The organism is Leptolyngbya sp. AS-A5 (assembly GCF_039962495.1).
Taxonomy (GTDB): Bacteria; Cyanobacteriota; Cyanobacteriia; order Leptolyngbyales; family Leptolyngbyaceae; genus Leptolyngbya.
In genome coordinates this window covers 1-56,088 of the sequence record NZ_JAMPLL010000004.1, presented here as the reverse complement: position 1 = coordinate 56,088, position 56,088 = coordinate 1, and the positions used below count along the sequence as shown (strand labels likewise).

Below are 56,088 nucleotides of genomic sequence, written 5' to 3'. Positions count from 1 at the left end.
CTTTACGACGGAGAACGAAATTGATTTGCTAATGAGTACGATTCAAAAGTTTATTGGTTGATAAGTAGACAAGCCTAATTAAAAAGAAGACCGTCAATCTGCCTTCACCCCAACCCTCTCCCACAGGAGAGGGAACTAGAAGTCTGGTTCTCTTTCTCTCCAAGGGAGAAGGAGAGGGCTAACGCCATGCTCCGCAAGAGGGGATGAGGGTCTTTCTTAACAGACGAGAGACTAATTAAAGCTCACAACTTCCTCATACTTTTTGCATATTCTAACGATGGGAGTTTTTCAGGGAATATCGAGCTTCTACGCCCTGAGCAAATCATTTCGTAACTGATGTAGAGATTAGCTTTCTTGTACATCATCAGAATAATTGCCCCTGAAATGCGATCGCTGCTATCACTTTGAACCAGTTGATTTTGAATCAGGGTGTAGCTATGACAAACTTTCATCCAAATAATTCTCGTAAAATACTTGATCCGAACCGCCATACTATTCCTCAAGTTTCAGATCCCCAAGTTTCAGAACCGCAAGACTCGTCTGAGCCATTCACATCGGTTGAACCAGCACAGACAGTTGCTTCAGACCAAGAATTAGAGACACTCGCCATTGCCAATCAGACCCAACTTCAAAAAGCCGACCCGTCGATCGAACCCGCTACAGCGATCGTAATTTCGCCATCTGCTCCAGCAGTTCAAAAACGGCGCTTCACTCCAAAGCAGGTGATCATTGCGCTTGGAATCACAACTGCGCTTTTGGGAAGTGCGATCGCATTAAATATCCTCTAATGAACAACACACTAGCTTAGAAGAGCGGAGGTGATTTGGTAGTGACGTTTGAGATTGTTCTGGGTCGCTTTATTCTGGGCTATTCTTGGGAGCGAATTGCTGCGGATTACAACTTGTTTCAAGGGGGTTTGATGTTGATGGGTCTAATCCTGCTGCTTCTGGCTCCATGGATTGCTGCAAAGCTCCGACCTATTCAGGATCAGTCGATCGCACTCGAATAAAGCAATCGCAGATTATTCCATCAGCAAAGGCTGGACTCTACCCACTTTCCAAGCAAGTAACGCTCCCAATCCAAATAGACTCACAATAAAGGTCACAATTCCGCCTAAAACTGGAACCAAAGACAGGAGCGTGATGATGAGCAACCCGATCAAGAACTGTTGCAATCGAGTGCGCTGGTCGCTTTTTGTAATTTGCTGACCCACCCACAATGAGATGCCCAATGTTCCAACAAAGGTGGCGAGACTCGCAACCAGAATCAAGAGTGGGATCAACGGAATACCAATTAGAGTAATTGCAAGAAAGAGGATGAGAGCAACCAAAGTGATAGACGCTCCAATCCCCCATAACGCACTTTGGCTGGGATAGCGGTGAACGGTTGCTGCCAAATTAGGCAGAAATGAGGGGGCAGCGCGGAGGAGAATCATGCCAGCAATGGCAGAAACGATCGCGCTCATGATCCGAAAAATACTGTGAGCGGCGTAACCTGCCCAAAAGGAATGACGATCGCGCTGCATTCCCCGCATTGCATCCTCATTAAACGTTTGTTTCGCGCCACCAATTGTGGCTCCTTCTTCCTGCACCACGTTACCGCCAACGGCATAAGCATCACCATCTACACGTGCGCCTCTCTTAAGGGTGACATTTCCGCCAATTGCGATCGCGGTTTGCGTCACTCGTGCATTCGGTTGTACTGTCACCGATCCTCCGATTGCATGAGCATTTTCTACGACTTGTTTCTCCAGAACAGTAACATCTCCACCCAAACGAATTAAATTCTTATTGTTGATGTTGATATCGGTCTGCGCGATCGCGCTGCTGGTTAATAGCAGCACGATAGTTAAAACAAATGCTGAAAGCCATTTCATAGGAAAAACCTAATGCTGTTACAACCTCTATTTCTCAGCGCGGAGCAAAGAATGCACAATTAGCCGAACCAGTGAGAAGGCGCTAACCCAGCATCTTCCTCTTCAGGTAAGCAATGTTCGATTTCTTGCTGATTCTGCACCAAAATTTCTTCGATGCCCTGACGAATGACGAACTCGGTACAAGACTGCGGATCGCTACAGTAGGGAGCATAAGTTGGATGAACACTGACTTCTTGAGTGTCCTCAACCAGGGTAAACACACTCGGAACTCGGTTTAAAACCCACACTAACAATTGCTGACGGAAGTCAGGATGAGAAAATGCTTGTTGGTATGGATGTTGCGGATAGTCTTCTACGACTCGTTCGATTTCTTGAAGAATATGATGTTCTGTTAAGTTAACGATCGTTTTTGACATAAAACAGACCTCGCTTTAAGCAAAGATGGAATACAGAAGCACTTAAGCATTCCAGTAGCCTCTTGCTTCTCTTATGTGCCAAGGATAGATCGCGATCGTGAGAAACTTGTGAAGATTAAGCTGGTTGCGAAATGTACTCATTCGCCTATTCATCGACTCAGTATCTTCATCGCTAACCGACGATTTGATCGGCACCATAAAGTGCTTGAATGAAAGGGATGAGCTTGATTAACCCTGTGTGACAAATTATTTAGACGAAACGAGTGTTTCTCCACTCGAAGAGCTTCCCGCACAATTTCTGACAATATCCACTTCAGTTCCCTCCACTCTCGCTACAAAACCTTCCAAAGATGAAATTCGATCGAGCCTCCGTGCTTCAACGTTGGATGGTGTTTTCGCAACAATTTTCTCTAATATCACGGGTGGAGTGTTACTGAGCAATTTTCTTGTCGAGCTAAAAGCAACACCAATCCAGATCGGAATGTTTGCTTCCATTCCGATGCTGGCAAACTTACTGCAACCTTTAGGAGCTTATTGGGCAGATTCAACAACTAGCCGACGGCGCTACAGCCTATGGATTTATAGTATTTCTCGCTTACTTTGGTTGCCGTTAGCGATCGCAATCATTGTCTTTAGTGTTCACCCCACACACCCTCAGCAAATGATTGTGGCAACGTTAGCAGTAATGTTGGCAACCCATACTCTGGGTGCACTGGGTGGGGCATCCTGGCTGTCTTGGTTAGCAACATTAGTGCCTCGACAACTGCGCGGACGATATTTCGGCTTTCGCAATAGTACCTTCAGCCTCACCAGTTTAGTGGCTTTGCCCTGTTTGGGGGTGACGGTGTCGCGCTGGAGCGGTGGCGGCATTGAAGGATATGGCGCGATGGTGATTGTGGGAGTTTTGGCTGGGTTGATTAGTTTAGGCTTTCAGTCTCGAATGAGCGATGTAAATCCGCAGGCTCGTTGTTCGCAGACATTAGAAGTTGATCAGAATTGTGCAATTGCTGAGGAAGTTTTTACGATCGATCCACCAGAAACCGCATCCCGCAGCATTCTAAACAACTTCCATTTTCTACTGTTCCTGCTTTATTTTAGCATTTGGGCGTTTGGCATTAATCTGAGCAATCCGTTTTTTAATTTGTACTTACTGGATAACTTGGCTCTCGATCTGAGTTGGGTCACACTCTATAACGGTTTGGGGGCTGGAGCCAATTTATTGATGCTGTTCTTTTGGGGCAAATTAGCGGATCAAATCGGCAATCGAGCAATTCTCTTGCTAGATGGAATACTGGTTGCTGTTACTCCGGTGCTGTGGCTAGGAACTGATGCAAGTTCGTTGTCAATCTGGCTTTGGTTTCCGATGTTGCATCTATTAGGCGGTGGAACGATCGCAGCCGTGGATTTGTGCATCAACAATTTGCAGCTTGAAATCGCACCCACTCAACATCATACGAAGTATTTTGCAATTACTGGCGCGATCAGTGGTGTTGCTGGAGCAATGGGCGCTTTAGTCGGTGGGTGGTTCGCGCAGTTTGCGGATGTTGGCGGAATGACGGGATTGTTTGTGTTCTCTAGTGTGTTGCGACTTTTGGCACTGTTGCCTTTGATTTGGCTACGGGAACCACAGCGACGATCGCTCAAACAGCTTCTGCAACAGTTGATTCATCCTTCTCAAGATACCGCTATTCTGCCGTGAAGATCTTTAGTTGAGATGGGCAGGCAGTAGGGACAGTGCCACGATCGCCAAAAATAACAATGCAGAACTGGTTTCAAGCATGGCAACATTTTGAATTGCTGTTGTTTGATACCAATTGCGTCGTGCCAAAATCAAAGTAAACTTCAGCAGAACCACACCAAACCCGATCGCTGAATACAAGCTCAACCAGCCGTAGTACCAAAGTCCACAAACCATCAAAGTTGCGATCGCGTGATAAATCAGTGCTGGCGTTAATGATGCTGTTTTCGGTTTACGCAGCTTTACCGTAAAAATGGCACTGCTAAAGAATAGAGTGTTCAACAGCCACAGTCCTACAATTGAAGCTGTCAAAGCTCCACCGGTTGCAATATGAGCAAATGGTGCGGCAAGACAAACGGCTGCAAAGGTTAATAGTTCGTTACCAAATGATTTTTGCTGTCGGTAAAAGACTGAAATTGCATCGACCGCAAAAGCGACGATCGCGCCCAGATACAACCACAACAATTCAGAAGCTTGCAGAGATAAATAAGCTGCAATACTAAGTGAGACAACCGCATACAGTCCGCCCCAAGCTAAAAATCGAGGTTTCCAACTTCGTCGCTGCTTGATTTGCAGCACTAATGGATGTTCTGCCTGAAATCCTGCAAATGCAGAAATTAGTGCGAGTGTAGTTGCCCCTGTCCAATGTTGTGCGGCTGCCGCTCCAGTGAGAAATGACACCAGCAACATCACATAGACTCCATGTTCGGGTGACACGATCGGACGATACCAAGCCTGACCAGAAGAGTGAGAAGCTTTTTCTGGAAGCGAACTAGAGTCTGGAAGCGTCATTGCACTATCCTTTGTGATTACAGCACCTTGATCTTCAACCTAGCCCACCCAACCTGTCCAGACGGTCGCTCCTAGAGTATGCAGAATGACTAGAATTTTGAACAGCATTAATCAGGAGTGGATAAACTTTTGCTCTAATGCGATCGCACCCGGAAACAGCACATTGTTTTCTTTGTGGACGTGCTGGTGCATATCTTGTTCAAAAGCCTCTAGCGCGTTCAGCATCGATCGATAGGTATTACATGCCCATTCTGGCGGAGTGTAATTGTTGGTGAGTTGGCGCAGTTTTTCTAATGCACGTCCAGCAGCATCATGCTCAAGTTCCATCCGAGAAACAGGATTGCACAAACTACCACAATGAAAGATAGGGAGACCATTACTCGCTTCTAACTGTCGAACTATCGGAAACAAAACTTGCTCTTCTTTAAGCAAATGGGTTGTCAGGTCTGCCGATAGCTCTAGAAAGACGTTTCTGATTTCAAGTAAACGAGGTTCTTTGTCTCCATGCACCGCAGCAACTTTTGTCACCATCTTTTCGAGGCGTGGAAGTTCTGTATGCAGATAGGCGTGATGAGTCTGCTCGATATGATTTGCTAGGGCGGTCAACGATAAACCACTCAAATTCATCTCCGAGGCAGGTTCTTTAGCTGCATTGTTCTCTAACTGCGTTAGGAATGCTTCAGGATCGATACCGCGTTGACGACAGGCTTCTTCTAAAGTTCTTTTGCCACCGCAACAATAGTCAATATTTACTTGTTCAAACTGACGCGAAAGAGCAGGATAATCACGCACGATCGCGCCGACAGTGTTATTAATCTCAAAAGTTGTCATTGCTTTGTCCTTGAACCATTCACAATTCAAGCGTAGGGGAATCATTGTGTGAATGCCTTGACTTAGATCAAAAATAGGCTTTGTTATTGAATGATCTTCGTAACTTTTAATCGTCGATCGCACGGAAACCCGTGATTGCAAAAGCAGAATTGCTAAAATAGGGATATAACCAGTTTCAATTGGGATTTCGTAGGAGCGATCGCATGACTCAAACTACTCCAGCTACTCAGCCCCAGCGCGGCATTCAAATGAGCGAATCCGCCCTAAAGCACGTAATGATGCTTCGAGAACAGCAAGGTAAAGATCTGTGTCTGCGCGTCGGTGTGCGCGGCGGCGGTTGCTCTGGAATGTCCTACACCATGGATTTTGAAGATCCAAACAACATTCGCCCTGATGATCATGTTTCTGATTATGACGGCTTTAAAGTTGTGTGCGACCCGAAAAGCTTACTTTATCTCTATGGCTTGATGCTAGATTACAGCACTGCTTTAATCGGTGGCGGATTCCAGTTCACCAACCCTAACGCCAATCAAACCTGCGGCTGCGGTAAGTCATTCTCGGCATAATTCTTCAAGCGGGATCAGACATCTAAATCTAATCCCGCTTCATTTTATTTAGTTCGCGATCGCTACCACTTCACTGTTACTTTTTGCAGGCAAACTTGCACCCTGCTTTAAACGCACTTCAATACCCGATCAAGGTCGCTTGAACCGCTCTTTTGCTAACTGAAACGATTCTTTCATCGCAGCTTGAATCCGCTGCGGGTCGGGATTTTTCCCGCCGAGCAAATCCCCAAAATACACGCAAGCTGCTTCTCCCAGTGCCCAAGTGTACGCACTCGCCCAAGATGCCGCAATCACACTGCCAAATCCCGGCACAAACTTAATCAATTCTCGCCCGATCGCTTGCGCCACAAATCCCCCCGCGATCGCGCTCACAACTCCTCCTGCCTGCGATGGCGTTAAGGTCTGACCGTACAACTGCCCCAATGCACCGACCATCGAAACTTGCAGCGCCGTTAATACAGGCATCGTCGCCAGAGGTATCGGAATCGCAGCCACAGCCCCCGCCATCACGGAAAACGGCAAAATGTAGCGCCGTCCGGCATCGCGATAGAGTTCCCCAATTTGTTTGCCTTCATCTCGATCATTCAACAGTTGCGCGATCGTTCTTGCTTCTGCTTCGGGTAATAGTTCCGACAACGCTTCGATGAACGCTTCCAATCCATAAAACGGCGGGTGAAATTCGTCTTCTTCTAGGCTGAAATCAATTAAGACAGCACGATCGAACAATCCTGCAAAGTTCTGCTGAATCGTGGAAAAGGCGCGATCGACATTCGCAAAACTGGGTGGATAGTCAGGATGATCACTCACCTCGGCTGGATACAATTCGTGCAAACAGGTGACAGCAAGTAAGCAAGGGACTTCAGAGTGTTTGGCGCGAATTTGGCTCGCGATTTGTTTGAGAGTATCGGTGGCAAAGTCACTGATCTTTACGGTGAGAATCAAAACCTTAGCACGAGTTTGATCAGGCTGGAGTTCGCCGATTAATTCGCGGATCACCTCTGAAGTTTCTTGCATTCCGTCGCCTAAACCGACCGTATCCGTAAACACAAGCAAAGGTAACTCTTGAGTGGGATAGCTGTACTGCTGCGTGTACTGCGTATGCGGGCGGAATCCTTGACCGACAATTTCGGCTGACACTCCGGTTAAACTCCGCACGATCGAGCTTTTCCCCGATTGCGGTTTTCCGACTAATAGCGCTTCAGTCGTCGGCAGTTCCGCTCTCACTTGTCGCAAAATTTCCTGCACTTCGGCTTCGTCCACTCGAAACCAACCGGAAACAGATCGGGCAAGCGACTCGATCGAAACTCGTTTGCCCACTTCCGAAACGCCTTGTCCCACTGTTTCTCGAATCTGGTTCCACCAAGAAGGATCGCCTGTCATGATTCACCCCCACAGAATAGAAAAGGCGCGATCGTCATCAATGCGCCTTACTCTAAATTATGGCTTTTGTGCCTGGGGCTAGTCGTCTCCCGATGGGGCGGATTCCCCACCTGGCGAAGATTTATAAATTGCGTCCAATTGCTCACGCGCATCTTCCACGCTCATTGATCGCATCACCAACAGCGGTTCATTGATCATTCTGCCGTTTTCGTCGAGCAGTTCAGGATGGGGAACCGGGCGATTTTGCGATCGTGCAGTCGGCGCATACTGACGCTGCGACTCAATTCCCAGCGCCATCATATTCCGAATCAAATTACCAACGGCTAAGAATGCCAGTGTTGTGAACGCCAGAATGTAAAGCAGGTGCAGTATCATATGCCTCTTTCCCAAGCCAAGTGGACGACGAAACAGAGATGTACCCAAACAGAAATTAAGTCAGTCCCGTCTGGAAGTATGAAAATTGGTTTTCTAATTATCTAATAGTCTCTCAGATTTTGTTAAATCCTGGCATCCCATTTAAGAGAGAGTTTGAAGCCGCTAGGAGGATCTCTGGGAGCGCAGCTTCATACTCACTTGCCAACATTCGCTCACGAGTTGATGCCAAGCGACCAAAACAGAAGTATCAACACCTGCTTGTCCGTCGGTCGCTTTGAGCAAGGCTTGAACGGCGTTAACTTCCTGCTGCGTCTGGATCACACGATCGAGCAGATTGGCTTGCTCTTTGGGTGAGAGAAAGAAAAGGGTTTCGGTTTCAAGCAGAGTGCGCGATCGCGAAAACCAATACTGAAAATCATCCAGCAGCGGTTCTAAGACAGTTTTGAGTAAGTCTCGGTCGGGTAGATTTGAGTTAAACATCGTTAAAAACAGAAGCCTGCGTCAGAGTTTCCTTATTTTCTTTACATTTCGTAACCTTTCCTCATCTTACCCCGAAACCCTACAGATTGAGCACGCGATGATTGAACACATAATGATTGAACACACAATGGCAGGGGATCGGTAAGATAGATGAGGCATTCATCCATTTACTCGTTCTATGTCAGACGCTTCTTCTCAGTCGGAAAAAATTTACTTGCCTAAAACTAGCGAATCCGAAGCCTTACAGAAGATTCGTCATACGACTTCGCACGTAATGGCGATGGCGGTGCAAAAACTTTTTCCGAAGGCGCAGGTGACGATCGGGCCTTGGATCGAAAACGGGTTTTACTACGATTTTGATAGCCCTGAACCGTTTACCGAAAAGGATCTCAAGGCGATCAAAAAAGAGATGGCGAAAATTATTCGTCGCAATTTGCCTGTGACCCGCGAGGAAGTGAGCCGCGAAGAAGCAAAAGCCAGAATTCAAACGATCAATGAGCCGTACAAACTAGAAATTCTCGACGACATCAAACAAGAGCCGATCACGATCTATCATCTGGGCGACCACTGGTGGGATCTCTGTGCAGGTCCACACGTTGACAGTACCGCAGAATTGAACCCCGATGCGATCGATCTCGAATCGGTTGCGGGGGCATACTGGCGCGGCGATGAAACCAAAGCCCAATTGCAGCGCATTTACGGTACGGCTTGGGAAACCCCAGAGCAGTTAGCCGAATACAAGCGCCGCAAAGAAGAAGCGATGAAGCGCGATCATCGCAAGTTAGGAAAAGAATTAGGGCTGTTTATCTTTTCGGATTTGGTTGGGCCTGGTTTACCGATGTGGACACCGAAAGGAACCGTGCTGCGATCGACCCTGGAAGACTTTCTCAAACAGGAGCAAACTAAGCGCGGTTATCTACCTGTCGTCACGCCTCACATTGCTAGAGTTGACCTGTTCAAAACTTCGGGACACTGGCAGAAATACAGCGAGGATATGTTCCCGATGATGGCAGAGGATGACAAAGCCCGGACTGAGGAGCAAGGCTTTGTGATGAAGCCAATGAACTGTCCATTTCACATCCAGATTTATAAAAGTGAACTGCGATCGTACCGCGATTTGCCGATGCGCTTGGCTGAGTTTGGAACCGTCTACCGCTACGAGCAATCTGGTGAACTCGGTGGATTAACCAGAGTGCGCGGCTTTACGGTGGATGATTCTCACTTGTTCGTCACTCCTGAACAACTCGATGCAGAGTTCCTCAGTGTTGTCGATCTGATTCTCTCGGTGTTCAAGAGTCTGCAACTGAAGAACTTCAAAGCGCGTCTCAGCTTCCGCGATCCAAACTCTGATAAATACATCGGTTCAGATGAAGCGTGGGAGAAAGCTGAGGGTGCAATTCGTCGTGCGGTTGAAACGCTTGGCATGAACTACTTCGAGGGTATTGGGGAAGCGGCGTTTTATGGCCCGAAACTCGACTTTATCTTTAGTGATGCGCTCGATCGCGAATGGCAACTCGGAACCGTTCAAGTCGATTACAACTTGCCAGAGCGCTTTGACCTCGAATATGTCGCAGAAGACGGAAGCCGTAAGCGTCCCGTGATGATTCACCGTGCGCCGTTTGGATCATTGGAGCGACTGATTGGAATTCTGATCGAAGAGTATGCGGGAGATTTCCCAGTGTGGCTGGCTCCAGAGCAGATTCGATTGTTGCCGGTGAGCGATGAGTTTCGATCGTTTGCAACTGAAGTCGCCCAACAAATGAAACAAGCGGGTATTCGGGCAGAAGTGGCTCCGGCGGGCGATCGACTCGGTAAGCTGATCCGCAATGCTGAAAAAGACAAAATTCCGGTAATGGCGGTGATTGGAGCCAAAGAGGTCGAAGCGAATGCCTTGAGTATTCGGACTCGTGCTTCGGGTGAGTTAGGTGCGCTTCCTGTCGTGGAAGTGGTCGATCGACTTAAAACCGCGAATACGGAGCATGGCAACTTTTAGCGGCACTTGATTGCGAAAAGGTGTTGAGTGGACAAGAGCGATCGCTGTAATCGATCGCTCTTGTTAATCAATCCAGACAACTCACAAGCTTCGTCGAGGCTCTAGCAGAACTAAGCCTCGATTTTAGTGAACTTGTTGTGAAACAGGATGAAGTGACGAACCCATTGTCCATTTTGCCACTGGGCTGGATAGCGACTAGACCAGAAGCAAGTGCTATATGGCAAAGGCTTAAGTGCAGCAAACACTTATGAAGTCACTTATGAAATAGTGCTGCTTTAAGATGCTCATTCCAAACTCAGAGAATGCAATTGTTGATATTCGTAAGCTACGCGACTATTGCCTCAATTTAGAGCATGACGATGGCAAGCACAAAGCGCGACTTTTTTCGTCAATTCTTGAAATGACGGCTGATGATGCTGAAGAGTTGCGTCAAATTCTGCTTGAGGTCGTCAAAGTTCAGGAAGCCCAGTTAGGAAGACAAGATGAGTTTGGGCAACGTTACACTCTAGACTTCACAATTGAATGGCAAAATAGAAGTGCAACTCTCCGCAGTGGTTGGATCATTGAGCAGGGTTCAGAGAATCCCAAATTAACGACCTGCTATCCTCTGTAATTGGTGGAGGTAACAAGCATGATAAATAATACAGTTAAGTTGCTAGATGTTGTCGCTCTGGTCGTTGACCTTCCCCAATACAATTTGTGGCGTGGGCAGGTTGGTACAGTTGTTGAGACACTAGTGGAGGGTGCTGCATTTGAAGTTGAATTCAGCGATCGCAATGGGCGTACATACGAATCTTTAGGGTTGCGTCTAGAGCAAATCATGGTTTTGCACTTCGAGCCAGTACCACCCAGTGCAAAAGCTGAAATGATAACAGCGTGAGCGGTACAACAATTTAAATGCAGCGGACAGTTAAAAGTTACTGGTGCTGAATTCAAGGCTATCTGCCGCCGCTGATTTGAACCGTTAGCTTGCTGCTCAGTAGGTGATGGGCATCGTTATGCCTCTCAAAAACCTCGAATTCTTAAGCATCGTCAGGAAAATGCTCAAAATCTCAAAATGCAGAAAAACTCCTGGAAGCTGTCAACTGACAACAGAAAGCAGGATGAGTCATGCCCATCCCGCTGTAATCCGTAATATACGGCGAACCTCTCCTCTATTTAAGATTTAAGGGGATCAGTTTATTGCTGTTCTATCAGGACATCAACCTCAAACGAAGCAAGGTCTTCTCTACCAGAAGGTAATTAACCCTTCCCGTTTTCATCCACCATCGACAACATTCCTTGCAACGTCGCCGGAATGCTGCGCGGGTCCATAAACATCACCTTGCTGCTATCGCTCTTACCGACCGTCGTACCCATATCCAGATAACTCATCGCGAGCAGCACTTTACCTGCTTCCGCCGCACGCGGATCACCATTCAGCGCTTGCGTCACAATTTGAATCGCTTCTGCGGTCGCTTGAGCCTTCAGGACGGCTTGCTGACGTTCCGCTTGGGCTTTGAGGACGATCGCTTTTTGCTCCGCCTCAGCCGCCAAAATCGCCGCTTTCTGACGTGCTTCAGCGTCTAGCACCTGAGCCTCTGCTTTACCGCGTGCCGAGTTCACCGCCGATTCTCGTTCCCCTTCAGATGTGAGAATTGCAGCCCGTTTGCGGCGTTCTGCGGACATTTGCAGTTCCATCGATTCTTGAACCGCTTTCGACGGAACGATGTCACGCAGTTCGACACGAGTCACTTTTACACCCCAAGGATCAGTTGCCGTATCGAGTTCACGCAGCAGAATCTCGTTAATCTGCGATCGAGCCGTAAACGTTTCATCGAGTTCTAACTGTCCCATTTCAGCGCGAATTTGCGTTAGAACCAGATTCACCATTGCCGATTGTAGATTTTGCACCTTGTAATAGGCTTTCTCCATATCGACAATGCGCCAGTACACGACAGCATCCACCGTGATCGAAACGTTATCGCGAGTGATACAGCCTTGTGGCGGAATATCGAGCACTTTTTCCCGAATCGTTTCTTGAAAGGCAACGCGATCGAGTCCCGGAATCACAAAACTCAGACCCGGAGAAAGTTTGCGATCGTAGCTCCCCAATCGCTCAATCAGCACCTCGTTTCCCTGCTGAATAATTTTGACGCTTGAAATCGCTCCACCGCCAACCACAAGTGCAATAAACCAACCCCACATAAAACCTCTCCTTAAAATTCTTCTGGCATCACTATCAAAGTTGTTCCCTTGCGTCCCACGACGTAAACGCGCCGACCTGCGGGAATCTCAATCAGCGAGCCTTCACACTTTGCCGCCCAAGAATTCCCTTCATACCGAACGCGCCCGACTTCTCCGGGGGGAATTGCCGTGAGGGTTTCGGCTTCGGTAGCATCGAGCTTAAACGAGGCGCGACGATTGACAAACCGACGAGACACCCACATCAATACGATCGACAAAATCACCCATAGCACCACTTGTGCCCCAAGCGGCAAGAGGTGAGCGACGATCCCAACTAGTAAAGCACTCAAACCCAACACAAAGGCAATAAACGCAGTCGGCAGAACGAATTCAACCAAACAGAGTCCCGCACCGACAATCAGCCAAACCATCGTAGGAGTCATAATTTCAGACCGTTTTTCATCCCAATCCAACGTGCAGCGATCGCGTACTGGAAAGTCATGCTTTAATACAAACTTCAAACCGTGAATGCAACATTCCGGCAATCTGTTGATCATTTCGGCACAGTTGGCGGTAAGATGCGTTGCGATTCGCCCCTTCATCCTAGCCTGGCACTATGAACCTAACTGGCAAACTCTTTGATCGTCCTTCCACCCTTGCCGTGAGTCGCGCTCAGCCTCAAGGGTTTCATTACGTCTGGGCAGTGGGAACGGCTGCACAGCGCAAAAAAAATGGAACGACGATCGGCGATCGCTACGAGGTCAAGACTTCCCAAATTTGGCTAGATACGCAACCGGAAAGCGATCCGCAAGTGCCGCTCCTCGCGTCAGAATTGGCACAAAACTATCTGCTGCTGTATCCGTATCGCCTGCACATTCCGGAGGTGTATGGAGTCTGCCGCGACGGGGGCGACGAGATTTTACTGCTGGAAAATGTTCCGATTGCCGAAACTGGGGAATTGCAGCCTTCGATCGCCGAAGCGTGGTATCAAGGCAGCCCTACACGACAAATTTACTGGCTGTGGCAAATTTTGGAACTGTGGACACCGCTCCAAGAGTTGGGAGTCGCTTCTAGTTTGCTTTCTCCAGATCACATTCGGGTTGAAGGCTGGCGAATTCGGTTGAGAGAATTAGTTCTAGATGAAGCCAACACCGAGGAATCGTTCCATCAGCCGACGCTGGCAAATCTGGCAGAAAGTTGGCTGATGTTGCTCTTGGATGCCAAACCTGCGATCGCAGACTCTCTACAAGCGATTTGCGCCTTGATGCAAGCTGTAGATGCTAATTATCGCGACATTTCCAGACGGTTGAATCAGCTTCTACTCGAAGAGGCTGCCCAACTGCCACTTAGAACTCAGGTGTACGGTGCAACGGATATCGGTCGTCAACCGTATAACGAAGACACCTGTTACCCGATGACTTCTAAAACTCAGACGTTTGATGACTTGTCAGCACGGTTAACGATCGTTTGTGATGGCATTGGCGGACATGAGGGCGGAGAAGTTGCCAGTCAGTTAGCCGTACAGTCGATTCAATTGCAGGTAAAAGCGCTGCTTTCGGAAATTGCGGGACAGCCAGAACCCTTGCCACCGGATTTGATTGGTGATCAGTTGGCAGCGATCGTCCGAGTCGTAAACAATCTGATCGCCGCGCAAAATGATGCCCAGAATCGCGCAGCGCGTCGGCGCATGGGCACAACGCTCGTAATGGCGCTGCAAATCCCGCAGCGGGTCACGCTACCGGGAGGAACGATCGCGAATAACGCTCACGAACTTTATATCGTCAGTGTCGGAGATAGCCGCGCTTACTGGATTACGCCGGAATACTGTCATCAGCTCACTGTTGATGATGATGTCGCGGTGCGGGAAGTTCGGATGGGTCGATCGCTGTATCGAGAAGCGCTAAAACGTCCGGATTCCGGCGCACTGACTCAGGCAATGGGAACCCGTGCCGGACATCACCTGCATCCAAGTGTGCGGCGCTTTATTCTCGAAGAAGACGGAATGCTGCTGCTGTGTTCGGATGGCATGAGCGATAACGGCTTTGTCGAGCAATCCTGGTCAGACTATGCAGAACTGATTTTAGTGGATAAGTTCTCGATCGAAGCTGCCGTCAAGTCCTGGCTCGATTTTGCTAATCAGCGCAACGGACACGATAACGCTTCGATCGCTCTCACTCATTGCCAAGTTTCCGCCGCTTTGCCAGAAGTCCGAGTGCCCGTTTCGATGCCGTTACCGAGCGCAGAAGCTCCGGACATTCCACCCCCGATCGTGATTCCACCGACTGAAATCGTGAAGCCGAAGCGCAAGAATCGATTTGTGCTGAAAACCTTACTGGTTTTGATGTTGGGTGGGGGTGCAGCGTTAGGAACTTGGTACTACCGCGATCCGATCGGAATGCAGCAGCGCGTTAAGAGCGAAGCCAGTCGAATTCAGCCGATGCTTGAATCATTGCGTCAGCGCGTCAATAACGATTTGCTCAAACGATAGAGCGATCGACACGCATTATGCAAAGATTAAAAAGTTGTCTATCCTGCGGTTAGGTCGAGTAATTGTGGTGAATCTTGCGGAGAGAGGAACACTCAAGGTGATGAAAATTGGCGATCGTGTTCGGGTGAAAGAATCAGTCGTGGTGTATCACCATCCAGAACACCGCAATCAGCCGTTTGACATTCAGGGTCAAGAAGGCGAAATTATGGCGATCGTAAAAGAATGGCAAGGTCGTCCGGTGAGTGCAAATTTTCCGTATTTAGTGAAATTTGAAGGAAAATTCCGCGCTCATCTGCAAGAGTTTGAACTTGAAGCGATCTAACTTCTGCGCCGAAACCAACCGAATACATTGACATCGCCGCGCATTTTTTCAAGTTCGCGGCGATGTTGTTCTGATGCCGCAGCATACCATTCACAGTAGCGATCGTGCGCTTCACGCGACTGCACCTCTTGATAAAACTGATGCGTTGAGCGGTAAATCTCGAATAATTCTGGCTCGATGTGGACAGAGGGAAAAAACCATCGATGATTGTGAGTCGGCATGAGTCAAATCGGCGGACAGATTCTGACAATCTAGCGCATTTTACTAAACATTCCGTGATCAGTCCTCACGATAGAGTCAAGAATCTATAGGATTTGTAATGATGCAATCTAGGAGTGGCAGCCAAATTCGCCTAACGCAAACTTAAAATTTCGTAAGCTTGAGTGGCTATTACACCCCACCTATGATCAATTCAGACGGATTGCTTCTGATTTTTAAACAGCGAATTTAGATAAATCTTTTTTAGAAGACTTCGATCGTAGAGTTATGAATGAATCAAAAAATATCCGCGATCGACAAAAACTAATACAACAATTAGAAACCGTCGATCAGCAATTTAACCAACTTTACCAAGCAGCTGATAAAACACCTTCGGCTACATCAGATGCCTCATTTCCAGAGTATCTTTCTGCGCTGTCAGAAGCTTTAGAAGAGCTAAAAGTCATCGAAGAAGAGATTTGTGAACAAAATCAACAACTTTCTGAGACAAGACAAGCCTTAGAAACTGAGCAGCGGCGTTATGAAGAGCTATTTGATTTTGCTCCAGACGGATATTTGATTACCGACAAGCACGGCAAAATTCAGGAAGCAAATCGCGTTGCATGTGAACTATTACAGATCGAGAAAAAGTATATTGTCGGGAAAGTTTTAATTAATTTTATTGCAGAAGAACATCGCAATGTTTTTCAATCACTTTTGCTGCAACTGCAATCGATCGATCGAGTACGCGAGTGGGAAATTCCGTTTGTCGCCCGCAATGGCACACGATTTGAAGCCGCATTAACGATCGTAGCCGTCAAGACAGAACGCGGAGAAACAATCGCGCTCCGCTGGTTATTGCGTGATATCACAAATCGTAAGCAAATTGAAGAGCAATTAAGAAAAATCCAGTTACAAAATCTAGAACTGATCGAATCCGATCGATTGAAAGAGCAATTCATCGCAACCATGTCTCATGAATTGCGGACCCCTTTAACTGCGATTCTTGGATTTTCTGACCTGCTACTACGGCAATTTCATCGCCAAATTCCGCCGCATCAAATGAAATTAATCGAGCGGATTTTTGAAAATGGACGACATTTACTCAGTTTAATTGAAGATATTTTAGATTTTTCTAATCTGCGTACAAAGCGAATTGAACTTCAGCTAGTAGCCTTTGACTTGAATGAGTTAGTGACACAAACCGTTCAAGAAATGCACTCGCTAGCGGCACAAAAAAACTTATCCATTCATACCCATCTTGCTCCAAGCAATCCCGTTTTGATTAACGATCGTGCCCGCGTCAAACAAATTCTCGTGAACCTAATCTCAAATGCAATTAAATTCACGGATTCTGGATCGGTTTGCGTTCAAGTTCAGTCTGGAAAATACGACAGGATTCAGATTGTGGTTCAAGATACTGGCATGGGTATTGAAGACTCTGAGTTTGCAACCATTTTTCAGGAATTTCGGCAAATCAATCAAACTTCAACGCGGCAGCATGGCGGCACAGGGTTAGGACTTGCCATTACCAAAGCGCTGACCGAGTTAATGGGGGGCGAAGTCTCAGTCCAGAGCAAACTTGGACTCGGTTCTACATTTACGATCGAACTGCCATCCCGCGTCTCCCGCCCCTAGAGAGAGCGAGATTACGGCTTTACTCTGTCAGTGTGTAGATTTAGAAGCTTTTTGAATTGTCTAAAGTGATGCTGATTAGACTGGCTTAGGAGCAAATCATGCCCGATTTAGATGATCAAGCGATTAGTAAAGTTGCAGAAGTAGGAATAAAAAGTCAGCTTGATGAAGTTAAAAACTTAAACGTTGAAATTGATATTGATCCCCTTAAAGTCATCGCTGGCACACTCAATTCCGTCGCGATCGCAGGCGAAGGAATGGTGATGAAGCAAGACCTCCGCATCGAGAGCATGGAGTTTAATACTGGGTCAGTTGCGGTTAATCCACTCAGCCTTGCCTTTGGAAAAATTGAGCTAACGCATCCTACCGAAGCAGAAGCGATCGTCACCTTAACAGAAGCCGATATTAACCGGGCATTTCGATCTGATTTTGTTCGTAGCAAGATGCAGGACTTGAATTTAGAAGTGCAAGTTGACGATGAAACGGCAATTGTTGATACGGAAAAGATCAACTTTGGGCTACCCGGAGACGGCAAAGTTCGCCTGAGTACAGAAGTAGTTTTACAAAACTCACAAGAACGAAAAACAGTTGCATTTACTGCTGTTCCAAAAATTAGCTCGGACGGGCAGCGAGTGGTACTCGAAAATGTCGAGTATCTAGACCATCAAGAATTACCCCCTGCCTTTACCGAAGCGATGCTGGATGAAGCGAAAGAACTGCTTGACCTAAAAAACTTCGAGGTCGGAGACATGTCGCTCCAGATTAAACGATTGGCTGCATTGAAAGGAAAATTAATCCTTCAGTCAGAAGCCATCGTCCATCAGTTTCCGTCATCTTAGAAGCTAGATTACTCTAACAGGAGAACACCATGTCTAGAACCACTCCAAATATTCCGTTGTTGATTGAATCGGATGAGGCAGAATTGCGCGATAGTGGCGTTCCCAGTACCGTTCATGTCGCCAAGCACCCGCTGCACCCGCTGATTGTCACCTTTCCGATCGCGCTGTTAACCAGTACGCTGCTCACCGATGGCGCTTACTGGCTGACCAGTGATGCTTTCTGGGCGCGTGCTTCTTTCTGGCTCCTGATTGGTGGCTTAATCTCAGGTTTGGTTGCTGCGGCAACAGGCATGAGTGATTTTCTGCGAATTCAACGAGTGCGCGAACACAGTGCAGGCTGGGCGCACATGGTTGGCAATATTGCAGCACTGGCATTATCGGCAGCAAACTTGTGGCTTCGTTGGGGCAATCAAACGGGCGCAATTTTGCCGACTGGCATCATTATTTCAGTGCTTGTTGCAGCCACTTTAGGCATTACCGGATGGTATGGCGCTGAGTTAATTTATCGGCACAAAGTTGCAGTCATTGGAGTTGGACCAAAAGGAAGACCCTAATCAATTCAGCCGATTTATGCGAATGAACTTCACGCTTTTGGACGATTAGTTAACTCATACATTTGAAGGAGGTAGTTACTGCCTCTTTTTTTTATTTTTATATCAGATAGAGTTCAATTTTTTACTTTATGAATAACGATTCAAAACCTGCTGACAATAGTGGTGAAATTAATCAACCGATGACTCCTCAAGAAGTCGATCCTAAACAGAAATTAGCGCAGTTAAAAGAGCTTGAAAAAGGTGGTTTGACGGCAAATCCTGGCGATCGCATCGATGAATCGATGTCGATCGAAGAAAAAGCACAACAAGTTGCAGTCGATGCCCCTGACATTACAGGCGACCATATTACCGTTCCGACCTACTTCGTGGTTGACACGCCCGAAGGTGAAAAGAAAGCGCTGCACCACGTCAAAGATGCTGAGGAAATCTCTGACATGATTCGTATGGCTCGTCTGGACGAGAACGGCAATCAGGTTTGGCGGTAGTTCTTCACATTGGGTGATCCTCTCAGGATTGCCCAAGCCGCCAATGTGCAACATCACAGGAGGATCCAATGGTACAAGCCTCAGAGAAGCAACCAACACAGCCCGCTCAACAGCAAGACCAGCAACCGGGGCGCGAGTCCCAAATGAATCCACTGCCTCGGAGCCAGGACTCTAAATACAAAGGCAGCGACAAGTTACTTGATAAAGTCGCATTGATTACAGGTGGGGATAGTGGAATTGGTCGCGCTGTTGCGATCTTCTTTGCTAAAGAAGGCGCGGATGTCGCAATTTCCTATCTGAACGAACATGAAGATGCCAAGGAAACTGTTCGCCTAGTTGAACAAGAGGGTCGTCGCTGTATTGCGCTTCCGGGCGACATTGGTGAAGAAGCGGTTTGTCAACAAGCGGTACAAAAGACGATCGAGGAATTCGGTCATCTTGATATTTTGGTGAATAATGCGGCGGAGCAACATCCGCAAGAGACGATCGAAAATATTACCGCAGAGCAGTTAGAGCGCACCTTCCGCACCAATATTTTCAGCATGTTTTTCATGACAAAGGCAGCCCTGCCGCACCTGAAAGCGGGAAGCGCAATCATCAACACAACTTCTATAACGGCATATCAGGGGAGTCCCTCGCTGCTTGATTACTCTTCGACTAAGGGCGCGATCGTGGCGTTTACGCGATCGTTGTCTCAATCGCTAGTTGAGAAAGAAATTCGAGTGAACGGGGTTGCGCCAGGCCCGATTTGGACACCCTTGATTCCGTCTACCTTCCCACCGGAAAAGGTCGAATCGTTTGGTCAGCAAGTCCCGATGCAGCGGGCAGGACAACCGGAAGAAGTGGCACCGAGCTATGTCTTTTTAGCATCAGATGATTCGAGCTACATGTCGGGTCAAATCCTGCACCCGAACGGCGGTAAAGTCGTCAACGGATGACACACCTCCAAATAGACGATCGTAAAAAGTAATTGGTAATAAGTCATCTACTTGTTGCTGATTACTTTTTTATAGCTATATCTCTAAAGGTCTAACTAGTGTTGCAAAAAATGTCTCCCAAGTATTGATTGCGCCGAATTGAAACTATTGCTACAGCTTTAATAAAAAGCATTTTATAAATTAACTATTAACTGATCCTTTTGTTTGAACTTTTTAATTAACATCAATTTTTTACTGTTCGCATCGAGGAGTAGCTTCTATGGTGCGATCGCAGTATCCTTAGAAAAATAATAACTTTTGTTAAGAAATGAACTGGAGAATTCTACTTGAGCCGGAATGGTTCAGCTTCACCTCACCCTTGCTGAGAAGAAAACGATCGGCGTTTGAAATCGAAGATCTACCAGGACTGTGGCGGGTTCACTGGCAATTAGGCGACAAAACCGTTTTATCCACGTTTTACACCCGCATCGACCAAGCCTGTCTCTTATGGGGAATAATCTCGACTTTGATTTTCTCGATCGCTCAGTTTTGGATGGTGGATTGGCAACTGCAAGCAGTGCTGTGGACAGGGTTGACGATCTTAGGCACGATCGCAATGCTCAGGCTTTCCCGGCACTGGCGCACGATTAAACCGCTCAACGATGTCATCAACGCTTGGGTGTTTCTGATGGTGCTTGGAGTGGTGCTGACAGATTTAGGAGTTTTTTTGGGCTGGGGCTATATTCTGCTGAATCTATGCCCACTCTGGCTTGTGATCGATGGCGTGGGCTATCTTTACACCGGCGCAAAAATGCAGTCGCGTGCTTTCGCTTTTATTGGCTTATTAAATCTGGCAGGGCTGACTGTCTTGCCGATCGTGAGCGAGTGGCAGTTTCTCGCGACGGGATTAATTACGGGCATCAGTACGCTGCTGCTGGCAGAACTTCAGTGGGATTCTGGCGATGTCTGCGCCCACTTAAAGAGCCTCCAATCGCAGGAGTCAGATTTTTGAATGTTTCTTAAGGAGTATTTTCTATTTCCAGACTGTCGCATAAGATACAGAATATATTTAAGTTGCTCATCCGGTTTAGAGCAAGTCAGTTAGATAAAATCCTGAGTTTTCTTATGCGCCACTCCCGTTTTGCTCAATCTTATCAATATTCTGCTCCGAGCATCGAAGTCACCGAAGCAGAAATGCAAGATCGCCGCACTCCCAAAGGCTGGACTTGTCAGACGATCGCTGAGATGAATATTCCTCATGCAGACTGGTCGGAAGCACCGCGAACCCGCAGTACAGTACAACCCCTGCAAGCTCCGACGAAATCCCGGCGGTTGAGTCTTGTGCGGCGATCGCCCTCGGTAAGCGATGCTCACCGCATCACGATTCAGCGCAACGTAACCCGTCGAATGCAGGCGGCAAAAGAGCGCGGCGATCAGAAGCTATTATGCGCTCTAGAGGCAGAATTGCGAGAGATGGTCTCTGCATAAGCGCGATTTAAGGTTTGTAGGTGAAGGTTAGCAGGTGGCGTGACTCAAAGTTTGCGCCACCTTTCTTGTATGTTCCTTTTCTTGTATGTTTCTTTGAGTCAGCGAAACTACGATCAGTATCAAAATGTTTTCCGTAACACAGACACTACAAATAACTAAGCTATGCTGAAGTACAAGGCAGACTTTGTTAGACTATTGCTTCTGCTCTCAGCCTGAACGGTCTGCTTGCTCTCTCACACTAAGGTATCTCATGACAAATTCTCCCTTTTCGGCAAATCCGACCGACCCAGCTCGCCTCAGCGATTCTCAAATGTGGGAAAGTCTCAAGCTTGCGATCGCGGAAAGTTCGGGGTTCCAGCGGTGGCAGCTCGATCGCAGCTTCCAGGAGATCGATTTAGATGCGCTGGTACATCAATATTTGCGCGAAACGCTTGAGACCTTAGCGTATTAACAGGCTTTTATCTCGGTTAAAGCAGTCGATCCAGTTGTAGATCGACTGCTTTGTTTTTAGCGCAGAATCCGTTCTAGCGGACGTAAGCGATCGGCGAACTCGTTCAACTGTCGATATGTTCCTTCAATCCGATCACCATCGAGAACCACGTCTTCTGTTGGATAGTTTTGCAGAATTTCAATAATTGAAATCGCTCCGTCTCCGCTAGCAGACAGCACTAAAGCAGCCCGTAGCGCTTGGCGTTCAGCTCCACCTTTTGAGGTCTGAATTCCCTGCCCCAATTGATCGAGAACCCCATTTCCAATTGGGCTATTGAGAACGCGATCGAGCAAAACTAGGTTGACCTTGATCGGTCGAGTCAAGGTTTGTTGAACCGCTTGAGGATTCTGACGCGAGAGCCGAAGATAAGTTTTCAAATCCCTAGAAGCCTCGCCGGTTCTAGCAAACTGAGCCAGTTCTTCAACCGAAACTGACTCGCGCAGAATTTTGTATTTGAGCACAACTCGCTTTGCCGCGATCGCTGGAGAACTCGCGACCAAAAGCGCAATTCCGATTCCTAGACATGATGCAATTGATTTTTTTAAGTAAGACATCACAAATAACGCATTAGACTCTTTCTATTACAGACGACGCTAAAGCCTCAAAGATGCACAACCCCAAAGAATCTATCTTGCGATAGGCTGTTTTCCGGTACGATCGAAACCTTAAGCAATTAATGGATCAACCAATAGATCAACATGGGCAGTACGTTTGGACATTTATTTCGCATTAGCACCTTTGGGGAATCACACGGCGGCGGTGTCGGTGTCGTAATCGATGGATGCCCACCGTTGATCGAGCTATCTGCAGAAGAAATTCAAGTCGAACTCGATCGCCGTCGTCCCGGTCAAAGCAAAATTACTACGCCGCGAAATGAAGCCGATCAGTGTGAAATTCTCTCAGGCATCGTAGATGGCAAAACGCTGGGCACGCCGATCGCGATTCTGGTACGCAACAAAGACCAGCGATCGCAAGACTATAGCGATATGGCAGTGAAGTATCGTCCCTCTCATGCCGACGCAACTTACGATGCGAAGTATGGCATTCGAGCGGTGGCAGGCGGTGGGCGATCGTCGGCGCGAGAAACGATCGGACGAGTTGCAGCAGGCGCGATCGCTAAGAAAGTGCTTCAGCAATCCGGCATTGAAATTGTCGGGTACGTTAAGCGGATTAAAGATCTCGAAGCTGCGATCGATCCCAACTTGGTCACACTAGAGCAAGTTGAAAGCAACATTGTGCGCTGTCCAGATCAAGACTGTGCAGAACGAATGATTGATCTGATTCAGCAAGTCGGGGGGCAGGGAGATTCGATCGGCGGCGTGGTTGAATGCGTAGCGCGTAGCGTTCCGATGGGATTGGGTGAGCCTGTGTTTGACAAGCTAGAGGCAGACTTAGCAAAAGCAGTGATGTCTCTGCCCGCGACGAAGGGATTTGAGATTGGTTCGGGATTTGCCGGAACGCTGATGACCGGAAGCGAACACAATGACGAGTTCTACACCGATGAAGCAGGCAAAATTCGCACCGTGACGAATCGATCGGGCGGAGTACAAGGCGGAATCTCAAACGGAGAAAATATCGTCATTCGTGTAGCATTCAAACCGACCGCAACTATCCGCAAGGAACAGAAGACCGTGACCAATACCGGGGAAGCCGTAACGTTAGCAGCGAAAGGTAGACACGACCCCTGTGTGTTGCCGCGTGCGGTTCCGATGGTTGAAGCGATGGTTGCCCTCGTGCTATGCGATCACTTTTTAAGACAGCGCGGGCAGTGTGGTTAGCGGAAAGCCTGCTTTCTACCGCAACGTTTTGCGGTAACGTCTAATACCCTAAGATTTGCCTAAGTATTGCAGAATATCGGGAATCTTTACTAGGCGAATTCTCGTATGAGTCTTATTGGTGAATCACAAATTCCTGATCGCTCACAGGCGAATCAGGACTATCCATTGTCTGCCGTGCCCCTGTCCGATCGTAAACCGATCTGGTCGTTGGCTCCCTTATTAATGGGGTTTGCGCTGACTTCGACGACGCTGCTTGCAGGGGGCAAACTCGGATCATCGCTACGCTTTGCGGATATGCTCTGGGTGATGGTCATCGGGAACGTGGCATTAGGGTCATACTGTGCTGCACTCGCCTATATCGCGGCAAAAAGCGGGTTGAGTACCGTGCTGATGGCGCGATTTAGCTTCGGGGCGATCGGGTCGCGCTGGGTCGATTTTATTTTGGGCTTTACCCAAATCGGTTGGTATGCGGTGACGAATGCGTTTATTGCAGATGCGTTGTTAAAGTTGCTGAATCTGCCAGAATCGCTAGAGTGGTTTGCGATCGCGTTTTTCACCTATGCGTTCTGTGTGACAGCTTATTTGGGGTATACGGCAATGGACTGGTTAAGCCGATTAGCCGTCCCCGCCATGCTCGTTCTGATTGCCTTAAGTCTGTCGATCGGGTTTCGAGACGCGGGCAATCTGTTTGCTTTAGTTCCAACTCAGTCGATTGGCTTTACAGAAGCGATCGCCGTTGTGATTGCAACCTTTATCTCTGGTGGAACTCAGGCAACAAACTGGAGCCGCTACGCAGATTCAACCAAGAATGCCGTTTGGAGTACCTTGTCTGCGTTTATGTTGATCAATGGCTTGCTCATCTTCGCGGGTGCATTCTGTACCTTGGTGTACGGTACCAATGATTTGATCGAAGCGATGGCAAAACAAGGATTGCTGCTGGGTGGATTAATTCTACTGATCCTGAACGTCTGGACAACTCAGGACAACACAATCTATGCGTTTTCGATCGCCGGCAGTAACTTTTTCCGTACTTCAAAGCGAACTGCTTTTGTGTTGGGGGGGGCAACCTTCGCATTGATTCTTGCGCTAGGTGGAATCTACGGACAGATGATTCCGTTTCTGCTCTTTCTAGGAACGGTGATTCCTCCAGTGGGAGGCATTATCATGGCGGATTACTGGTTTTACCGTAAGGGAAGCTTCCCATCGCTCGAATCACCGCTCCCTGCGTTTAATTGGGCAGGTGTGATTGCGTATGGGGTCGCGGCTGCGATTGCCCATTTCTCCAGTGCAACAGGGTTTGGGATTGCGCCAATTAACGGAGTGGTTTCGGCAGCAGTGCTGTATGTGATTCTGAGCCGGGTTTTGCCGAGTTCACTTCGAGCTTAGATTGAGGCGGACGATCGTTAAGAGCGATCGTCCTTGCAGCAGGTTCGCTGAAACTCGCCATAATAAAAGCAGCCAGCGAAGCACGATCAGGCTAAATTCGCTGTATTCTCAAGAAGCGTTTTAGGGATGAACCATTGTGGCTGCGAAAGGAGAACCAGTTTCTAAAGGCTTTGCCGTTGGGCTTCAGATTTGGCTATTGTTCCTGATTAGCTTTTACGGGCTTGGCTACCCTGCATTATTTAGCATCTTATTAGGCGCGTTTGGGGGGCTGGCAAGCGGGTTTATTGTCGATTGGTGGTTGACAAAAGACGAGAACATTGAACCCCGCAAGCGCCGATCAGATGAAGGTGTCGAGCAACAGACGCGATCGCGCAAACGCCAGCGTCCCAATTCTGCTTTAAATCATCGCAAACGCCGTCGAGAGCGCGAACCTGTGACACTGAAAACGGTGGCGAATTTTTTCCAACGTCCGCAACCCGCAAATCGTGATGAGGACAGTTAGAACAGCCGAGAACCGAGAACCGACTAATCTATCCTTCTAGGTTAGGTAGTATTCTCAGGTTCGTGGGCTGTGATTTGCTGAAAACGGTATCGCCTCGCGCACGATCGAGTATCTAGGTCGTTTGTAGGGCTTGAGCGTCAGCCTCACCTCGCTGAGAATGCATGGCAGCCGTGTTAAAACTGGAGAATTTCTCGATCGTACTGGGCTGCGATTGGTTCGGTTTCCCAGACAATACCTTCTCCGGGTTCTAAGGCAACGTTGATCGACAAGGATTCTACTGCTGTTGGTGCGATCGCCTCATTGCCTTCAAAGGGCTGTAAATCCTCGGTTAACAAGCGCAGCTTAAATCCGCCCGGAATCATTCCGCCCGGTAGCGTATTGCTCAGCTCAAACCGCCACGACTCGTCAGGCTGTGGCATCATGCGCAATTCATAGAATTGTCCGGCAATTTCTAGCAAGCGAGATAGAGCCAGTCTGGGAGTCTCAAGCTCTGTGCTGCGGGCGGCAGCGTAGCTTGGCTGAAGTTCAACCCGCTCCCATCCGAAAAGGTTCGTTATTCCGGTTTGCAGCCATTCTAGAATCGAGGGCTGAATTGCTAGACCCTGACGAGATTGATGCAACCGTTGTCGCCAGCCGCCATGCTCCATTAATGCACCCCACAATGGGAACGGAATCGCTAGGCGCGGCATGAGAATATCGGGATTGCTCACGCGATCGATCAAATTATTCGCATGCTCGATCGACATCGCAGGTAATGGCGCGACTTCGGCTCGAAGAACCGGGGCGCATAGCTCGGAAGTGAGCCAGAGAATTTCGGGATTGCTGAGTTGATCGGCGGTGAGGCTGTAGGTGCGATCGCTCCCCTCGAATCTGCCCTGAGTTTTGATCGTGTGATGGGTGGCGTAGCCCCAAATGCTGACTCGTCCTTCGTCGGGTTCAACCTGTGCCGCGAGGTAATAGTCGCCTGCCCAAGCGGGTAAATCGATCCACTCTTGGGGAATGCGGAGTTCGTCGTGGTCGATCGCTTCAGTTGGAATCACGACGAATCGAAAGCCGTTAACGGTGAAAGCCGTTCCGGTGACGAATGCCCAGATGCTTTGGCGGGCGCTGGTGTTGAGTGAGAGCCGCACATTTGATGATTCTGCCTCAAACCAAGGAAGCAGCGCTGTGAGAGAAAGCTGATTGAGATAAGCAGTCCAGTTGGGCTGCTGGAGTTGGACGGGATCGGTGTCGAGAAAAAGATCGAAGGACATACATTTTAGGGATTGTTAGGGATTGCGCTTAGGGAGTGTAGTGGGATTGCAGCCAGTCTTCGAGAACTGCGCTCATGGTTTGAAGTAGGGCAGGGGTGAGGGAAATATGCAGCGTGGTTTGGCTCCAAGCGGCAAGGGATTTTAGTAGGAGTTCTTTGGCTTTGGTAAGCCGACGAGAAATCGTGTATTGCTTGATATTGAGGCGGGTTGCCATTTGCTGCTGGGTGCAGCGTTCTGCGTAGTAGAGGTGCAAGATCGATCGCAGCTCTGCATCAAGTTCGGCGATCGCAGTTTCGAGGACTTGGTTAATTTGCGATCGTTGGTCTTGCCGTTCTTCTAGTTCTTCTTCAGCGATTAGATCAGAAATCAAAGATTCTCGCGGACTTTCGGGCACATCGTCTAGCAATTCACCGGAATCGTATCCAGGTTTGGGCGTGTTGATGGAAACGACCGAGGGGTTGAGATAGTTTCGGGCTGAGTTTGCACAAGCGACAAGCCATTTCTCGATCGCTGGAGATGAGGCTTCCGGGAGAGATTCGCGCTCTTTGTTGTACAGATGAGCGATCGCGCTCCAGGTTCGCTCATCTGGGCGCGGGAGTTTGCGTGTAGAAGCGTTTTGGGGTGGAGTATAGAGTGTTTTGAAACAGTTCCACGCGAGGATGTAGGATGCGATCACTCCTGATGATAATCCTGCATTCTCAAGTGACTCGATTAAGCGTTTTTGACTGACTTTTCTCAGTAATGCCCAGTTTGTGCAAATATCAATTTCTTGACGTTGGCGCAGCGTGTCTCGGATTGTGCTTGAGAAAATCGCGCTGGCATAGTTTTGCAGATTAAATCCGTGTTGTGGATTAAAGTTCTGTAAGATTTTCTCAACTTTGACGATCGCAACTTGAAAGCAGTCCGGTAGCGTGTATTGCACCGCTGCAAAGCTCAGCAACATTTTGTGCGCTGACCAGTAGCAGGTTTCTTGTAGATATGCGGTGAGATGGTCGATCGACACGCGATCACAGGATTCCCGCCAGAATTTGTACCAATACAATGCCCAAAACTCTGACGATCCGGAGGCTGTCTCCATCCGTTTTTGCATACTGCGTCGCAACCGAGCATCGATCGCCCAAGTGGTAGCTCGATCGCCTTCAAACTGCAAAAAAGTGGAAAACGTTTCTAAAGTTTCGTGACGCGATCGCATAAGCCTGCATAACTCGCTGAAGTAATTCCTACTGAACCGATGTGAGAGCGATCGCTGCGTTTGTGGATTCGGGTTAGCCCCCTAAATCCCCCATTCTGGGGAACTTTGAAGATTAGAAGGTCTCTTCAAGTCGGGGGAATTCCTCTTCTCTTAGTCCCTCACTCGTGGGGGATTTAGGGGACAAAAAGCCGACCCAATCGCAGCGAAAATCCACGATTACTAGATCTTTTAACTCAGATCGATCGCCTTAATCCGCTTCATTCAATTTCTAAAAGGATTTCGTTATGAAACGTAAACTAATGGTTCTACTGATCACGACTGCGGCGCTGATTCCCGCTGCTGTTAAAGCACAGGAATATGGCATTCCTCAGAATTTGTTAATTGAACAATTCAGCCAATCCTCAACCGACAGCCAAATTGTGATTCGGGTGAGAAAAGCGGGAGACCATTCCAACCTTTGTGGCTCGGAGATTCGCCGCGCTGGAGCCTTACCCGGAGATGGCTTTGATTTTCCGCGTCCGGGAGGAACGAGCAACCGCTATGATTTTCCGCAGCCGGGTCGCTCAAATTATTTTCAGTTGCCGACAGGCACAAGAAATCCTGACATTATTGGCTGTGTCGATCGCGCTCGCAATATTCTATTTGTCAACATTTTTAAGACAGCAGAGCAACCGTCTGCTAAATCGGAACCCGCGCCCTATAATCCGTATAATAAACCCCCTTACTTCAACCGAGCGCAATGATTCAATTGACGCAATTTCTACACGCTGCGATCGTTGTTTCTGACTTAGAGAAATCCGAGCATTTCTATGGCACGGTGTTGGGGTTGCAAAAGGTTGAGCGCGTCTTGAAGTTTCCGGGGGCTTGGTACGAAATTGGATCGTTTCAGATCCATCTGATTGCAGATTCGAGTCGGGCGACGGAAGTTTTGAATGCTGAAAAGTGGGGAAGAAATCGGCACTTAGCATTCTCGGTGGCAAATTTGGAAGCCGCGAAACAGCAGTTAATTGCCCATCATTGCGAATTTCAAATGAGCGCATCGGGTCGGGCTGCATTGTTTGTCAAAGATCCTGATCACAATATTGTTGAACTGGGAGAAGCATAATCTCTAACATGAAAGTGATTGCCTATCTCTACAGTGATCCTCTACTGGAAGAAACGCCAAATACAACGCTGTGGGAACAGAAGATTGATCAGATCTATCAAGATTTTGCGGGTGAGACGGTCGATCGCGCTCAATTCAATCAACTGCTTCGCGATTGTGAAACTGAAACAGCGCAATTACTCATTCGACGACTTGAAGATTTGGGAAGTTCGATTGCAGAGATTCGCGATCGGTTAACTCAACTCGAATCTCTTAACGTTGAAGTGATTTCTGTTGAATCAGACGAGTTATCAGCGGCGACATTACAACAATTACAGGAGCTACAGCACAATCAGAAAAGCCGAAGAATCCGCCAAGGTCATGCCCGTAACCGCATCAAAACCCTTGCGCCACCCGGAAAAGCCCCCTACGGATATCGGCGCAGTCGCAACCGATATATTCTCGATCGCGCTACTGCTCCTGTGGTTAAAGAATTCTTTGATCATTTCTTGCTGTATGGCTCCTTACGGGGTGCAGTTCGATTTTTAGAAAAGAAATACGCTAAGAAAATTTCCGTCTCTACTGGACAGCGTTGGCTCACCAATTCAGTTTATCGAGGCGATTTAGAATACCAAACGGGTGAAACGATTCCTGATACGCATCCTGCGATTTTGTCACGCGACGAAGCTGCCCAAATCGATCGCTTACTCCGCCGCAACCGCCGATTGCCTGCTCGAACTGCCAGCGCTCCTCGATCGCTGGCGGGGCTTGTCACCTGTGGCGATTGTCAATCTGGCATGACCGTAACGCGAGTGACATCGCGCAAAAAAGGCAAAAAAGAATACTTATATCTACGTCCGATGCAATGCCCTAAACAATGTAAAGGAATTGCTTACGAAGAAATTTTGCAATGCACGATCGATCAGATTTGTGAAGACTTACCCCGCGCAGTTTCAGAAATGGGGACTCTAGATATTGATGCAATCAAATCGAACATTCAAGGCGCGATCGGGCAAAAGCAAGCCATCTTAAATCAGATCCCATCATTGACTGAAACCGGAATTCTAGATGCGGAAACCGCAGAACTGCGATCGTACAAACTTCGGAGCGAGATTGCGGAACTACAAAATAAAGTGTCTCAGCTACCGCCTGTGAATTTGAAGGCGATCGCGCAAACGGTTTCGATTCCGCAATTTTGGCTGGATCTATCCGAAGCAGAACGCCGCTTTTACTTCCGCGAATTCATTCGTCAAATCGAATTGATCCGCACTGAAACCGGATGGAAATTGAAGTTGAATTTCATTTTTTGAGCCGCTTTTCAATCTGTAACGCGAGTGTGATCAACTGAAAAAACCGCCTCTAAGATACAAGCATCGCTTGTGTTTATATCTTGTTTTTGTAGGAGCTTCCGATCGTGCCGCACCCGCGTCAGTTCGTCCAACCACCTTTAGAATTCATTCCACCTGACCTCGATCTCAACATTCTGCGCGTGGCACGATCAATCCTGCCAATGTGGATGCGTCGCAAAACCTCGATCGCCAAAATCGATGCGGTGAACGTCGAACAGCTTGCAGAACTGTATCAGCAATTCCAAGCTGGAAAGATCCGGCTATTGCTGGCGTTTCGGCATCCCAGTGCAGACGATCCGTTTTGCTTGATGTATCTGGTTCACTATCTTTTACCGCGAACGGCACGCCAAACAGGAATTCGGCTCCAATCTCCCACTCACGCCCACTTTATGTACGATCGCGGCATTCCTTTGTGGGCGGGTGCTCACATCGGCTGGATGTACTCTAAACTCGGCGGCACTCCTATTCATCGGGGCAAGCTCGATCGTGTCGGATTAAAGTCCGCGCGCGATCTTTTAACGAATGGACAATTCCCGCTAATGGCAGCCCCAGAAGGCGCAACCAACGGACATAACGAGATTGTTAGCCCGCTCGAACCCGGTATCGCGCAAATGGCTTTTTGGTGCGTCGAGGACTTGCAGAAAGCCGATCGCTCAGAACAAGTTGTGATTGTTCCAATTGGAATTCAATACCACTATGTGAAACAAGATTGGAAACCTGTAGATCAGCTTTTGAAATCGCTAGAAGCAGATACAGGAATTAAGCCGAGTACCTCAGATCGTTATGCGAGATTGTACGCGATTTCAGAACATATGCTAACGGTCATGGAATCATTCTACAGAAGGTTTTATCACCAGGATTTACCCTCTGTTGAAAACGCTGAACCGAATGCAAGACTGGCACTCCGGCTTGAGATTCTACTCGATGCCGCTTTGACGGTGGCAGAACAGTATTTTAACTTGCAAACAAAAGGCAATGTGATCGATCGCTGTCGTCGGCTAGAGCAGGCAGCTTGGGATCTCATCTTCCGCGAAGATCTCAAACTGGGCGAAATTCCTCCGGTCGATCGCGGACTTGCTGATCGCGTTGCTGAAGAAGCGAGCTTAAGAATTTGGCATATGCGACTGGTTGAAAGTTTTGTTGCTGTGACCGGAAAGTATGTGCTGGAAAAACCGTCGCTCGATCGCTTTGCCGAAACCACGCTGCTGTTGTGGGATATGATTACGCGGATTAAAGGCGGCAATGCGTTTAAGCGACCCAGGTTAGGGAAACAATCGGTTTTAATGACTATTGGCGATCCGATTTCAGTTAGCGATCGGGCTGCTGTTTATCAAAGCAGTCGTCGTGCAGCTAAACAAACGGTTGCTGATTTAACTCAAGATTTGCAAATTGCAATGGAAAAAATGATCCTGTGATCAACCAGAGCAAAGAAACTTACTCGGTGTTTTTTTGCTCTGCGATCGTAGGAGCGACACGATCGCAGTTCATACCAAATTGATTTTTGAGTGCGACAGATCTTGGAAGCCCCCTAAATCCCCCACTCGTGGGGGACTTCAAGCCAAATCTGTTTCGGATTCTCAAAGTCCCCCAATATGGGGGATTTAGGGGGCGAAGGATCTGTCGCATCAACAAATTGATTCGGTATCAACCCTAATTTGTTCAGCCCTAATTCGTTCTCTGTTCTTCTTCAGCGGTACGTTTTGGTTTGCCACCCGAATTGCGAACATTCACCAACTTACCGAGTAAATCAAACCAAAACGGCGCACCCATCGCGATCGCAAGTCCACTCACTGCCCAGCCTGCAATCATTTGCAGCAGACCCAGCAGGAGGCTTAGCGGATTTGGAGCAGCAACAGATTGCTGGGATGCGAAACAACGGTTATAAGCATCATTCCATGTGGCAGTTCCAGAAACGGTCTGACAGCCCAACTGCCGCGTTAGATTAGCTGGACTCCAGCCGATCGGAAACGGAATGTCTTGCAGCGCTTGATCGGTTGCGGCTTTTAGCTCATTAAGCTGTGCTTGAGTAATCACCGGATTTTGAGCATTCTGAGTTGTCACTTCAGCGGCACGATTAGTAATGACTCGTCGTAGACTGTCATCACCCGCTAAGCGACTGGACATATGAAATGTATCAGCATTTGTCGCCGTCGCTAAGACAAGACCGAGCATGAGCGCTATCCCTTTTACGTTGCGTTTATACACCCCAGAAGCGCGAGACATCGATCGATCGAACCAAGTCGCAACCTCATCGCGAAACTGATTAATCTCGTTTTCTGTTCTCTGCACCCGCGTTTGTGCCCGTCGCGCCAAAATTGACATACTTTCCTTCACCGTATCCGGTAGACGGCTCAGCCCATCGCGAATCTTTTTATAAGACTGATACTCCGTATACATCTTCTGCTCTTCCGGGGTGAGATCCTTCACTGCATTTGAGAGAAAGATCTGCTGGAGGTCATAGTCTAAGTCTTCAAATTTCGTCGGTTGATCCAAGGCGTTTGGAGCAAGCCCCATGCGGTAATCTTCGATCTGAGACCGGATTGAAGCATTCACCTGTGCCTCGATCGGGCGAGCTTGATTGGCAATGCGATCGTAAGCAGCCGCGACTTCTTGATGGGTCGTGGTGCCTTGATTGACGAGTTCTGCAATTTCGGCAATGCTCGGTCTCAATCCGCCAGAGAAGACGGCGCGATCATTGTTTTGACCAAATATGCTGGATTTATAAGACTTCAATCGCCGCACATACAGCGTGGTATCCGAAGAACTTTGATCTAAGTTGGCACAAGCAGCGATGTAAGCATCTAATCCTTCTCCGAGTCGCGGAATGCTCGTTTCGAGATTGGCTTGCCCAGATTGATAGGCTTTGAGAATGTGATCGTAATCTTCAACCAGCAAGCGGAAGTTTTGATCGGCGCTTAGGCTCGGTTGATTTGACTTTGCAGCAATCTCCCGGATTGCGCCGCGCTCCCAACCATCCTTAAAGGTGTCATCCGAGGGCAATTCCACTTCTCCATACTGATTCACCCAGTAATGACCCACAATGCGATCGACAAACTTCTCAAACCGCACCGCTGAGAGCTTATCGACCATTGAATTAACACCCAAACGCTCGAGCAGCGAAGTTGCGAAAGTCTCCGGGGCAATGTATGACGGACCTGTTGCTTGATTGCCAAACGCTCCGGGTCGATTTCCGGGAAGCAAGACGCGAGTAATTTTCCGAAACCCTTGCGCCATTACGCCTTTTGCTTCTTGATTGACATTCTTGAGCAGAGGATCATCATACAATTGCGCCACTAAATCTCGAACGCGCTGTTCTTCTGGAGAATGAATGCCGCCGCCAAGCAGCACCTCGATCGAGTCTTTTAAGTGTTTGGCTCGCCATTGCAGCACTGTTGCAATTAGCTCTTGTATCTCTGATGCCAACAAACTCAAAACCAGATAGGTAAACACCAATCCGATCGCAATCTCTAAAACAAAAGGTAGACCCATTGATAATTCTCCCTAACACCCATTGAGCGACTAACATACCGCAGTGTATCGGTTGATGCAGAGTGCAGTAAAAAAATGAAGCAAAACGTAAGCGATGAATTGCGATCGATTCGGGTTCCGAGAAGAATCTCAACCTGCTACTCTGAAAAAGAGAGGCGCGGGATCAGAGCATGAAACGTCGATCACTATTGCAAGCAGCCGGAATCTTTTGCGGAGCCTGGGGGGTCGATCAACTCTTACTCGGTCGTGCGGCTAGAGTTTTGGCGCAGCCCACGCCGCGCAAACTCGCGCTCCTGGTTGGGATTAACCAATATCGCAATTCATCGTTAAATGGTTGCTTAACCGATTTGGAATTGCAAAGGGAACTGTTAATTCATCGCTTCGGATTTCATCCCAGTGATATTGTAGTTCTCACAAATCAGAAAGCCACGCGGTCACAAATCGAAACGCATTTTATAGAACATTTGATTCGGCAAGCGCAACCCGATGATGTGGTTGTGTTTCACTTCAGTGGATTTGGCAGCTTACAAAAACTGGGTACGACCGCAGATGATATTCAGCCTGTTTTGCTAACGGCAGATGATCCAAAAGAAGACACGATCGCCAACGCGCTTTCTCAAGACACCTTATTGTTATTGCTGCGATCGCTCGCAACTTCACAAGTCACAACGATTCTGGATGCAGGATACTTTTATCCTGGCTATTCACAGCGCGGTAACTTAAAGCTGCGATCGCGCCCCAGTGACCCAGCTTCTCAACTGATCGCCGCAGAACTGGAATTCCAAGAAATGCTGCTTGCCAGTACCGGACTCGATCACACTCAAGCGCGGGTGAGATGGCGATCGGGACAACTGCCCGGAGTCGTTCTCTCGGCTGCAACAGCTCAGCAGTTGACAGCAGAATCGCTGTGGAATGGGTTTACTGCAGGATTGTTTACTTATGCGCTGACGCAACAATTGTGGCAAGCAACACCCGAAACCACTTTGCGGATTAGCCTGCAACAAGCTTCGGAACTGATTGCGAAGCGGGTGGATAGCAGGCAACAGCCAATATTAATAGGGCAAAAAAACCGCGATCGTCCCCTTAAACCTTTCCACATTGCCGCGATTCAACCACCCGCAGATGGGGTGATCAAGGAGATCGACGATAAGCTAGTGCAACTCTGGCTGGGAGGACTACCGCCACAAGTGTTAGAAGCGTATAGTCCGGGTGCGGTGCTGCGGGTCGAAACGGACGATCGTCCCCTGTTACAAATTACTGAACGCAATGGATTGGTTGCAAAAGCGCGATTGCTAACCGAATCAGCGAATTTACAGATTGGGCAACAAGTCCGAGAAAGAATTCGCACCTTTGCAAAGGATGTCAGATTAGCGATCGCGATCGATGCCGCTTTGAATCGGGTTGAGCGGGTAGATGCGGTGAGTGCGCTGTCTGGATTGCCAAGAGTATCAGCCGCGATCGCGGGAGAACAAGCGGCAGACTATCTATTCAGCAAAGTTGAGGAAACGACTCAAGTGGCAGCGCTGACTTCTGATGCGATGAAAGGCACGATTCCACCTGCGGGGTATGGCTTATTTTCGCAAGGACGGGACGCGATCATAGGCACATCGGGTGAATCGGGTGAAGCCATAAAGTTAGCGGTTCGCCGCCTTGCACCACGACTGCAAACGCTTTTAGGGGCGAAGCTGCTGAGCTTAACCACAAATTCTACAGTTTCTGAGTTGGCAGTGCGGGCATCGCTTGAGGTCAACGATGTTAAGGTAGCAGCGCAACACACCGAGCGATCGTCTGCGGCAACGGTTGTGCCTTCAGATGGAAAAGTTCTTGCGCTTCCTGTCGGAACTCCGATTCGGCTACGGATTGAAAATGGAGAGTTGAGTCCGATTCATTTTTTGGTGTTGGGGCTTGATCACCAAGGAGCAGGTATTCTGTTAAATCCGATGCAGAATGGACAGGCGCAAACGTCGATCGCACCGAGCGAAACCGCGATCGTTCCGCAGTCTCTTACAGATTGGATTATTCAAGCTCCCTCTGGACTCGCTGAAATTTATCTAGTTTGCAGTCGCGTTCCGTTTCAGCAAGCGCAGGCAGTACTCGGTTCAGGAACAGGATTTGTGCGCTCTTTGCCTAACTTTCTTGAGGTTGCACAAGCAGTTTTACAAGATCTTCATTGTGCAAGCGGCACATCCTCCTGGATTAACGCTTCTGAGCTTTTTGCGCTCGATGTCAGTGTTTGGGCAACGTTTTGCTTCTCTTACCAAGTAGTTTGAGAGCAATAATCAAACGGCTTGAAATCTAGACTGTTGCGTCGATCGGCAATTCGATCCGCATGATCGTTCCTTGCCTTAATTCGCTCTGCGCTGCGATCGTGCCGCCATGAAGCTCGACGCATTGCTTGACGATCGCGAGACCCAAGCCGCCCCCCGCGATCGTACTCACGTTCTTTGCTCGATAGAATGGCTCAAACACCAGAGTCATCTCTTCGGGTGGAATGCCTAGACCGCGATCGCTCACGATCAGCGTCACTCGATCTTCGCAGTATCGAACTTCTAAATCGATGTCTTCTTCTGAGAATTTGAGCGCATTACTGAGCAGATGAGTCAAAATCAGACGGAACAACTCAGCATCAAGATTAACTTGTGGTTCACCAAAAAATCGAGACTGGATGCGGTACTGAGGCTCGACAGTAGAAAGAATTTCCAGACACAGCTGATGCAGATTGAAGGGAGCGGACTGCGCTTTGAGTGTAGCTGCGTTCGTTTTTTCAAGTGTTAGCGTGTTAGTCAAGATGGTTGTCATGGCTTGAATCGCATCGCGGATTTTTTGGAAATAGCGCGATCGTCGTTCTGATGAGCAGTCTGCACCGAGTCGCTCGATCAATTCAGCCGAAGTGAGAACGATCGCCAAAGGTGTACGAAGTTCATGAGAAATGGTGGTGACAAGTCGTGATTTGAGGGCGTGCAGTTCGTCGAGGGCTTGGGGAATTTCGCTCTCTAGACGTTGAGATTTTGCAGTTTCTTGCTGCAAGCACAGACTCATGATTTCTAATTCAGTCGTGCGTTCCTGAATGACTTTCTCAAGGTGCTGTTGATACTGATACTTTTGCAGTGCAATTTTGATTGCGCCATAGAGAGTAATGGAATCAATTGGCTTTACTAAATAGCCGAATAAATCTGCTGTTTCGGCAGAATGAAGTATGGCTAGATCGGGATAACCTGTGAGAAAAATCACTGGAATTCGCCAGCGATCGTAAATTACTTGAGCGATGTCAATTCCGGTTTGATCGCCTTTTAATTTGATGTCTAAAAGAACAAGATCGGGTGTCGTATTTGTAACAAGTGATAGCGCGGAAGATGCACAGTCAGCAATTCCAGTGACCGCATAATTCGCGGCTTCTAATCGCGATCTCAAACTAAGTGCAACAATCGCTTCATCTTCGACAATAGCAATTTTTTCGCCCGCCATTTTAGATTGACCTGTCGGCAGAGGTGTGCGGAATAGCGAGATTTCCAGAACCGAAGACTACGCGATCGCAGAACGGTTTGATAAAACTAAGGGCGAAATTCATGGTGCTGAATCAATGCTTAAATACGAAAAAATATGAGTAAAAAATGCTGATGAGGGTGCCAAGTATCACTAGGATAGACTCTGCCTGAAACATTAGCAAAAACTTTACTATAAGGCTAACTCAACTCAATAAAATTTATTCTAGTGACAAAAACTATTTTATTGAGTGTAGTTTATCAGGCAAGTAGCGAATTCTGACACAAGCTTGTCACAAAACTTCTACGAAAGATTAGCATCAGGCAATTTTTTCTATCACCTTAAGGGCATGTATACTACATACTTCTGGAATAGAAATATCAGCTTTCAATGCTATTTATTTCTAAGGTAGTGTCCTAGCGTTTTGCAAATCCAATACAACGCTGAATGGTTGGATCATTGTGTTCTGCGTTCGCTGGATTCGGGTTCAGTAGGACAAAACCAACGCGAGGCGCAGAATCCCAAGACCGCTAAAGTGCATAGCGGTACGTTTGAGTGGGATCAAAAATTGCGCCATCATCCGATCGGCACTCGTCCGGGTCGCACTGCATGAATAGATTCGCTGCCTGACTCTGGAAATCCTCGACGGTAAACAGCTTCTTCGGGCTTACCCCAACCGAGTTGCAAGATCAGTTCTAGAGTTTCCGCTTTTCCCTGCTGGCTCAAGACTGCCCACTCCGATCGCGCATCAATTCGCTCAATGTCTTCCTGAGTCACCCGTTGATGCAGTTTGCCGCTATTCAGACTCAGATAAGAATCAAATCCGACCGTGACGGAGCGCCAAAATTCGATCACCTTTGCTTTCTCAGCTTTGAGAATTGCCAAATCAGACGGCAAGCTAATTAACTGCTCGTGGATTCTGAGGCAGCGGCACGTTTTACCTTCGATCGTTAGAGCCGTCCAGACGATGCCCGAAACTTGATGCTCGATCTGGTACTGGTGAATGGCACTCCGGAAGTCGCGGTAAGCCGTAAAGCGCTGGATGCCGTCTGAGTTAACAAAGCGATCGAGCAGTGGATTAATTCCAGACGGCATTGCGGCAAGATTTAAGCGTTGCCCGTTGATGCAGGCTTGCCGCTCTCGTGACAGAATTTGGAGTAGTTCCTCAGTGCTGTAGGTGTCGGGCATCTCAGGAAGAGGGGCTAGGTGTCCTATCTCGAAATCTTATCGAGGAAATCCGCTCGTGTGGGCTTTCTTGACGTGATTCTTAAGGATCAAGGTTATTTCGTCTGCGGAACCAGTTCCGTGTTGATTTCGTTCACCGGACGGCGTTTGAGAATCACGGACTCCGATCGTGGCAGAAGATCAAAAATGCTTCGGAATTCATCATCGATCTTTTCGTAAGGGATGGTTCCGACTTCGTTGAGCCGCACTTTGCCGTTTTGGTCAAAGACCAGAGTTTGCGGCACAAAGCCTTTGTAGTAGTAGCCAGGTTCTTTCGGGTCAAACTTGTCTTTCACAGGAAGCGAATCGACCCGGATTGGCATAATGTCAATCACGCGACCGTAAAAGGCTTGCGCCTGCGAAACGACGCTGGAGTAGCGTTTACAATCGCTGCTGTCGTCGGTGTAGAACACCATCAGGACAGGTTTTTTCTGGTTGAACGCATCCGCTAACGTGACTTTTGGCGGCACCAGTGAGCCGTTTCCGGCATAAAGCGCAAAGATTTCGCCATCAAAGCGATCGTCGTCGAGACTTGCCCAAGCGGGTTGTGCGATCGTGAAACAAAAGAGCGCGATCGCGACAAACGCCAATACGAAGCGGTTAAACATAAAGGTCAGAGAAATGAACGTCACTATGAATCCATTGTGACGGAAGAGGGGAGCAGTTTACTGATCCTGTTTTTCAGGCTTGCGGATGGTGAAGGAGACTTCGCGGGGGAATTTTGGGGTCGAGGATTGGGTGAGGGTTGGGGATTCGACTGGAGGCGCTTCAGGTGTTGGAAAATTGATTAAGTTGAAGGGAAATCCTGCCCGTCGATCGAAGTTTGAGGCGATCGATAAAGCTGCTCCCGCCAAGATAAAAAATGGCAGAGGCAGCGTCAGTTCTTGCGCCCATTGAAAGACTTGAGATAGAGCAAAGAATACCAAAAAGCAAATCAATCCAAACTGTACGGCTGAACTCATGCGTCTTTGTTTCGCGCTACAAGCTCTTATAGTACACCTGATTCTGAAATCAGGGCTTCTTTCTGAGTGATTTCAGATAAGTCGATCGCATATTTCACTTCAGCAAAGTTTGTAATTAAAAGTTCTTCATCTAGATGATTTCCGGTGCGTTTATCGATGCGCGATCGCCAAATCTCATTGAAACGATAAGCGCGATCGTTCTTTTGAATAAAGCGATGATTCCGCTCAAAGACATGATAGGTATAGGGCCAATTTGGATCAGTGTAAACTGCACCTTTTAGATGATTTCCTGTGAGCCACACTCGGATTTGAAACGGCTGGTCAGTGGGATTATAAAATCGAAGATCAATGTAGTTGTAAAAAATCCCGGCTCCACTACCAAAGGGTAAGGTACGATTTTCATCGGGAAAGGGATCAAAACTGTGATGATGACGCTCAATCACGGTTAATGGCGTATGAAGCGCCATCCAATATAAAAGGTTGGCTAATTGACACAAACCGCCACCGATCCCGGTTTTGACTTCTCCACGCGAAAGCTGCATTCCCTCAACATAACCCTTTTGTGCGGTCGCCTCTCCGACACAGTTCCAGAGCGAGAAGGTTTCACCAGGTTGGATCACAATTCCATCGATCGTTCGGTGTGCAAGCTGTAGATTAGTAATTTTATTTTCCTGCAATCTTGGATCAGAGTCGCCTAATTTTCGCCGCAATAACGATTGATGTTTAACACAACTAAAGGGTAAAGATTCAGAGCGGTTTTCTTGGGCGAATTGATGACCTTGGAGGCGATCGCTCACTCTGCGAAACAAGCGTTTTTGATGAATGCGAGTGTGGTAAAACAGGGGGTGCAATTCAGAAAGACGGGGCATAGTTTGATTGTTATTTTGTAGGATGCAAAAAATCCTACAGTAGTAGATCATTAAATTCGGAACACAAGTTAAAAACTACAAACTTTGTAACTTACGCTCCAAAAATCTCCTTCCGAAACCGGGAATAAATGACAGACTATAAATATCCTCTGATTTTAGTGAGGATATGTGAATCTTCTTTGTCATTTCCTGCTGTGAGGAACATGACAGATTTGAGAATGGAACTGTAAGAGATTAAACACTTGCCCCGAATCCCAGATTATCTATTGGAGACGTTGAAGTTATGGTGAGTCAGGCTTTTCATGACCGTTACGAATCTCAGACGCAAGCGATCGCTCGTCAGTTACTCAGCGCTACTCGTGAGTCGCGATCGTGGTTGGCTCAGATGCGGGATCAGATGCAGTGGGATGATAAGCTGCTGGCCTGGGCAATGGGCAATCCGGGATTGCGGGTGCAGTTGTTTCGGTTGATTGATTGTTTGCCGTCGCTGCGAAGTAAGCCCGAAATTGCTAGACATTTACAAGAATACATGAGCGATCGTACCGTCGAACTTCCGGCGGCTCTGAAAAGTTTGCTTAACTTCGCTAATGCTGAGTCAATGCCCGGACAACTGGCTGCAACCACGCTGTCTACTGCGGTGGAAACGTTGGCGCATAAGTACATTGCGGGTGAAAATCTTAAGCAGGTGTTGAAAACGATTGAGCGGCTGCGAAAAGAAAAGATGGCGTTTACGGTCGATCTGCTAGGTGAAGCGGTGATCACTGAAGCGGAGGCGCAATCGTATCTCGATCGTTATCTCGATTTGATGGAGCAACTAACCGAAGCCTCGAAATCCTGGTCAAAAGTTGAGCAAATCGATTTTGCCGGGGGTCAACCGCTGCCGAAAGTTCAGGTTTCGGTCAAGCTCACAGCATTCTATTCACAATTCGATCCGTTGGATGAAGAAGGCAGTAAAGCGCGGGTTGCCGATCGTGCTCGAACCTTGCTGCGACGCGCTCAAGAGCTAGGAGCAGCCGTTCACTTCGATATGGAGCAATATGCTTACAAAGATTTGACGCTCTCCACGCTGAAAGATTTGCTGCTAGAAGACGAGTTTCGATCGCGCTCTGATGTGGGCATGACAATTCAAGGCTATTTGCGCGATAGTGAGCAGGACTTACAAGGCTTAGTTAATTGGGCAAAAGAGCGCGGAACCCCGGTAACAGTTCGGTTAGTTAAAGGAGCGTACTGGGATCAAGAAACGATCAAAGCGGTTCAGAAGGATTGGGATCAGCCTGTGTTCAATGACAAAGCTGAAACCGATGCGAACTATGAGCGGTTAACAGAACTATTGCTCGAAAATCATGCGGTGTTGAATGCTGCGATCGGCAGTCATAATGTGCGATCGCAAGCTCATGCGTTAGCGATTGCCAAAGATTTGAACATTCCCAAACATCGAATTGAGTTCCAAACGTTGTACGGAATGGGCGATAAGTTAGCGAAAGCGATCGTCAATCAAGGTTATCGGGTTCGGGTGTATTGTCCCTATGGTGAACTGATTCCGGGAATGTCGTATCTGATTCGTCGATTGTTGGAGAACACGGCGAATAGTTCATTTTTGCGGCAGAACTTAGAAGAACGCCCGATCGAGGAACTCATCGCCGCTCCGAAAGCGAACGGACAGCTTGAACTGAAACCTTTAGATAAGTTCGAGAATGCAGCCGACACCGACTACGCCGATAGTGCAAAGCGCGATCGCATTCAAGCAGCACTTCAATCAGTGCGGCAACAGTTCGGAAAAACCTACTTACCACTAATCGATGGTGAGTTTGTTGAAACCGATCAAAAGCTCAAGTCCGAGAATCCATCGCGATGCAGTGAAACGGTAGGCACGATCGGCATGATCAACATTGAGCAAGCAAATCAAGCGATCGACTCTGCGAAAGCAGCGTTTCCCGCATGGCGGCAAACTTCTGCTAGTGAACGCGCTCAAATTCTTCGCAAAGCTGCCAATCTATTTGAACAACGGCGCGAAGAATTGATTGCTTGGATGACCTTTGAGGTGGGTAAGCCTGTGAAAGAAGGCGACGGAGAGGTTTCAGAAGCGATCGATTTCTGCAACTATTACGCCGATGAGATGGAACGGCTCGATCGAGGCGTAGACTACGATTTCCCTGGTGAAACGAACCACTATCGCTATCATCCTCGTGGAATTGTTCTAGTGATTTCTCCCTGGAACTTCCCCTTAGCAATTCCATTGGGGATGACGGTTGCAGCTTTGGTGGCTGGAAACTGTGCTTTATTGAAGCCTGCCGAGACTTCCTCAGTGATTGCTGCCAAAATTGCAGAAGTGCTAATCGAAGCAGGAATTCCTCGCGGAGTATTCCAATTCATTCCCGGCGAAGGTCATACGATCGGTGCACATCTTGTTAAGCATCCTGATGTCCACATGATTGTATTCACCGGATCGCAAGCTGTGGGATGCCAAATCTACAAAGATGCCGCCGTTCTACAACCCGGACAAAAGCACCTGAAGCGCGTTGTCGCTGAAATGGGTGGCAAAAATGCCATCATCATTGATGAAAGTGCGGACTTAGATCAAGCCGTTCAAGGTGTGGTGCAATCCGCCTTTGGTTACAGTGGTCAGAAATGTTCGGCTTGCTCTAAAGCGATCGTCCTAGAACCCGTCTACGAAACTTTCCTATCGCGATTGATCGAAGCCACACGATCGCTCAACATCGGAGAAGCTGAACGACCGAGTACAAAAGTAGGTCCTGTGATCGATGGTGAAGCACAACAGCGCATCCGGGACTACATCGAAAAAGGACGGACTGAAGCGGAAGTTGCGATCGAGCTTCCCACCCCCGAAGGTGGCTACTATGTCGGGCCTGTGATTTTTGCCAATGTTCGAGCCGATGCCAAGATCGCTCAAGAAGAGATTTTTGGCCCAGTGTTAGCAGTGATGCGAGCAAACTCGTTCCAAGCAGCATTAGAAATGGCAAATGGAACACCTTACGCCCTGACGGGTGGATTGTATTCGCGTACTCCTTCGCACATTGAGCAAGCACAGGCAGAGTTTGAAGTCGGCAATCTGTACATCAATCGCGGCATTACAGGCGCGATCGTCGCTCGTCAACCCTTCGGAGGCTTTAAGCTCTCCGGCGTGGGTTCTAAGGCAGGCGGAGTCGATTATCTGCTCCAATTCCTAGAACCGCGCGTGGTGACAGAAAATGTTCAGCGTCAGGGATTTGCACCGATCGAGGGCGCGGAATAACTTGATTACCTGGTGCATGAATCCTGTCAGGGATTCATGCACCAGGTCTACTCAAACAGCAGAGGGTTTTGCACACCTAAGCTTTACCGTTTCCAGATTGCAAGATAACCAACGATCGACCCATAACCGGAACATTCTTCGTCCCCGTGAAGATAATCTTTTCATCCAGAAAGCGCGGCTCTTTTGTATTGATCAGTGCTGTCCACTTGCGTTGGCGTAACCGCTCAGGCAAAACAAAATCAATCATTTCCCAATGAGCATTAAACAAAAGTAGGAAACTATTGCCTTTAATGCGTCCACCTTTCGGGCCTCGATCGGGCAGTTCACTACCATTCAGGAACACCGTAATTGCTTTAGCGTATCCATTACACCATTGCTCAGCGGTCATTTCATTACCATCGGGATTAAACCAAGCAATGTCACTCACACTCGAACCGTGAATTGCTTGACCTTGGAACCAGCGCTGTCTACGGAACACAGGATGCGCTTGACGGAAGTGAATCAATCGCTGTGTGAAATTGAGCAAATCCGCATTACGATCGCGCAACTCCCAATCTAACCAAGACAGTTCATTATTCTGACAGTAAGCATTGTTGTTGCCGGATTGAGTCCGACCCATTTCATCGCCCATCACAATCATTGGAATGCCCTGCGACAACATCAAGGTTGTGAGAATATTGCGCTGTTGTCGATCGCGCAGTCGCAGAACTTCAGCATCATCGGTTTCACCTTCCACTCCGCAATTCCAGGAGCGATTGTGGCTTTCACCGTCGCGATTGTCTTCACCATTTGCTTCATTGTGCTTTTCGTTGTAGCTCACCAGATCTCGAAGCGTGAAGCCATCGTGCGCTGTGATGAAGTTGATGCTGGCGTGAGGTCTTCTGCCATTGAGTTGATAGAGATCTGGACTCCCTGTGAATCGATAACCAAATTCGCCGAGCTTACCATCTTGTCCGCGCCAAAAGTCGCGCATTTCATCGCGATATTTTCCGTTCCATTCTGACCAGAGAATTGGGAAGTTACCCACTTGATAGCCACCATCCCCAACATCCCAAGGTTCCGCAATCAACTTCACACCTGCAAGAATCGGATCTTGATGAATAATGTCGAAGAACGACGCTAAGTTATCTACCGCATACAGTTCCCGCGCTAGTGCCGAGGCTAAATCAAACCGGAAACCATCAACGTGCATTTCTGTTACCCAATAGCGCAAGCTATCCATAATCAGCTTGAGCACTTGGGAGCTTTGAACATTCAGCGAATTACCGCATCCGGTAAAGTCCATGTAGTACCGCTCATTTTCTTCGACTAAGCGATAGTACGTTTTGTTATCAATGCCTCGCAGTGAAAGCATTGGGCCGCAGTGATTTCCTTCGCCGGTGTGATTGTAAACCACGTCCAAAATCACTTCGAGCCCAGCTTCGTGCAAAGCTTTGACCATTTGTTTGAATTCTCGCACTTGTCCACCCAGGCTCTTATCCGCACTGTAGCCTGAATACGGCGAGAAGAAGTTAATCGAATCGTAGCCCCAATAGTTGCTTAAATCTTTGCCGGCTAGATGCCCTGGATGCGCCAGGAAGTGATGCACAGGCATGAGTTCAACCGCAGTCACACCCAGCGCTTTCAAATGCTCGATCGCCGCTGGATGTGCAACTCCGGCATAAGTTCCCCGTAGCTCTTCGGGAATATCAGGATGGTTCTTTGTGAATCCCTTGACGTGCATCTCATAGATTACAGTTTCATTCCAAGGGGTTTGTAGGAGTTGATCGCCCTGCCAGTTAAATGATGGATCAACCACTACACACTTAGGTACTAAATGAGCATCATCTAAATCAGAAAAGCCTAAATCTTCTGATGGATCACCCCATCGGTAGCTAAAGATTGCTTCACCATGTTGCACATCGCCGTCGATCGCTTTGGCATAAGGATCAATTAAAAGCTTATTTGGATTAAACCGGTGTCCGCGCTGAGGTTCCCATGCTCCATGAACTCGAAAACCATATCGCTGTCCAGGTGCAACTCCCGGAACATAACCATGCCAAAGAAAGTTCTGACCTTGGTAGAGCGGTAAACGCAATTCTGAACCATCTGGATCAAATAAACAGACCTCGACACCAGTGGCGTGTTCAGAAAAGAGGGAAAAATTGGTTCCTTTTCCGTCCCAAGCTGCGCCTAAGGGATAAACTTTTCCTGTCCAGATGGGGGCATACATAGTGAATAAATCCTAGTGTCTTAAATGAGATTCAGTGCGTTATCTAATGATTTTTTGTGATCGCCTAGCAACGTGATCTTGGTAATGCGGCACAAAGGTTTATTAATGCAATTAATCTAGTTGAAAAGCGTTTAGGTTCCCCTCTACCACGGGTGCCAACTCGCTTTCTGTCCGAGGGGATGTCTCACTGCTGATCCCCAAAACTCCCTATCTCTGAGGAGCTAATCTGTTCGCCCTTAGGCTATCCCTTACGATGATGTATGTGTTGAATCAATAACAATGCAGCGATCGCTGCATTGCTGGACAACCTGCCAACAATAAAACGATCGCTCACTAAAATAACGGTATTTTCCTTTAGCTTCTGGGTTCCAGAGACATCGCCGTTTCTGCAATCGAAGAGTCAATCGCGAGTTGTTCTGCTTCTTCCTGCGCTTTCAACTCATCGAGAGTCTGCCAAACTTGCCGCATTAATGTCTCAAGTCCAAAATGTGATACGGCTGAAATTTTGAACACGGTCGTACTGCTCAGTTGTTCTAATTCAGAAACGATCGCATTCACTTCCTCGCTTTCTGGATCGACCGCATCAAGTTTATTGACTGCAAGAATCTGGAGACGATCGCTTAATCCTCGTCCATAAGCATCAAGTTCGCCCTGGATAGTCTGATAATCTGCGATCGGATCATCGGCAGTGATATCAACCAGATGCAACAGTAATCGAGTCCGCTCCACATGGCGCAAGAAATCATGTCCGAGTCCAATTCCCATGTGTGCGCCTTCGATTAATCCCGGAATATCTGCAAACACAGTGCCATCTCCGGTTGGTTTGCGAACCACTCCCAAGTTTGGAACCAGGGTTGTAAACGGATAGTCAGCAATTTTCGGACGTGCTGCCGATAATGCAGAAATCAGCGTGGATTTACCCGCATTTGGTAAACCGATAATTCCAACTTCGGCTAATAGTTTGAGTTCGAGTCGCAGCGATCGTGCTTCTCCGGGTTGTCCTGGAAACGCATTTTCCGGCGCACGATTGCGATTACTCAAAAAACAATGATTGCCTAAACCGCCCCGTCCGCCTTCTGCGATTTTTAGAGTCTGACCCTGTTTGGTTAAGTCTCCGATCACTTCATCGGTTTCGGCATCATAAACCACCGTACCGCAAGGAACTTCGATGATGAGATCGCGCCCCGATGCCCCGGTGCAATTATTCGAGCCGCCTTTCTGTCCGTTATCCGCTTTGAACAATCTCATGTAGCGAAAATCGAGCAGGGTTTGAAGATTTTCGTTGGTTTTGAGAACGATCGATCCGCCGCGTCCCCCATTGCCGCCGTTTGGCCCACCCGCAGGCACATACTTCTCCCGCCGGAATGACACCATGCCATCTCCGCCATCGCCGGCTTGAACCTGAATTTCTGCTTGATCGATAAATTGCATAGCTTTGCGCTGATTCCCAATACTTCTATGTTAAAGGTATGGCGATCGATCAACATTCAATTCTTTATGATCGAGAAAACACACAGATTTCGTATCCTAAAATGAAAGCATCTGCTTTGAGGAAGTTCTCATGGTGTTGCAGCAATCCAAACAACAATCCGTTCCGCCGTTAGCGAGCGGCGATCGTCTCACTCGTGCCGAATTCGAGCGTCGATATGCAGCCACTCCAGAAAACTTTAAAGCAGAATTAATTGAAGGAGTGGTTTACGTGGCATCCCCTGTTCGCGCTTTTCATGGCGATCCGCATTTCAATCTGATTGCTTGGCTGAGTACATACTCTATTGCAACCCCTGGTACACAGGGATCTGACAACACCACGACTCGGCTCGATCTTGATAATGAACCTCAACCTGATGTATCACTGCGAATCGTGCGAGGTGGAACAACACGAGTCAGTGAAGATGGATATATCGAAGGTGCACCGGAGCTTGTGGCGGAAATTGCAACCAGCAGTGCAGCCATTGATCTGGGTGCAAAAATGAACGCCTATCGCCGGAATCGCGTTCAAGAATACCTTGTTTGGCAAACGTTTGAGAATCAATTGAGCTGGTTTAGACTGGAAAATGAACAGTATGTTTTAGTGGAACTGAATGAGAGTGGCATCATTCAGAGTCAAGTATTTCCGGGATTGTGGCTAGAAGTGGCGGCATTGTTAAACGGTGAAATGTTTACTGTTATGAATACCTTACAACTCGGACTACAATCTCCTGAGCATCAAATCTTTGTCCAGGAATTAGCAGAACGGTCTTAGCGAGTTTTCCAGAAGAAATCGGCAATTGCTTCTTCTTTCAAAAAATGTGCAGGTGGATTCAGCAGCACGGTGGACTGTTTAACCTGCGGAATGCGTCGCGCCACTCGATCAGGAATTCCTTCACCATAAACAATGTGACCTTGACCAACCAGCACAATCATTTGGCGATCAGGATTCTGGTTCAAAAACTGCGCGATCGCATCTGCCATCGTTTCATCCCACAGTACCTGCGCCTGAAAGAATCGCTCAAACCCGCGACTCCTACCTTTGCCAGAGTGAAACGCATTGAACAGTTCCCGTAGGCGATCGCGATATCGCCCCGGCTCTGCGCGAATTTCAGCGATCGGCGGAATGTAGCGCTTTTCTGCCTCGGTGAGACTTTCTAATCCTTGCCGCGCCACTTTGCGAGTAACTTCAGTGGGTGTATTCAGCGCAATTACCGGTAGCTGATTTTGTTTAGCGAAATTGACGATCGGAGAGTAGAATTCCCACGGGAATCCCCAGCGCTTATCGTATTCGGTAAACTCCCGCAGCATCGTCTCGGTTGACGCTCCTGCTAAATAACGATCTAAGCCTGATTGAAAAGGACGTTGAAACATTTCCATGCCGATCGCGATCTTGGGATTTTGTTGATAGAGCGATCGGACAATTTCCCACTGAGCGTGATGATCCTCAGCACTATCATGCGTTTCGCCCAAATAAATCACTCTCGAAGAGCGCAACTGTTTGAGAACCGCTTGAGGATCTAATTTTTGCTGTGTGGGTGTACTGACCGAAATCGCAGCCGGAAGAGTTTGAGCATCGCTGGGTGCTGTCCATAGAACGAATAAGCTCAACGACAATGCACAGAAGTTTGCAATTGATTTTCGAGTCATGAACCTTGCTCCACAATACTTTCAACCAAACTTGGATCAGTCGGTAGCGCAGCACTCAGCACTTCTGAACCGTCTACTGTCACCAACACATCATCTTCAATCCGAATGCCCCGAACATCAGCAAAATCAGTTAAGCGCTCCCAGTTCACCATATCGCGGTATTTTTCACGCCGTTGTGGATCATTGAGAATCGCTGGAACTTGATAAAATCCAGGCTCGATCGTCACAACCATTCCTGCTCTTAGGGGTCGATCCAATCTGAGATACCCAAGTCCAAACCGCGAACTGCGCGATCGACCTGTTTCATATCCTGCTAAATCGCCTAAATCTTCCATATCATGCACATCTAAACCCAATAGATGCCCGATTCCATGCGGAAAAAACAACGCATGAGCATCTTGATCTACTAAGTCGGCTGCATTCCCGCGCAGAATCCCTAAATCGAGCAAGCCTTCTGTCAGCGTTTCACAAGCCAATAGATGAATATCGCGGTACTCAACACCAGGACGAATTTCATCAATCGCCCGATCGTGTGCCGCTAAAACAACTTCATAAACTGCTTTCTGAGTTGGTGAAAACTTCCCGCTCGCTGACCAGGTTCGAGTCACATCCGATGCCCAACCCAACTCAGTTTCCGCGCCCACATCCGCAAGAATCAGATCTGAAGGTTTGATCGCATGATGATAATGTTCATTGTGCAAAACCTCACCATGTACCGTCACAATGCTGTTATATGCACAAGTCATGTTGTGAGCTAGAATTACGCCTTCCATTGCCGCTCGAATCTGGGATTCCTTTTGCGCCTTGAGAGTTGCCTGCATTCCAGTTCGATGAGCTTCAACCGTCACAGCAACCGCTTTACGAATTTCAAAGATCGCGCTTTCGTCATGAATTAAACGCAGTTGTACGATCGCAGTTGTAAGCTTTGGATCATCTGATACTGCTGCAAACTTTGCTATTTCAGATAGCGGGTAAGCTTCATCGGCTCCAATCTCCGCAGCAATCTGATCACGAGTGGGTGATTCTCCATGCCAAAGGGCACTCAAAGGATCAGGATCGTCGAGAAACAGCGTCAAGCGATCGCCTTCGATCCGAATCGCGACTTTTGGCAAAGACAATCCTGCAAAGTAGAGAAAATGACTACTCGCACGAAATGGATAAGGATTCGCCGGAAAATTGCGGGGTTTTGGATCTCCCGATCGCAGCAACACCGGGAAATCAATCAATTCTGCAAGCCGTTTTCTTCTAGATTTGAGCGTGTCAGCCAATCGACTCATGAAGGTTTTTCTGCAAGGACTCCATTTAAAAAGATATCGGCAATTCCCTCTGCCATCTCTTTCATTTCATTCGGAGAACTACCCGGAGCCATAATCGTATCTTGACTAAATCCAGCGATCGTAAACATTCCCAAGAAGACCCGCGCTACCATTCTCGGATTCATTGGACGATAAATCCCTTGATCCATAGCAGTTTGAAAGAATGCTTCCGCCACATCGGTCATTTTTTCAACCACCTCAGACTGAATTCGATCGCGCAAATCCGGATGAAACTGCGCTTCCATAAAACAGACCTTAAACAAATCCACATTCTGATGCATATTGAGCATTCGTTTCCGCATCACTTGCGCGATCGCTTTATAGCTACCCATCTCACTCAATTCAGTCAGCAAATCGGTCAGGATCTCGATCCAACCCTGCGTTGCGACTTCAATCAGAATTGCTTTTTTATTCGTGAAATGGCGAAACAGTGTTCCTTCTGCCACCCCCGCTTTTTCTGCCAAATCCCGCGTTGTTGTGCCATCGTAACCTTGCTTTGCAAACAGTTTCAACGCCGCTTTCAAGATGCGGGTGCGAGTCTCAACTTCAGCTTGTTGGGGCAGTCGGTTTGTTATTGCCATCGCTTCAATGAACAGAGCGGGTCACAAATATCGCCTGTTATTTTAATTGTGCAAGCAATTGTTTGAACTGTACCTTAAGTGTTATGGAGTTTACAGATTTCAACCGAAGAAATTGCGATCGCTCAATCGATTGTTGCAAAAGTTTAGACTAACTGCGGCACTGTATTAATTCTCTTCATAGGCTTGTAGAAATCCTTCTCTTGAGAGATTGGCTTGGGTGCAGCTTGAGCGCAGTGTGGATGCTTTGATTTGACAATGATTGGGCAGCGTCAAGGGCGTTTCCGTTCCATCCTCGTTTTTTCGGCTCATCGAGATATGCTCCTTCTCTCTTACTACTTGAAAACCAAGAGACTCAAGTGCCCAAAGCACTCTTGCTTTTGGCGCATCTTTTGGAAATTTGGGCGTTTAGAGCGCTGCCTCAGCCACAAAAGCTTGTAGCACGGACAATTCAGGATCTAGCACTTTCTCCCCAAATGTTTCGATATGAAAGCGAATTGCAGATTTAACATCCGCTAACGCTTCCTCCTAGGTGTCACCTTCCCCAACGACAACATCTTCGATTCCTGAAGGATAAGCAATATAACTATCTGGATGTTTTTCAACGATGATCTTGATCGTTCTCACGCTAAAACTCCACGTTTTGAGGTGTTCGAGGGAATGGAATCACATCACGAATATTCGCCATTCCCGTCATAAATTGCACCAATCGCTCAAACCCTAGACCGAATCCAGCATGAGGAACCGTCCCATAACGCCGTAAATCCAGATACCACCAATAAGTTGCAGGATCTAATCCTTGCTGTACGATGCGGCGCTCTAAAACGTCCAGCCGTTCTTCTCGCTGCGATCCGCCGATAATTTCCCCAATTTTAGGTGCGAGAATATCCATCGCCCGAACTGTTTTTTCATCATCACTGAGACGCATATAAAACGCTTTGATTTGCGTTGGATAATCAGTGACGATCGTTGGCTTCTTAAACAATTCCTCAGCTAAATATCGCTCATGTTCTGATTGCAAATCCAAGCCCCATTCAACGGGGTACTCAAATTTTTTGTCGGCTTTTTCGAGAAGTTCGATCGCTTTTGTATAAGTAATCCGCTCAAATTGATTGTTAATAATATTCTCTGCGGTTGCTAATACTGAGTCATCAATTCTCTGATTGAAAAACTCCATATCTTCTGAGCAATGCTCCAATACATAGCTGAAAATATATTTCAAAAATGCCTCAGCTAAGTCCATATCGCCTTCGAGATCACAAAATGCCATCTCTGGTTCAACCATCCAGAATTCGGCTAAATGTCTCGAAGTATTAGAGTTTTCCGCTCGAAATGTGGGGCCAAACGTATAGACATTGCTAAACGCCATCGCCATAATTTCCGCTTCAAGCTGTCCGCTTACTGTTAGATAAGCAGGCTTACCAAAAAAGTCTTGCGTATAATCGATATCTTTTTGTTCATTCAACGGCGGTTGTTTCAAGTTCAAACTTGTTACCGCAAACATCTCACCCGCGCCCTCACAATCGCTTGCTGTAATCACGGGCGTATGCACCCATAGAAATCCGCGCTCTTGAAAGAATTGGTGAATTGCAGTCGCACAGGCATTTCGGACTCGGAACACTGCGCTTAATGTGTTGGTGCGCGATCGCAAATGCCCAATTTCCCGCAAAAACTCAAACGAATGTCGCTTCTTCTGCAACGGATAAGTTTCGGGATCAGCTTCCCCATAAACCGTGACCGAACTTGCTTTCAATTCAATTCGCTGCCCTTTCCCCGGAGACGGAACCAGCACTCCCGACACCTCAACCGATGCCCCAGTGCTAATTCGTTTCAAACTCGCTTCGTAATGAGGGACATCTTGATTAATCACGACTTGCAGTCCCGCCATCGAGGAACCGTCGTTCACTTCAATGAACGAAAAGCCTTTTTGTTCTCGCTTGGTACGAACCCAACCCTGAATCGTCACAGTTTCATCAGGTTGACCAGCGCGGAGGAGTTCTGCAATACGTCGAGTCATAACAATACTAAGGGCTAGACAAACTATTAGAAGGAGTCGAGGAATTGGTGGGAGTCGGCGTTTTGAGGGTGATGGATGCCAGCGACCAGCCGATCGCAATGCCCAATCCCCCAAATCGTACCGCCTGCCAAAAGACTTCTTTCAAGCCTGACCAAGAAAACAGCCGACTTTCCAGATTCAATTCCAGTTCTTCTAATTGTTGCTCAATTTCTCGCAATTCGGCTTTCAGCGCGGCAGATTTTCCTTGAGTTTGAAGTGCTGCTTTTCGCTGCTGTAACGTTTCAAGTTGCTGTTCGTCACGCTGAACTTGGGCATACCGCTCTTTCAGTTGATCGAGCGATCGTTCAACGTTCTCTAAAGCCTGCTCGATGTTAATCTCGTCGGAAGAAGCCGCCATGCGTCAGAATAAGTGATGAACGCTTCATTCTACTCACTCTGAATCATGTCAGACACTCTTTCTTCTCAGCCATCTCTCTCCGAAATTAGTACGATAGAACTCGCCCAAGCTCTCGTCGAACGCCTCAGCATTACCGATCGCGACTGGCATCGCCTCAAATCAAATCGGAAAGCAAGAGCGATCGAACAATCTGCGGTAGCGCTAGTTTACCTACTGAAAGACAACCCAGAAGAAGCGTTACCCCGATTGCAGCAAGCGGTCGGCTGGCTCGATCGCTCGATTTCTGCGCCACCTTGCCCCACTCACGGCAATCGGAGTTAACCGCTTACTCGCCGATCGTTTCCATCGGAATCATCGCCAGTGCTGTACCTGCTTGCACTCGAACCTCCATGTCCGCATCTTGCATGAGTTGATTCAGCAGAGCAACGACCCGATCGCTGGCTTGCCCTTGTTTTGCCATCTCCCCTAGCTCGACCGCAACGGTTAATCGCACTAAATGATCTGAATCAGTTGCCTGCTGTTGAAGCTGGCTGAATTGCTCCTCGCTATGGTCTAGCTGTCCAATTTCTTCGAGAACTGACGTATGGTGATGTTCTTGTGGCTTAGACTCGATCGACAAGTCCGATTCAACCACATCTGAAATTCTGAGTGAAGTTGCTAAGGAAATATCTGGCTCTGTAATCGGCATCATTGAGGGAATTGCGATCGTCGAAGCTTCAGAACCCTGAGCAGAAGCTTCAGACTCAGAGAACTCAGGAGCCTCAACTGGTTCGGGACGCTCTGAATCTAGATCAGGTTGCAGTTTGGTTTGATTTGCCTGCTCAAATTTCGCTTCTTGTACAGTATTGGGCTGATAAGAAGTCATCTGGGATTTTAGTTTTGTAGCGGTGCGTGCGGCTGCACTGAGAGCGCCTGCGATCGCGGCGATGATTGTGAGTAATAGTGCAATAGTCATTCTTCTTTACGGTGCAAGTTGATCCTTCTATTGCACTGCAATTTATTTAAGCAATACATCTGACTTGATGCGGACTTTTCTTATGCAAAAAGCCCCCGCACAGGGCGGAGGCTTAGATTTAACCCAAGACTAAAAATTAGTCAAGGTTCGGCATCGACAGCACGGGTTCGGTTTCGCGATCGATTCCTCTCTCGAAGCCTGCAACTGCCGCACGAGCGCGACCTGCATGCCACAAGTGACCAACCAAGAAGAAGAAGCCCACGATGAAGTGGAAGCTTGCCAACCAAGCGCGGGGGTTAACGTAGTTGAACGAGTTAATTTCTGTTGCAACACCACCCACCGAGTTGATCGAACCCAGCGGAGCATGGGTCATATACTCAGCCGCACGGCGCACTTGCCAAGGCTGAATATCGTTCTTGATTTTGTTCAAGTCAAGACCGTTCGGACCACGCAGCGGTTCCAACCAAGGACCGCGGAAGTCCCAGAAGCGCATGGTTTCTCCACCGAAGATGATTTCACCCGTCGGAGAGCGCATCAGGTACTTACCAAGACCGGTCGGACCTTGAGCAGAACCCACGTTCGCACCCAGCTTTTGGTCACGGATCAAGAAGGTCATTGCTTGCGCTTGAGACGCTTCAGGACCAGTCGGACCGTAGAATTCGCTGGGGTAAGCCGTGTTGTTGTACCAAACAAACACCGATGCAATGAAGCCCATCAAGGACAATGCGCCCAAGCTGTAGGACAGGTAAGCCTCACCCGACCAGACCAGCGCCCGACGTGCCCAACCAAAAGGCTTGGTCAGAATGTGCCAGATACCGCCTGCGATGCAGATGAACCCGACCCAAATATGACCTCCAATAATGTCTTCCATGTTGTCCACGCTGATAATCCAGCCTTCGCCACCAAAAGGAGCTTTAGTGAGATAGCCAAAGATTTTAGCGGGGTTCAACGTGGGGTTGGTGATTACGCGGACATCACCGCCACCTGGTGCCCAAGTGTCATAGACACCCCCAAAGAACATTGCTTTGATAACAAGCAGCAATGCACCCAGACCCAAGAGGATTAAGTGATAGCCGATAATGTTGGTCATTTGGTTTTTGTCTTTCCAGTCGTAACCGAAGAAAGACGAATATTCCTCAAGCGTTTCCGGTCCACGAACTGCGTGGTAGATTCCACCCAGACCGAGAACGGCAGAAGAAATGAGGTGAAGAACACCCACAACAAAGTAAGGGAAAGTGTTAATCACTTCGCCACCCGGCCCAACGCCCCAACCTTGAGTTGCCAAGTGAGGCAGCAAGATCAAACCTTGCTCGTACATTGGTTTTTCAGGGATGAAGTGCGAGACCTCAAACAAGGTCATTGCACCTGCCCAGAAAACGATCAGACCAGAGTGGGCGACGTGAGCACCCAGTAATTTACCAGAGAGATTGATTAAACGAGCATTACCAGCCCACCAAGCAAATCCAGATGATTCTTGGTCGCGGTTGCCTGCGAATGAAGGATTAGAGAGCGTTACCACGGGGGAGAACCTCTTCAGGGAATACAAAGTGTTCATGCGGCTGATCCTGAGAAGCCATCCAAGCACGGATGCCCTCGTTCAGCAAAATGTTCTTCGTGTAGAACGTTTCAAATTCCGGGTCTTC

At 48.0% G+C, this 56,088-nt stretch carries 59 protein-coding genes and 3 pseudogenes (1 of these 62 only partly in view); 29 read left to right on the top strand and 33 right to left on the bottom strand.

The window, feature by feature from the left end:
* From NC980_RS07120 to NC980_RS07110, 3 genes are all read left to right on the top strand, one after another.
* Nucleotides 1-61, top strand: partial view of an aminotransferase class V-fold PLP-dependent enzyme gene (locus tag NC980_RS07120; protein ID WP_190378226.1) — the 3' end only. 1,094 nt of this gene lie to the left of the window's left edge; the window shows 61 of its 1,155 coding nt (coding positions 1,095-1,155); the start codon falls outside the window, past its left edge; its stop codon occupies nt 59-61.
* A gap of 376 nt (nt 62-437) precedes the next feature.
* Nucleotides 438-788, top strand: coding sequence for a hypothetical protein (locus tag NC980_RS07115; RefSeq protein ID WP_190378225.1), 351 nt, complete (start codon nt 438-440; stop codon nt 786-788).
* Nucleotides 789-829: 41 nt separating this feature from the next.
* Nucleotides 830-1,009 (top strand): hypothetical protein, encoded by a 180-nt coding sequence (locus NC980_RS07110; RefSeq protein ID WP_190378224.1) that lies wholly within the window; start codon nt 830-832, stop codon nt 1,007-1,009.
* A gap of 12 nt (nt 1,010-1,021) precedes the next feature.
* Here the strand turns inward: NC980_RS07110 and NC980_RS07105 are convergent, their stop codons facing one another.
* The 3 genes from NC980_RS07105 to NC980_RS07095 are packed head-to-tail and all read right to left on the bottom strand — an operon-like array spanning nt 1,022 to nt 2,490.
* Nucleotides 1,022-1,876, bottom strand: coding sequence for a hypothetical protein (locus NC980_RS07105; protein WP_190378223.1), 855 nt, complete (start codon nt 1,874-1,876; stop codon nt 1,022-1,024).
* Nucleotides 1,877-1,935: 59 nt separating this feature from the next.
* Entirely contained in the window at nt 1,936-2,292 is a 357-nt protein-coding gene (locus tag NC980_RS07100; protein ID WP_190378222.1) for a hypothetical protein, read from the bottom strand.
* A gap of 42 nt (nt 2,293-2,334) precedes the next feature.
* A complete protein-coding gene (locus NC980_RS07095; RefSeq protein WP_190378221.1) occupies nt 2,335-2,490 on the bottom strand; it encodes a hypothetical protein in 156 nt (51 codons plus the stop codon).
* 40 nt (nt 2,491-2,530) lie between these two features.
* Between NC980_RS07095 and NC980_RS07090 the strand changes: the two genes are divergently transcribed.
* Nucleotides 2,531-3,991: an MFS transporter gene (locus tag NC980_RS07090; protein WP_190378220.1), complete on the top strand. Its 1,461-nt coding sequence runs from the start codon at nt 2,531-2,533 to the stop codon at nt 3,989-3,991.
* A 6-nt stretch (nt 3,992-3,997) separates the two neighbouring features.
* Here NC980_RS07090 and NC980_RS07085 read toward each other — a convergent pair whose 3' ends face one another.
* Together NC980_RS07085 and ric are read right to left on the bottom strand one after the other, a co-directional pair.
* Nucleotides 3,998-4,822: a YwiC-like family protein gene (locus NC980_RS07085; RefSeq protein WP_190378219.1), complete on the bottom strand. Its 825-nt coding sequence runs from the start codon at nt 4,820-4,822 to the stop codon at nt 3,998-4,000.
* 111 nt (nt 4,823-4,933) lie between these two features.
* Nucleotides 4,934-5,653: an iron-sulfur cluster repair di-iron protein gene (ric, locus tag NC980_RS07080; protein WP_190378218.1), complete on the bottom strand. Its 720-nt coding sequence runs from the start codon at nt 5,651-5,653 to the stop codon at nt 4,934-4,936.
* A gap of 203 nt (nt 5,654-5,856) precedes the next feature.
* Between ric and NC980_RS07075 the strand changes: the two genes are divergently transcribed.
* Entirely contained in the window at nt 5,857-6,219 is a 363-nt protein-coding gene (locus NC980_RS07075) for an iron-sulfur cluster assembly accessory protein (protein ID WP_190378217.1), read from the top strand.
* A gap of 129 nt (nt 6,220-6,348) precedes the next feature.
* Here NC980_RS07075 and NC980_RS07070 read toward each other — a convergent pair whose 3' ends face one another.
* From NC980_RS07070 to NC980_RS07060, 3 genes are all read right to left on the bottom strand, one after another.
* The gene (locus NC980_RS07070) at nt 6,349-7,599 is read right to left on the bottom strand and encodes a GTPase (RefSeq protein WP_190378216.1); all 1,251 of its coding nucleotides are present in this window, start codon (nt 7,597-7,599) and stop codon (nt 6,349-6,351) included.
* 78 nt (nt 7,600-7,677) lie between these two features.
* Nucleotides 7,678-7,974: a DUF2973 domain-containing protein gene (locus NC980_RS07065; RefSeq protein WP_190378215.1), complete on the bottom strand. Its 297-nt coding sequence runs from the start codon at nt 7,972-7,974 to the stop codon at nt 7,678-7,680.
* A 162-nt stretch (nt 7,975-8,136) separates the two neighbouring features.
* Nucleotides 8,137-8,454, bottom strand: a complete 318-nt coding sequence (locus NC980_RS07060) for a DUF2605 domain-containing protein (protein ID WP_190378214.1) — start codon at nt 8,452-8,454, stop codon at nt 8,137-8,139.
* 178 nt (nt 8,455-8,632) lie between these two features.
* Between NC980_RS07060 and thrS the strand changes: the two genes are divergently transcribed.
* From thrS to NC980_RS07045, 3 genes are all read left to right on the top strand, one after another.
* Nucleotides 8,633-10,447, top strand: coding sequence for a threonine--tRNA ligase (thrS, locus tag NC980_RS07055; RefSeq protein WP_190378213.1), 1,815 nt, complete (start codon nt 8,633-8,635; stop codon nt 10,445-10,447).
* 280 nt (nt 10,448-10,727) lie between these two features.
* The gene (locus NC980_RS07050; RefSeq protein WP_190378212.1) at nt 10,728-11,060 is read left to right on the top strand and encodes a DUF6883 domain-containing protein; all 333 of its coding nucleotides are present in this window, start codon (nt 10,728-10,730) and stop codon (nt 11,058-11,060) included.
* Between the two features lie 18 nt (nt 11,061-11,078).
* The gene (locus NC980_RS07045; protein WP_190378211.1) at nt 11,079-11,327 is read left to right on the top strand and encodes a DUF4926 domain-containing protein; all 249 of its coding nucleotides are present in this window, start codon (nt 11,079-11,081) and stop codon (nt 11,325-11,327) included.
* Between the two features lie 362 nt (nt 11,328-11,689).
* Here NC980_RS07045 and NC980_RS07040 read toward each other — a convergent pair whose 3' ends face one another.
* Both NC980_RS07040 and NC980_RS07035 read right to left on the bottom strand, forming a co-directional pair.
* Nucleotides 11,690-12,634, bottom strand: coding sequence for an SPFH domain-containing protein (locus NC980_RS07040; protein WP_190378210.1), 945 nt, complete (start codon nt 12,632-12,634; stop codon nt 11,690-11,692).
* Between the two features lie 11 nt (nt 12,635-12,645).
* Nucleotides 12,646-13,215, bottom strand: coding sequence for an NfeD family protein (locus NC980_RS07035; RefSeq protein WP_242027093.1), 570 nt, complete (start codon nt 13,213-13,215; stop codon nt 12,646-12,648).
* A 14-nt stretch (nt 13,216-13,229) separates the two neighbouring features.
* On the opposite strand from NC980_RS07035, the gene NC980_RS07030 reads away from it, so the two are divergent.
* Together NC980_RS07030 and NC980_RS07025 are read left to right on the top strand one after the other, a co-directional pair.
* Nucleotides 13,230-15,101: a protein phosphatase 2C domain-containing protein gene (locus NC980_RS07030; RefSeq protein WP_190378209.1), complete on the top strand. Its 1,872-nt coding sequence runs from the start codon at nt 13,230-13,232 to the stop codon at nt 15,099-15,101.
* 100 nt (nt 15,102-15,201) lie between these two features.
* On the top strand, nt 15,202-15,423 hold the full coding sequence (locus tag NC980_RS07025) for a ferredoxin-thioredoxin reductase variable chain (protein WP_190378433.1): 222 nt from the start codon (nt 15,202-15,204) through the stop codon (nt 15,421-15,423).
* On the opposite strand, the gene NC980_RS07020 is transcribed toward NC980_RS07025, so the two are convergent.
* The gene (locus NC980_RS07020) at nt 15,420-15,644 is read right to left on the bottom strand and encodes a hypothetical protein (RefSeq protein WP_190378208.1); all 225 of its coding nucleotides are present in this window, start codon (nt 15,642-15,644) and stop codon (nt 15,420-15,422) included. The two genes, NC980_RS07025 and NC980_RS07020, sit on opposite strands and share 4 nt — an antisense overlap.
* Before the next feature lie 265 nt (nt 15,645-15,909).
* On the opposite strand from NC980_RS07020, the gene NC980_RS07015 reads away from it, so the two are divergent.
* The 8 genes from NC980_RS07015 to NC980_RS06980 all read left to right on the top strand — a co-directional run bounded on the left by NC980_RS07015 (nt 15,910) and on the right by NC980_RS06980 (nt 21,990).
* The gene (locus NC980_RS07015) at nt 15,910-17,259 is read left to right on the top strand and encodes an ATP-binding protein (RefSeq protein ID WP_190378207.1); all 1,350 of its coding nucleotides are present in this window, start codon (nt 15,910-15,912) and stop codon (nt 17,257-17,259) included.
* Between the two features lie 98 nt (nt 17,260-17,357).
* The gene (locus tag NC980_RS07010; RefSeq protein ID WP_190378206.1) at nt 17,358-18,095 is read left to right on the top strand and encodes a DUF2993 domain-containing protein; all 738 of its coding nucleotides are present in this window, start codon (nt 17,358-17,360) and stop codon (nt 18,093-18,095) included.
* 29 nt (nt 18,096-18,124) lie between these two features.
* On the top strand, nt 18,125-18,649 hold the full coding sequence (locus tag NC980_RS07005) for a DUF2231 domain-containing protein (protein WP_190378205.1): 525 nt from the start codon (nt 18,125-18,127) through the stop codon (nt 18,647-18,649).
* Between the two features lie 128 nt (nt 18,650-18,777).
* Entirely contained in the window at nt 18,778-19,134 is a 357-nt protein-coding gene (locus NC980_RS07000; protein WP_190378204.1) for a hypothetical protein, read from the top strand.
* A 68-nt stretch (nt 19,135-19,202) separates the two neighbouring features.
* Complete coding sequence (locus NC980_RS06995) at nt 19,203-20,072, top strand: SDR family oxidoreductase (protein ID WP_190378203.1); 870 nt, start codon at nt 19,203-19,205, stop codon at nt 20,070-20,072.
* Nucleotides 20,073-20,379: 307 nt separating this feature from the next.
* Nucleotides 20,380-21,063 carry a hypothetical protein gene (locus tag NC980_RS06990; protein ID WP_190378202.1) on the top strand — a complete coding sequence of 228 codons (684 nt, stop codon included), beginning with the start codon at nt 20,380-20,382 and terminating at the stop codon, nt 21,061-21,063.
* A 113-nt stretch (nt 21,064-21,176) separates the two neighbouring features.
* Nucleotides 21,177-21,539, top strand: coding sequence for a hypothetical protein (locus NC980_RS06985; protein ID WP_190378452.1), 363 nt, complete (start codon nt 21,177-21,179; stop codon nt 21,537-21,539).
* A 250-nt stretch (nt 21,540-21,789) separates the two neighbouring features.
* The gene (locus NC980_RS06980; RefSeq protein ID WP_190378201.1) at nt 21,790-21,990 is read left to right on the top strand and encodes a hypothetical protein; all 201 of its coding nucleotides are present in this window, start codon (nt 21,790-21,792) and stop codon (nt 21,988-21,990) included.
* A 56-nt stretch (nt 21,991-22,046) separates the two neighbouring features.
* Here the strand turns inward: NC980_RS06980 and NC980_RS06975 are convergent, their stop codons facing one another.
* Nucleotides 22,047-22,583 (bottom strand): alpha/beta hydrolase, encoded by a 537-nt coding sequence (locus tag NC980_RS06975; protein ID WP_190378200.1) that lies wholly within the window; start codon nt 22,581-22,583, stop codon nt 22,047-22,049.
* Nucleotides 22,584-22,727: 144 nt separating this feature from the next.
* Between NC980_RS06975 and aroC the strand changes: the two genes are divergently transcribed.
* From aroC to NC980_RS06960, 3 genes are all read left to right on the top strand, one after another.
* Entirely contained in the window at nt 22,728-23,807 is a 1,080-nt protein-coding gene (aroC, locus tag NC980_RS06970; RefSeq protein WP_190378199.1) for a chorismate synthase, read from the top strand.
* A gap of 105 nt (nt 23,808-23,912) precedes the next feature.
* A complete protein-coding gene (codB, locus tag NC980_RS06965; RefSeq protein ID WP_190378198.1) occupies nt 23,913-25,193 on the top strand; it encodes a cytosine permease in 1,281 nt (426 codons plus the stop codon).
* A 136-nt stretch (nt 25,194-25,329) separates the two neighbouring features.
* Complete coding sequence (locus NC980_RS06960; RefSeq protein WP_190378197.1) at nt 25,330-25,695, top strand: hypothetical protein; 366 nt, start codon at nt 25,330-25,332, stop codon at nt 25,693-25,695.
* 173 nt (nt 25,696-25,868) lie between these two features.
* Here the strand turns inward: NC980_RS06960 and NC980_RS06955 are convergent, their stop codons facing one another.
* A complete protein-coding gene (locus NC980_RS06955) occupies nt 25,869-26,948 on the bottom strand; it encodes a DUF1822 family protein (protein ID WP_190378196.1) in 1,080 nt (359 codons plus the stop codon).
* 28 nt (nt 26,949-26,976) lie between these two features.
* Nucleotides 26,977-28,140, bottom strand: coding sequence for a sigma-70 family RNA polymerase sigma factor (locus tag NC980_RS06950; protein ID WP_190378195.1), 1,164 nt, complete (start codon nt 28,138-28,140; stop codon nt 26,977-26,979).
* Between the two features lie 284 nt (nt 28,141-28,424).
* Between NC980_RS06950 and NC980_RS06945 the strand changes: the two genes are divergently transcribed.
* From NC980_RS06945 to NC980_RS06930, 4 genes are all read left to right on the top strand, one after another.
* Complete coding sequence (locus NC980_RS06945; RefSeq protein ID WP_190378194.1) at nt 28,425-28,883, top strand: hypothetical protein; 459 nt, start codon at nt 28,425-28,427, stop codon at nt 28,881-28,883.
* Nucleotides 28,883-29,245, top strand: a complete 363-nt coding sequence (locus tag NC980_RS06940) for a VOC family protein (protein ID WP_190378432.1) — start codon at nt 28,883-28,885, stop codon at nt 29,243-29,245. Before NC980_RS06945 ends, NC980_RS06940 begins: the two co-directional genes overlap by 1 nt.
* A gap of 8 nt (nt 29,246-29,253) precedes the next feature.
* Nucleotides 29,254-30,534, top strand: coding sequence for a recombinase family protein (locus NC980_RS06935; RefSeq protein WP_190378193.1), 1,281 nt, complete (start codon nt 29,254-29,256; stop codon nt 30,532-30,534).
* Between the two features lie 104 nt (nt 30,535-30,638).
* The gene (locus NC980_RS06930) at nt 30,639-31,988 is read left to right on the top strand and encodes a 1-acyl-sn-glycerol-3-phosphate acyltransferase (protein ID WP_190378192.1); all 1,350 of its coding nucleotides are present in this window, start codon (nt 30,639-30,641) and stop codon (nt 31,986-31,988) included.
* Nucleotides 31,989-32,238: 250 nt separating this feature from the next.
* On the opposite strand, the gene NC980_RS06925 is transcribed toward NC980_RS06930, so the two are convergent.
* Nucleotides 32,239-34,062 carry a hypothetical protein gene (locus NC980_RS06925; RefSeq protein WP_190378191.1) on the bottom strand — a complete coding sequence of 608 codons (1,824 nt, stop codon included), beginning with the start codon at nt 34,060-34,062 and terminating at the stop codon, nt 32,239-32,241.
* Nucleotides 34,063-34,232: 170 nt separating this feature from the next.
* On the opposite strand from NC980_RS06925, the gene NC980_RS06920 reads away from it, so the two are divergent.
* The gene (locus NC980_RS06920) at nt 34,233-36,332 is read left to right on the top strand and encodes a caspase family protein (RefSeq protein ID WP_190378190.1); all 2,100 of its coding nucleotides are present in this window, start codon (nt 34,233-34,235) and stop codon (nt 36,330-36,332) included.
* A 25-nt stretch (nt 36,333-36,357) separates the two neighbouring features.
* On the opposite strand, the gene NC980_RS06915 is transcribed toward NC980_RS06920, so the two are convergent.
* The 6 genes and pseudogenes from NC980_RS06915 to NC980_RS06890 all read right to left on the bottom strand — a co-directional run bounded on the left by NC980_RS06915 (nt 36,358) and on the right by NC980_RS06890 (nt 40,600).
* Nucleotides 36,358-37,527, bottom strand: coding sequence for an ATP-binding protein (locus tag NC980_RS06915; RefSeq protein WP_190378189.1), 1,170 nt, complete (start codon nt 37,525-37,527; stop codon nt 36,358-36,360).
* Between the two features lie 434 nt (nt 37,528-37,961).
* A pseudogene (locus NC980_RS06910) lies at nt 37,962-38,063 on the bottom strand (DUF1643 domain-containing protein); the annotation flags it as partial.
* Nucleotides 38,064-38,121: 58 nt separating this feature from the next.
* Entirely contained in the window at nt 38,122-38,733 is a 612-nt protein-coding gene (locus NC980_RS06905; RefSeq protein ID WP_190378188.1) for a hypothetical protein, read from the bottom strand.
* 92 nt (nt 38,734-38,825) lie between these two features.
* A complete protein-coding gene (locus NC980_RS06900) occupies nt 38,826-39,377 on the bottom strand; it encodes a thylakoid membrane photosystem I accumulation factor (protein WP_190378187.1) in 552 nt (183 codons plus the stop codon).
* A gap of 57 nt (nt 39,378-39,434) precedes the next feature.
* Entirely contained in the window at nt 39,435-39,731 is a 297-nt protein-coding gene (locus tag NC980_RS06895) for a hypothetical protein (RefSeq protein WP_190378186.1), read from the bottom strand.
* A 26-nt stretch (nt 39,732-39,757) separates the two neighbouring features.
* Nucleotides 39,758-40,600, bottom strand: a complete 843-nt coding sequence (locus NC980_RS06890; protein WP_190378185.1) for a VanW family protein — start codon at nt 40,598-40,600, stop codon at nt 39,758-39,760.
* 283 nt (nt 40,601-40,883) lie between these two features.
* On the opposite strand from NC980_RS06890, the gene pruA reads away from it, so the two are divergent.
* The gene (pruA, locus tag NC980_RS06885; protein WP_190378184.1) at nt 40,884-43,853 is read left to right on the top strand and encodes an L-glutamate gamma-semialdehyde dehydrogenase; all 2,970 of its coding nucleotides are present in this window, start codon (nt 40,884-40,886) and stop codon (nt 43,851-43,853) included.
* A 76-nt stretch (nt 43,854-43,929) separates the two neighbouring features.
* Here the strand turns inward: pruA and glgX are convergent, their stop codons facing one another.
* The gene (gene glgX / locus NC980_RS06880; protein WP_190378183.1) at nt 43,930-46,065 is read right to left on the bottom strand and encodes a glycogen debranching protein GlgX; all 2,136 of its coding nucleotides are present in this window, start codon (nt 46,063-46,065) and stop codon (nt 43,930-43,932) included.
* Nucleotides 46,066-46,419: 354 nt separating this feature from the next.
* On the bottom strand, nt 46,420-47,496 hold the full coding sequence (gene obgE, locus NC980_RS06875; RefSeq protein WP_190378182.1) for a GTPase ObgE: 1,077 nt from the start codon (nt 47,494-47,496) through the stop codon (nt 46,420-46,422).
* A gap of 130 nt (nt 47,497-47,626) precedes the next feature.
* Here obgE and NC980_RS06870 point away from each other — a divergent pair, with 130 nt between their 5' ends.
* On the top strand, nt 47,627-48,307 hold the full coding sequence (locus NC980_RS06870; protein ID WP_190378181.1) for a Uma2 family endonuclease: 681 nt from the start codon (nt 47,627-47,629) through the stop codon (nt 48,305-48,307).
* On the opposite strand, the gene NC980_RS06865 is transcribed toward NC980_RS06870, so the two are convergent.
* From NC980_RS06865 to NC980_RS06835, 7 genes and pseudogenes are all read right to left on the bottom strand, one after another.
* On the bottom strand, nt 48,304-49,182 hold the full coding sequence (locus NC980_RS06865) for a ChaN family lipoprotein (protein ID WP_190378180.1): 879 nt from the start codon (nt 49,180-49,182) through the stop codon (nt 48,304-48,306). The two genes, NC980_RS06870 and NC980_RS06865, sit on opposite strands and share 4 nt — an antisense overlap.
* Nucleotides 49,179-50,459, bottom strand: a complete 1,281-nt coding sequence (locus tag NC980_RS06860) for an aminopeptidase P family protein (RefSeq protein WP_190378179.1) — start codon at nt 50,457-50,459, stop codon at nt 49,179-49,181. Before NC980_RS06860 ends, NC980_RS06865 begins: the two co-directional genes overlap by 4 nt.
* Nucleotides 50,456-51,079 carry a TetR/AcrR family transcriptional regulator gene (locus NC980_RS06855; protein ID WP_190378178.1) on the bottom strand — a complete coding sequence of 208 codons (624 nt, stop codon included), beginning with the start codon at nt 51,077-51,079 and terminating at the stop codon, nt 50,456-50,458. Before NC980_RS06855 ends, NC980_RS06860 begins: the two co-directional genes overlap by 4 nt.
* Nucleotides 51,080-51,244: 165 nt before the next feature.
* Nucleotides 51,245-51,448, bottom strand: a complete 204-nt coding sequence (locus NC980_RS06850) for a type II toxin-antitoxin system HicA family toxin (RefSeq protein WP_190378177.1) — start codon at nt 51,446-51,448, stop codon at nt 51,245-51,247.
* A gap of 36 nt (nt 51,449-51,484) precedes the next feature.
* A pseudogene (locus tag NC980_RS06845) lies at nt 51,485-51,703 on the bottom strand (type II toxin-antitoxin system HicB family antitoxin).
* Nucleotide 51,704: 1 nt separating this feature from the next.
* Nucleotides 51,705-53,093: an asparagine--tRNA ligase gene (gene asnS / locus NC980_RS06840; protein ID WP_190378176.1), complete on the bottom strand. Its 1,389-nt coding sequence runs from the start codon at nt 53,091-53,093 to the stop codon at nt 51,705-51,707.
* 7 nt (nt 53,094-53,100) lie between these two features.
* Nucleotides 53,101-53,490, bottom strand: a complete 390-nt coding sequence (locus NC980_RS06835; RefSeq protein WP_190378175.1) for a hypothetical protein — start codon at nt 53,488-53,490, stop codon at nt 53,101-53,103.
* A gap of 45 nt (nt 53,491-53,535) precedes the next feature.
* On the opposite strand from NC980_RS06835, the gene NC980_RS06830 reads away from it, so the two are divergent.
* Nucleotides 53,536-53,811, top strand: a complete 276-nt coding sequence (locus NC980_RS06830) for a DUF6439 family protein (RefSeq protein ID WP_190378174.1) — start codon at nt 53,536-53,538, stop codon at nt 53,809-53,811.
* A gap of 4 nt (nt 53,812-53,815) precedes the next feature.
* On the opposite strand, the gene NC980_RS06825 is transcribed toward NC980_RS06830, so the two are convergent.
* The 3 genes and pseudogenes from NC980_RS06825 to NC980_RS06815 all read right to left on the bottom strand — a co-directional run.
* Nucleotides 53,816-54,445 (bottom strand): HEAT repeat domain-containing protein, encoded by a 630-nt coding sequence (locus NC980_RS06825; RefSeq protein WP_190378173.1) that lies wholly within the window; start codon nt 54,443-54,445, stop codon nt 53,816-53,818.
* A gap of 136 nt (nt 54,446-54,581) precedes the next feature.
* Nucleotides 54,582-55,964, bottom strand: a complete 1,383-nt coding sequence (gene psbC / locus NC980_RS06820) for a photosystem II reaction center protein CP43 (RefSeq protein WP_190378172.1) — start codon at nt 55,962-55,964, stop codon at nt 54,582-54,584.
* Nucleotides 55,948-56,088, bottom strand: a pseudogene (locus tag NC980_RS06815) (photosystem II protein D2); the annotation flags it as partial. The gene psbC and the pseudogene NC980_RS06815, both read right to left, overlap by 17 nt.

What these genes read in the sequence shown, in the direction of transcription:
- NC980_RS07115 (WP_190378225.1), top strand. Translation starts at nt 438, where the DNA reads ATGACAAACTTTCATCCAAATAATTCTCGTAAAATACTTGATCCGAAC.
- NC980_RS07105 (WP_190378223.1), bottom strand. Translation starts at nt 1,876, where the DNA reads ATGAAATGGCTTTCAGCATTTGTTTTAACTATCGTGCTGCTATTAACC.
- NC980_RS07100 (WP_190378222.1), bottom strand. Translation starts at nt 2,292, where the DNA reads ATGTCAAAAACGATCGTTAACTTAACAGAACATCATATTCTTCAAGAA.
- NC980_RS07095 (WP_190378221.1), bottom strand. Translation starts at nt 2,490, where the DNA reads ATGGTGCCGATCAAATCGTCGGTTAGCGATGAAGATACTGAGTCGATG.
- NC980_RS07085 (WP_190378219.1), bottom strand. Translation starts at nt 4,822, where the DNA reads ATGACGCTTCCAGACTCTAGTTCGCTTCCAGAAAAAGCTTCTCACTCT.
- ric (WP_190378218.1), bottom strand. Translation starts at nt 5,653, where the DNA reads ATGACAACTTTTGAGATTAATAACACTGTCGGCGCGATCGTGCGTGAT.
- NC980_RS07075 (WP_190378217.1), top strand. Translation starts at nt 5,857, where the DNA reads ATGACTCAAACTACTCCAGCTACTCAGCCCCAGCGCGGCATTCAAATG.
- NC980_RS07070 (WP_190378216.1), bottom strand. Translation starts at nt 7,599, where the DNA reads ATGACAGGCGATCCTTCTTGGTGGAACCAGATTCGAGAAACAGTGGGA.
- NC980_RS07065 (WP_190378215.1), bottom strand. Translation starts at nt 7,974, where the DNA reads ATGATACTGCACCTGCTTTACATTCTGGCGTTCACAACACTGGCATTC.
- NC980_RS07060 (WP_190378214.1), bottom strand. Translation starts at nt 8,454, where the DNA reads ATGTTTAACTCAAATCTACCCGACCGAGACTTACTCAAAACTGTCTTA.
- thrS (WP_190378213.1), top strand. Translation starts at nt 8,633, where the DNA reads ATGTCAGACGCTTCTTCTCAGTCGGAAAAAATTTACTTGCCTAAAACT.
- NC980_RS07050 (WP_190378212.1), top strand. Translation starts at nt 10,728, where the DNA reads ATGCTCATTCCAAACTCAGAGAATGCAATTGTTGATATTCGTAAGCTA.
- NC980_RS07045 (WP_190378211.1), top strand. Translation starts at nt 11,079, where the DNA reads ATGATAAATAATACAGTTAAGTTGCTAGATGTTGTCGCTCTGGTCGTT.
- NC980_RS07040 (WP_190378210.1), bottom strand. Translation starts at nt 12,634, where the DNA reads ATGTGGGGTTGGTTTATTGCACTTGTGGTTGGCGGTGGAGCGATTTCA.
- NC980_RS07035 (WP_242027093.1), bottom strand. Translation starts at nt 13,215, where the DNA reads ATGAAGGGGCGAATCGCAACGCATCTTACCGCCAACTGTGCCGAAATG.
- NC980_RS07030 (WP_190378209.1), top strand. Translation starts at nt 13,230, where the DNA reads ATGAACCTAACTGGCAAACTCTTTGATCGTCCTTCCACCCTTGCCGTG.
- NC980_RS07025 (WP_190378433.1), top strand. Translation starts at nt 15,202, where the DNA reads ATGAAAATTGGCGATCGTGTTCGGGTGAAAGAATCAGTCGTGGTGTAT.
- NC980_RS07020 (WP_190378208.1), bottom strand. Translation starts at nt 15,644, where the DNA reads ATGCCGACTCACAATCATCGATGGTTTTTTCCCTCTGTCCACATCGAG.
- NC980_RS07015 (WP_190378207.1), top strand. Translation starts at nt 15,910, where the DNA reads ATGAATGAATCAAAAAATATCCGCGATCGACAAAAACTAATACAACAA.
- NC980_RS07010 (WP_190378206.1), top strand. Translation starts at nt 17,358, where the DNA reads ATGCCCGATTTAGATGATCAAGCGATTAGTAAAGTTGCAGAAGTAGGA.
- NC980_RS07005 (WP_190378205.1), top strand. Translation starts at nt 18,125, where the DNA reads ATGTCTAGAACCACTCCAAATATTCCGTTGTTGATTGAATCGGATGAG.
- NC980_RS07000 (WP_190378204.1), top strand. Translation starts at nt 18,778, where the DNA reads ATGAATAACGATTCAAAACCTGCTGACAATAGTGGTGAAATTAATCAA.
- NC980_RS06995 (WP_190378203.1), top strand. Translation starts at nt 19,203, where the DNA reads ATGGTACAAGCCTCAGAGAAGCAACCAACACAGCCCGCTCAACAGCAA.
- NC980_RS06990 (WP_190378202.1), top strand. Translation starts at nt 20,380, where the DNA reads ATGAACTGGAGAATTCTACTTGAGCCGGAATGGTTCAGCTTCACCTCA.
- NC980_RS06985 (WP_190378452.1), top strand. Translation starts at nt 21,177, where the DNA reads ATGCGCCACTCCCGTTTTGCTCAATCTTATCAATATTCTGCTCCGAGC.
- NC980_RS06980 (WP_190378201.1), top strand. Translation starts at nt 21,790, where the DNA reads ATGACAAATTCTCCCTTTTCGGCAAATCCGACCGACCCAGCTCGCCTC.
- NC980_RS06975 (WP_190378200.1), bottom strand. Translation starts at nt 22,583, where the DNA reads ATGTCTTACTTAAAAAAATCAATTGCATCATGTCTAGGAATCGGAATT.
- aroC (WP_190378199.1), top strand. Translation starts at nt 22,728, where the DNA reads ATGGGCAGTACGTTTGGACATTTATTTCGCATTAGCACCTTTGGGGAA.
- codB (WP_190378198.1), top strand. Translation starts at nt 23,913, where the DNA reads ATGAGTCTTATTGGTGAATCACAAATTCCTGATCGCTCACAGGCGAAT.
- NC980_RS06955 (WP_190378196.1), bottom strand. Translation starts at nt 26,948, where the DNA reads ATGTCCTTCGATCTTTTTCTCGACACCGATCCCGTCCAACTCCAGCAG.
- NC980_RS06950 (WP_190378195.1), bottom strand. Translation starts at nt 28,140, where the DNA reads ATGCGATCGCGTCACGAAACTTTAGAAACGTTTTCCACTTTTTTGCAG.
- NC980_RS06945 (WP_190378194.1), top strand. Translation starts at nt 28,425, where the DNA reads ATGAAACGTAAACTAATGGTTCTACTGATCACGACTGCGGCGCTGATT.
- NC980_RS06935 (WP_190378193.1), top strand. Translation starts at nt 29,254, where the DNA reads ATGAAAGTGATTGCCTATCTCTACAGTGATCCTCTACTGGAAGAAACG.
- NC980_RS06925 (WP_190378191.1), bottom strand. Translation starts at nt 34,062, where the DNA reads ATGGGTCTACCTTTTGTTTTAGAGATTGCGATCGGATTGGTGTTTACC.
- NC980_RS06920 (WP_190378190.1), top strand. Translation starts at nt 34,233, where the DNA reads ATGAAACGTCGATCACTATTGCAAGCAGCCGGAATCTTTTGCGGAGCC.
- NC980_RS06915 (WP_190378189.1), bottom strand. Translation starts at nt 37,527, where the DNA reads ATGGCGGGCGAAAAAATTGCTATTGTCGAAGATGAAGCGATTGTTGCA.
- NC980_RS06905 (WP_190378188.1), bottom strand. Translation starts at nt 38,733, where the DNA reads ATGCCCGACACCTACAGCACTGAGGAACTACTCCAAATTCTGTCACGA.
- NC980_RS06900 (WP_190378187.1), bottom strand. Translation starts at nt 39,377, where the DNA reads ATGTTTAACCGCTTCGTATTGGCGTTTGTCGCGATCGCGCTCTTTTGT.
- NC980_RS06895 (WP_190378186.1), bottom strand. Translation starts at nt 39,731, where the DNA reads ATGAGTTCAGCCGTACAGTTTGGATTGATTTGCTTTTTGGTATTCTTT.
- NC980_RS06890 (WP_190378185.1), bottom strand. Translation starts at nt 40,600, where the DNA reads ATGCCCCGTCTTTCTGAATTGCACCCCCTGTTTTACCACACTCGCATT.
- pruA (WP_190378184.1), top strand. Translation starts at nt 40,884, where the DNA reads ATGGTGAGTCAGGCTTTTCATGACCGTTACGAATCTCAGACGCAAGCG.
- glgX (WP_190378183.1), bottom strand. Translation starts at nt 46,065, where the DNA reads ATGTATGCCCCCATCTGGACAGGAAAAGTTTATCCCTTAGGCGCAGCT.
- obgE (WP_190378182.1), bottom strand. Translation starts at nt 47,496, where the DNA reads ATGCAATTTATCGATCAAGCAGAAATTCAGGTTCAAGCCGGCGATGGC.
- NC980_RS06870 (WP_190378181.1), top strand. Translation starts at nt 47,627, where the DNA reads ATGGTGTTGCAGCAATCCAAACAACAATCCGTTCCGCCGTTAGCGAGC.
- NC980_RS06865 (WP_190378180.1), bottom strand. Translation starts at nt 49,182, where the DNA reads ATGACTCGAAAATCAATTGCAAACTTCTGTGCATTGTCGTTGAGCTTA.
- NC980_RS06860 (WP_190378179.1), bottom strand. Translation starts at nt 50,459, where the DNA reads ATGAGTCGATTGGCTGACACGCTCAAATCTAGAAGAAAACGGCTTGCA.
- NC980_RS06855 (WP_190378178.1), bottom strand. Translation starts at nt 51,079, where the DNA reads ATGGCAATAACAAACCGACTGCCCCAACAAGCTGAAGTTGAGACTCGC.
- asnS (WP_190378176.1), bottom strand. Translation starts at nt 53,093, where the DNA reads ATGACTCGACGTATTGCAGAACTCCTCCGCGCTGGTCAACCTGATGAA.
- NC980_RS06835 (WP_190378175.1), bottom strand. Translation starts at nt 53,490, where the DNA reads ATGGCGGCTTCTTCCGACGAGATTAACATCGAGCAGGCTTTAGAGAAC.
- NC980_RS06830 (WP_190378174.1), top strand. Translation starts at nt 53,536, where the DNA reads ATGTCAGACACTCTTTCTTCTCAGCCATCTCTCTCCGAAATTAGTACG.
- NC980_RS06825 (WP_190378173.1), bottom strand. Translation starts at nt 54,445, where the DNA reads ATGACTATTGCACTATTACTCACAATCATCGCCGCGATCGCAGGCGCT.